We start from the raw sequence: 57,671 nt of genomic DNA on the forward strand, positions 1-57,671 counted from the left end.
GAGCATTACAACCATGTCCGGCCGCATAGCTCACTGAATTACATGCCGCCAGTTGAATACGCTAAACAGGCAGCATAAAGTAGCCAAATCTCATCATGGGACTGGTACTAATTCAGGGGAAAGGTCACTAGCCGTGCAAGTTGGTTTTTAACCCAACGTTTTGGCTTCTCAGGAAATGAACTTTTTACAAGTGCGTCAGTAAGATTTACAGCTTGAGTCCGTTCCCACGCAGGAGCGTAGGAGCGAGCTTTTATGGTAGGTTGGCGCTGAGGCACGAAGCCCAACAATTTCGCTGCCTTTTTCCAATCAAATGATTTACGTATAAGACATCTTATTTATATCCGCTTTCATAAAAATAATGTCCGGCTATAAAGCTCTGTATCGATTTCTATTTATAAGATTAATCTTTAAATAGAACTATTAACTGTTACTTTATCTTATATATATTTAATTATATTTTTTTGATTCTGAAAGAGAATTGAGAAAAAAACATTCTTACGTCAATTATTTTTCAAAAATGTCTTTTTTAAAATTTATAAACAACTTAAACCACGCTATTTAAAAAGTGATAACCTGTGAAAAATTCCTAAACACTTAGTCTGAGTGCCATAATTCTTGCGCTTAAGAATGAAATCAAAAGGCATTTAGAAAAATAAATTTAATCAATTGAAATAATAAGTTACTTATCAACTCGACTCTAAAGCGATTAAGTAAGCTCAATAAAAAAAACGTAGTTTTACTTTCCGCTGCTCAACCAAAAATTTGCAGTATTAATGCTTGCTCACTGGAGTAACAGAGTTGAAGTTAATTATTTCCATCTTATTGGTGTTCTTTACCCAGCCTGCTTTTGCCTTATGTAACGGAGGCGTTACAGTCACATCCACTCTGGAAATTACGGCAAGTTGTGATGGGGGAAATGTAAAAGGGCTGACGCTTGATACTGGAGCCGATGTCACTATTGCTTCAGGCGTCACCGTGTCAAACACAGCGCCTTTTGGCGTTAATGGCCGTTCAGTGGTTATTTTGGAAACATCAACCTCAGCCAGACTGGTCAATTATGGGTCAATTTATACCCATAACCAATGGGGATTGTGGAACAAGCCCGGGGGTAATGTTGATGTAGTCAACTTTGGGCAAATCACCGGTGTGGTCAGATACGGCATCAGTAATCAGTCAACAATCAATTCTTTAACCAATGTCGGCAGCATTACTGGTGGTTTTGGAAGTATAGGGAATGCCGGAAGTGCCTCAATTACGGTCTTCAATAATTTACAAGGTTCACTTACATCCCGCCCTGTAACAATTGTTGGTAACTTACCCAATAGTTACAACATCATTATTAATAGTCCCACTAACTATGGTCAATTATCCGCTCCTGGCACCGGAAATATGGCATTTAATATTTATGGGAATACGGGAACCACACTTGTTTCTGGCGTGGATGCTTCAGTGGTTTCTGAGGGAAGATATTTGAGTGTTTTGCAAAACTTTACAACATTAACGGATGTTTCAGGCACGACTGGTTCTTATGGCAGTTATAACTATAGCCTTGTAGCGAATGACTCGATTTTAAATGCCTGGGATTTATTATTTGAATTTGTAGGCCCGTCAGTTATTGATACCCAAGTCTCAGTCCAATCTTTAGCATCTGACTTACGCGGTGGATTCTCTCAGCAACTCATCGCCACTAATTTTGCCAACATGAATACTTACGACTGTGATTTGTTTGATACCAGAGGTTTTTGTGTCTCGGTTGGTGGCCAGCAGACCTATGTTGACAACCCTAGTACTCACGAAACTTCAGCGGTCATAGTGGCAGGTTATAAAGCCACACCTACCCTGCGCTTTGGGGGCTTTTTAAATCACAATCTCAATACCAACACCGTCGCAAGTGTGGATATTTCAAATGCGAATCCACTGATGGGAATATTTATCGTGTGGAATCAAAATCCTGACCACTTGGGTTATCAATTTAAAATCGCCAATGCCTACCAAGATAAAAATTTAACCACCACCCGCGAAATCTTGAATAGCTCAGAAGCCGGTGTTGGTGACACGTCCATCAATACACAAAGCTATGTAGGTGAATTGAGTTACAGCTTCACGGTGAATCAAGCTAGAACCATAGTTAGGCCTTATGCAGCTTTACGCTATACCAAAATCAAACAAGATGGCTATACAGAAGAAGGAGCTATCTCATCACCTTTGACCTATGCCGCTCTTGAAGATCGTTCAACCGTTGCTTTAGTTGGTATGAAGCTCAATCAAAAACTTACAGATAAAGTGAATCTCACTGGTAGTGTGGGTATTGAGCATGATCTTTCTCACTCCGTAGATGACTTAACCGCGACCGGCGTCAGTGGTTTAACCAGTGAAAACTTTAACGATAATCTCAATCGTACTCGTCCGGTTGCGAGCATAGGTGCTTATTTCAGCCCTGCAAGTAACCAAAGAATTTCAGCGGATTTTTACTACCAGCAACTACCATTTCAAAGCACTGGGTCTGCTACTGCTTATGTGCATTACACCATTGGTTTGTAATTAATGCGGTGTAATTAACTGTTATGGGAGCGAGAAACTATGTTAAGTAGGAAGCATAACAATTTTATTCTGCCTTCTTTCCAACCAAACGATACCAGTCAAAAGACATCTCAAATCCCCTCATTGTTGTATTAAAAAAGATAAGTTTTAGTGCAAAAAGTGATGGATTTTCGCGTAAGGTAGGTATATTTTAAAAATTGCAGAAATAGTTGACCAAATTAGTCATCAATTAGTTAAAGATATGAAACTTTTACTCTGCAAAGCTGCTCTCAAAAAAATGGATGTTTAGGATGATGCATGCGATGGACGCCGTATTCAGGCACACAGCTCTTGATGAAACCAGTTTTCAGGACCGTAAAGATTTAATTCGATTACGAAATGAAGATAAAGAGCTACTTTGTGCCTTGCATATCCCTCTCCAAGCTTATGAAACAGAGTTAATAAACTCATTTTACGACCATTTGATGTCATTCGATTTTGCCCAGGAGTTACTGGCAGATCCTCAAGTAAGAGCCCGACTACAATCCACCCAAAAAACTTATTTTCGTAGACTGACTGCCGGTGTCTATGATCTGGATTATGCAAAAGATCGTATTCGTGTAGGTATTGCCCATGAACGAGTGGGTCTAACGACGCAGTGGTACATTGGTTCATATGCCGTTTATCTTGAGCTGACCAGTCATTACATTGCCAAAATTCTCACTCAATCGCCTGAGTTAATTGAACCCTCCATCAACGCGTTATACAAAGTTGCCTTACTGGATATCACCCTGGCATTTGATGCGTATATGTATGCCAGTCACGAGTCGATTCAGGCTGCCAGGCAAGAGGTTTCAGATAAATATGACGATCAATTAAAACTGCAGCAAACCATCGATCGAATTCAAAAAGCTTTTATTCTAAATCCATCATATGACAGTGCTTTGGAATTGCTGTTAAACGAGCTGATAGAGTTCACCAATAGCGATTTTGGTCTGATTGGTGATGTACTTCTTGACGAGAACCATGCCCGTTATCTCAAACTTCGAGCGCTAACCAATATTGCTTGGAACGAGGAAACCCGGGCGTTGTATGAATCCAATCAGGCTAATGGACTGGAGTTTCATAATCACCATAACCTGCTTGGCAGCGTCATGACCACGGGCAAACCGGTTATTTCCAATTCACCAAACTCAGATAGTCGTTCGGGTGGTGTTCCCGAAGGCCATCCGGTATTGAACTCCTATCTCGGTCTTCCGTTTTATCACAATGGCAATATTGTCGGCATGATTGGTCTAGCCAATGCCAAGGATGGGTATAGCGAGAATACAGTAGAACGTCTTAGTCCCATTCTAGAAACGCTTGAAAGCTTGTATGAGGCTAGAAAAATTCGCGATCAATTAACCGAAACGCTGCATGAAAATGATGAGTTACGCCAGCAAAACGAAATGCAAATTGCGATTTTATTGCAAAAGTCGGCTGATGCTATTGGCATCATCAACAAAGATATGGTCATCACCGAATGCAATGATGCCGCTGTTAAGCTTTATGGTGCGTCATCACGTCAGGATTTGATAGGCCTGTCTCCATTAAAAATTTCTTCTTCGAACCAACCTGGTAGCTCCAGTAAAAAACTTGCTAAACAATACATTTCCAAAGCATTGACCGAAGGCTATCAACGATTTGAATGGCTACAAAATACTGTTCATGGTGAAAATACGCCGACGGAAGTGACGCTGACTCCTGTTATTTATCATGGTGAAGCTTGCATTCAAGTAGTTTGGCGCGACTTGACTGAGATAAGAGCAAAAGAAAATAGAATTAAGCAATTGGCGTATTTTGATGAACTAACGGGGCTTGCAAACAAAAATCTGTTTACGGATCGCGTTAAACATCTGCTGGAACTCTCTAAACGCTTCAACTACACCATTGCGATTGTTTACCTTGACCTCGTCAATCATGAAGACGTCAAAGAAACGCTCGGCTATATCGCTGGCGATGCTTTGCTTTATGCTGTTGGTCGACGTATTGCCAGTACCATCCGAAGTGCCGATACACTTGCACACTGTGTTTTTAATGGTGACCACAAAGCGTTTGATATTGATCATCGGGCAATTGATCGGGAGTTTGACTCGCTCGCCAGAATCAATGGTGAAGTTTTTGCTTTGGCAGCAGTAGTGAAATCAGCCGATGCTGCTGCAATGATGGTGTCGCGATTGCAAGATACTTTAAAGGCACCTTTCACGATTGCAGACGCCAAAGTAATGGTGAATACCAGAACTGGTATCGCCTTGTATCCTCAGGATGCCGAAACGTTTGAAACACTCACCAGGGGTGCTGCTATCGCTTTGGATATTGCAAAAGAAAAACTTCAGTCCAGTTACTTTTTTAACGTTCAACTCGGCGAGGAAATTCAACGTCGTTCCCTCATCGCCAAACGAATTGAGTATTCGCTGAAATTTGATCCCGAAAGTTTTTCTATCCGAATTCAACCACAAGTTAATACTCAAACTCGTCAACTTACCGGCGCCGAAATATTGTTACGCTGGAATGACGGCACTCTAGGTAGTGTTCCTCCAGGCATTTTCATTCCTATTGCCGAAGAGCGTGGCTTGATCAATGAAGTCACTAAATTGGTTATTCAGTTAACTTGCAGCGCACTACTCTCCTGGAAAAAACAAGGTTATGCCTTATTTGAGGATCGGGGGATTCGGATGGCAATCAATATCTCTGCGAAAAGCATTGATAATTTGCTTTTCATTGATGAATTTATTGCCGAGGTAAAACAATTGGGTTTGAGTCCGGCGGATTTTGAGCTGGAGTTGACTGAAACTGGAATCATGCATGATCCAGAAACTGCTATAGAAATTATTAAAAAACTCAAACAGGAAAACTTTGTTCTGGCGATTGATGATTTTGGTATGGGACATTCCTCGCTCAGTTACCTGCGAAACATTGAAGCTGACATTCTAAAAATCGATATGTTTTATATCCGTAATATGCTCAACGATAGTAAAAACATGGCTATCGTTAAAACCATCATTTCGACGGCACAGATTTTTGGTATGAAGACTTTGGCTGAAGGTGTTGAAGATGTAGAAACCGCTAATGCATTAAAAGTATTGGGCTGCGATTATGCTCAGGGCTACTTTTACTCATACCCACTTACTATCACTGAATTTGAAGAGAAATGGATTAAACATAATCACAGTTCCCAAAGTGGCTTGAATAACTAAAAAATACAGTTTTTCCCACGTTTTTTAGCTTTGTACATTGCCTCATCGGCCGCAGCGATAAGCTGAGTGATTTGCTCACCCTGTTCCGGAAAAATCGATATACCAATACTCACTGAAAGTTCTATTTTATGGCTTTGCCATTCATAAGGTTCTGATAACACTAAGCGGATTTTTTCAGCGACATTGAATGCACCTTGGCGATTGTCGATGTTATCAAGCAACACCACAAATTCATCCCCACCAAACCTTACTACGGTGTCCGTTTCACGCACACAACCGGTAATACGCTGTGCAGCTTCTTTTAATAATTGATCGCCAGCCGCATGCCCGTAGGTATCGTTTGCCTCTTTAAATTTATCCAGATCCAAATACATTAGGGCAAAGTGGTTTTGTTCACGCTTGGCTCTTAACAATGATCGCTGCACACGATCCTGGAAAAGTTCGCGATTGGGCAACCCTGTCAGTGCATCGTACAAAGCCAGATGCTGCAGTCGCTCAAATCGCTGGTGACGCTCGATAGCGGTGGCGACTTGTAAAGCTGTAAAGGTTAATAACGCTCGATCATTTTCATTCAGCGAATAGTCCTCATCCATTAACGCCAGTGCGATGATTCCCTCAGACTCATCATCAAATACCAATGGCACCATTAACATCAATTTGCCATCAACTATTTGCAACGCTATTTCATTCTCACCTGCAATGCGAAACAGCAACTCTGTTGTCAGCATATTCAAACAACCGCCAACACTTTCAAAAACCGTTAGCCATCGCTCATCATTCGGTGCTGAGATAGCAATGCCAAATGTAGCGATAGCAAGATGAACATCGAGATGAAATAGAATCTGCGTACAGATCTGTTTGATGCCGTTAGTTCGATGTGCCGTATCTGAAATGGCAATAAGGGAATTTTGCATCGCCTCGGCGGCTTTGATGCGAGTAATATCGCGGGCGACACCAAGACGCATTTTATGTGTGTCTGACCAACTGGTAGACCACAGCAGATGAACGACTTGACCATCTTTACGAATATAGCGGTTCTCAAAATCCAAGACCTGTTTGTCTTGCATCACGGTATAGATACTATGTTGGGTTTTATCCTGATCATCAGGATGTAGAAAATCTAGCATTTTTTTGCCGATTAATTCTTCTACTGGATAACCAAAAACGCGTTGCGCGCCATTACTGACATATATGATGTGACTGTCTTCATCTACCGCACAAATCGCATCGAGCAGTAGGTCTACATATTCACTAAAAGAGTCCAGCAGAGGTTTATCCATGGCACATTCTTACGTGTTGGTGGGCATCTGACAAGCGTCTTGCCACATGTTATCCACAATTCGCCGCACATATTATCCTAAATACTTTAGGAAATTATCCATGAGTAAGTTCAACATTTCACCCCTATGTCAGGAAAAACCTCATGAAACCATACCCAGTTGGAATCGTCCTAATTAAAACAATTTCGTTTTTTCTCTCCAGGAGGTACTTATGAGGCAGTCCTTAGTCACTGTAATTTTTGCTATTTTGCTTGTCGGTTTGGCAGTTGCGCCAACAATCACATTATTGCGACCAATGATGGTCAGATGATTGATAGTGCAACAAAACCAGAATTAAACAATGAAACCGGCATGGTGGAATATAAAGATAGTGAAGGTAAAGAAAACCAGATCCCTATCGAAGATGTGAGTTCCATTAAAGAGCGTTAAATCTTATGGCGGGCTTCGGCCCGCCACCAAATGTTAGTTTTCAAAGCAACCTTTTGAATAATTTTTGTAGTCAAAACGCTTTTCGACATCTTCACTCGACATCGGTTTGGCATACAGATAACCCTGAATTTCATCACAGCCATGTAGTTTGAGAAAATCACATTGCGCCTGCGTTTCCACACCTTCGGCAAGTACATTAAGCCGTAATTGTCGGGCCAGAATAATCGTGGTTTGCACAATGCTCATATCGTCGGCATCTGTCGGAATGCCATCGATGAATGAACGATCAATCTTCAGTCGATCAAACGGAAAACGTTTCAGATAGGCCAGGCTTGAGTAGCCTGTTCCATAATCATCCAGTGCAAGACAGATACCCATTTCATGCAGTGAATTCAATATCACAATCGCCTGTTCGGGGTTTTGCATGGCACTGGACTCGGTCACTTCCAACTCAAGTAAGTTAGCCGGACACTGTGTTTCCTCAAGGATTCGTTTAACATCAATGGCTAAGCCATCATAGTCGAGTTGTCTGCGAGATAGATTCACTGCCATGCGGAAATTTGATTTACCGGCATCAAACCATTTTTTTGCTTGAGTACAGGCTGTTCTCAACACCCAGTTACCGATAGGTAAAATCAATCCGGTTTCTTCTGCTACCGGAATAAAATCTACCGGCGAGATAATGCCAAGTTCAGGATGTGACCATCTCAATAATGCTTCTGTACCGATGCATTCTCCCGAAGCTAAATCCATCAGTGGTTGATAATGTAAATACAGCTGATTGTTATCCATTGCACTGCGTAGATCATTTTCCAGCTGCAATCGTGCATGCACTCGGTCATCCAGATCAGGACTGAAAAAACGATATACGCCACGTCCCTGCTCTTTTGCCAGATACAGCGCGGTATCAGCATATTTCATTAATATTTCGGCGTTATCCGCATCGCGAGGACATAGGCTGATACCAATACTGGCATTAATATGCAGTTGACGGCCCAAAACTCGGAAAGGTGCCGAGAGTACTTCGAGCAGCTTGCTGGCAACATGAGCAGCATCTTCCGCTGTGCCCAGGCTTGGTAGCAGGATTAGAAATTCGTCGCCACCTACACGACCAATCGTATCTTCTTCTCGTAATACCCCAAGCAATCTTGAACCGACTTGTTGTAACAATAAATCACCGGCCTGATGACCAAGTGAGTCGTTGATGGTCTTGAATCGATCCAGATCCAGGAATAACACAGCCAAGATTTCAGGGTGGCGAACAGCATGGGTAATGGCATGTTCCAGACGATTCAATGTTAGCAATCTGTTTGGTAATGCTGTCAGCGAGTCATGATAGGCAAGATATTCAATATGCGCTTCTTGTTCTTTGCGTTCGGTGATGTCTTGTGCCGTTCCGGCGATCCGATAGATTTCACCCATATCATTTCTGATCGGAAACGCTTGCTGGTGAATATGCCGGATACTGCGATCTGGACGCATGATTCGAAACTCGATATCGAACTCACCAGAGACTTTAGCTTTTGATAGCGCATTGACAACGATTTCAAGGTCAACCGGAAAAATCGTTTTCAGCCATTGTGAAGGATTCTCGTAAAGGGGATCGCAGCTGCTTCCCCATATAGTTTGATAGGCCGGACTAATGTAAAGAATCTTATCCATGGCAAGATTAGACAACCACACCACTTCTTCAATGTTATCGGCTAACTGTCTGAAACGTTCATCTTGCTCTCGCATAGCATTTTCGACAGCTTTTCTTTCTGTGATGTTATGCGTTAAAGCCAGGTTGTAGCCGATACCACCATATTCAAAATAATTGGCATTCACTTCAACCGGAATCAGCTTGCCCGTTTTTGTTATATGTCGAGTTTCCAAACGTATAGAACGTTGCTGCATTAGTTCATGCCAATGTTCGTCCCATTCACGCTGCTGCGTATCTGGATCAACCTGAGGAACAGACATAGTGAGCAGTTGTTCATAACTGTATCCCATTGTTTTACAGGTTTCATCGTTTACATAACGAATACGTCCCTTAGCATCCAACAGATAGATACATTCACTTACCTGATTAATGGCAAAGTTTAATAAAGCGATGCTTTGTTCAGACTTTTTCTGCTCGTCAATATTCTCTATTTGTGAGACGAAATACAGAGGTTGGTTATTGGCGTCTCTGACGATACTAGTAGTCAGTCGCGCCCAGAAATATTTGCCATTACGATGAAGGTAACGTTTTTCGAGCTGCATAAACGGAATTTCATCTGCAAGCAATCGCTCAAGCTCTGATTGCCCATTCTGCAAATCCTCAGGATGGGTCATTTCCTGATAACTGAGTTTCAGTAATTCAGCTTCGGAGTAGCCAAACATTTCATAGATCGAAGGGTTGGCCCTCAACCATTGCCCCGTTAGCGAGAGAATGCCCATGCCGATAGCGGCAAATTCAAAAGCTTGTCGGAAGCGTTCATCACTTTCGCGTTGCTCGCGAGAGATCAGCAAACTGGTCAAGCCGTCAGATATTCGATGGCCTATTTCATTGAATAAACGTTTTTCGTCGTTGCTCCACACTCGTGCATAAGAACATTGATGTAAACCAAATACCCATGGTTTGCCGAGTTTAGGGTAGATTGCCGTACCAATTAACGAGCGTACTTGATAATCCTTGATGACATCAGGTGAATCGGGACTCTCAACATCTAATTGGAAGGTCACCGGTTCGCTGGCTGACAAGAAAGTTGTCATGGTCTCAGCCATATGAGCAAACATCGGATATTCTTCCCCAGCCTGCATTCCCCCCGGATATTCTGGCGTTGTCTGCTCCATGGGGACACTCCATGTCGCACTTTGCGGATCGCAAGGGTAAACCAGCCATGCCCGATCACAATCAAAGCAGCTTAGAATAGCCTCAAGCACATCACTCATCATCTGTTCGAGATTATTGGTGCCTTGAATTGCCCGATTAACCTGATCCATACATTCAAGAAAATGTAGATGCGCCTGATTTTCCTGCTCTGCCCGTTTTATCTCGGTGATATTTTGAAAATACCCATGCCAAACGATGCCCTTTTCATCAATGACTTCTGGCATTGCTTTGCAGTCAACCAGAACTTCACCCTTATGAGGGTGTAAAACACGCCACACACGATTTAACGGCTGCATTGCTTGGGCAGATTCAGACATTTCCTGCAGAATTTTTGCCCGGTCTTCGTGGTGAATACGTTCCCAGGCATATGAAGGATTTTCGATTATCGTCTCTGCATTCAAACCAAAAATATCAACAATTATCGCAGTGCTGTCGAGTATGGCTAACTGATTATTTTCTTGCAGACAAAACTTCACAATCGCAACCGGTGAAGTATCGGCTAAACGACTAATCACGGTTAGGGTTCTGATAAGTTTTGGAAGAGCGGTTCATTGGAAATTTATTCGATACCTTAATCAACAATAAAAATAGGTTATTGATTTTTATAATTTGTGGGACTGTTTGATAAGACTATACGATTGAAAACAGAGGCTCATCAGACCGGAAAATATTTACTGAATGAGAACGTTAAGATCTATTTAACTATTATCACCCTAAAATCCCGGGCATGTTAGGCATATTACCGTAATGTTACAAGGGATATTATTCACCTTATAACAGGATGTTTGCCCAACTACGATTCGTATTAAACTAATTGAATAATAAAATGATTTTGTAGCTTGATATGGATTGTATACCTGAGCGATAACAAAACTAAGCAAGTCCATCACAGTATGGGAATTTACCCTCTTCCTTTGCTTAACATCAGCTATCAATCATCGGAAGAGTTCATAGCCACCTTGCTATAGCAGGTTGACGACTACTGGTTTGCCACTAGGCTTTCAAAACGTTGCTGAGGTGGTTTGTAGATAAAAAAATTTGTATCTATTTCATTAAAAAAACCGACGTTGATGACTACATTTTCGTAAAGCCAGTAAATAAAACCACCTTCCTCAACCCGATAGCGCCATTGATACTGACACTGTATCCAGCCCTCATTTATCGTAGTCAGCAATATTGGCGGTTCATCTGCCTGCAATCGAGATTTAAATTCAACTGTCTTGGTTTTTAGATCAATACGCAAACGATCAATTAAAAAAGAATTTTCATCTATCAGCTGATAATTAATGCGATTTCCAGAGATATCATCACCATGTTGATCGAGCATAATCCGCCCATCAGATAAAGCAACAGTGGCTGAACTGAGCGGATATTGATCCGGTAAATCTTCTCTTGGTTGCTTGTGCTGCTCTGAGAGCTGAGATTTATCCCATTGACGGATAATGATTTGTAAAACTAGTTTATGCATTAATAAGTTACCGGATACACAGTAGGTGATTAATTAAGTTCGTTGGTACCAAAGTACAATTAAAAAAAGTTTAAATAAGGATTAGTTTGAATTTGTGTCACTCTTTATATGACACATTTATTTTTAATTTTTGCCAAACTTAATGCAAATTAAGGACGGAAAGTTTCAGGTCTCAAAATTGAGATTGCTGAGCCGCAAAAATTGAGGATGTAACTATGAAAAATTTAGTAAAAATTTTAGCTTTATCTGCCTTATGTTTTGCTCCAGTTTCCTTTGCTGCAACCATTTCCAGTCTATATGATGGTTTTGAAGGTGAAGGTCAGGCTAATTCAGTTTTAAACTATAACAGCTTCGTTAATTGGGACGTCACCGACGGTACTGTCGATTTAATCAAAAACGGTAATCAATGGGGAATCACGTGTTTAACTGGTAGCTTTTGCGTAGACCTCGACGGTTCAACTAGTGACGCAGGGATTTTGACTTCTAAAGATGGTTTTTCTGCTGGTAAATACAAAGTAAGTTTTGCATTGTCTGGCAATCAGCGTAATGGACCTGCTGACCAAGTTTCTGTTTTGTTTGGTGCGGGAGCACTTCTTAACAATCTTCTCTTAGATTGGGATGAAAATTGGCATACCTATACTTTCCTGGTGGATTTAGTGGATGGAGACAAATTATCCTTTAGAAACTTAGGTGGTGATAATGTTGGAGCGATGCTGGATAACATTCATGTCTCAGCCGTTCCACTACCAGCAGCAGTTTGGTTATTTGGTTCTGGTTTGATGGGTTTTTTAGCAATGCGTAGAAAAGCGAAAAACCTACAATTATAATTACCTTCATCTTTTAAAAAAAAGCCGTGGCAGTTTCTGTCACGGCTTTTTAATTCTTAGTACAAGAGTCTGGTTAATTGACCAAGCTTTGGATCGGTGCCGGAATACGACCACCTAAACGAACGAAGCGATTTTCATGACTGCCCATATTGACGGCCATCACCGGACCTTCACCTAACAAGCCACCGAAACGCACAATATCACCAGCTTTTTTGCCAGGCGCTGGAATCAACCTTGCGGCTGTCGTTTTCTTATTGATCACACCAATTGCCATTTCATCCGCAATGATCGCTGAAATCATTTCAGCTGAGGTATCACCAGGAATTGCCACCATATCCAGACCGACTGAACAAACTGCCGTCATGGCTTCAAGTTTTTCCAGACTCAAGGTGCCATTGGCTGCAGATTCCGCAATAGTTAAATCTTCACAAACCGGAATAAACGCCCCACTCAATCCGCCGACATGTGAGCTGGCAAACGCGCCACCTTTTTTCACTGCATCATTAAGCATCGACAAAAATGCCGTACTACCTGGAGCACCGAAGGCCGGTAAACCAATCGCTTCAAAGATTTCACCAACACTGTCGTTACGATTCGGTGTCGGAGCCAAAGACAAGTCGACAATACCAAATGGCAGATTAAGTAATTGCGCTACTTCACGACCAACCAGTTCACCGGCACGAGTTAATCTGGCTGCAGTTTGTTTGATCACGTCCGCTGCACGGCTCAGATCCATATTTTCATCTTCAGCCAGTGCTTTTTCCAAAGCCGCTTTGACTACGCCTGGTCCACTCACGCCTACACTGACAACGGCATCTGCTTCACCGATGCCTAAATAAGCGCCGGCCATAAACGGTACATCTTGCGGAATATTGGCAAACACCACCAGTTTGGCAGCGGCCAGGCCATCATCATCGGCAGTGAGTTCTGCAGCCTGTTTGATGATTTTCCCCATCTTTAGGATCGCATCCATATTGATACCGGCACGGGTGCTGGCTACATTTACAGATGAGCAGATGCGTTGGGTTTCGGTCAAAGCCTGAGGAATGGCTTCAATCAAAGCCTGATCGCCTTTACTCATGCCCTTCTCTACCAACGCAGTGAAACCACCGATAAAATCCACACCCAGTTCATGTGCAGCTTTATCCAGCGTGACGGCCACTTCAACTAATTGCTCAGAACTGAAAGGTGCCCCGACCACCCCGATTGGGCTGATGGAAATGCGTTTGTTGGCGACTTCAATACCATAACGTCTTTCGATACGGTTACAGGATGCGACTAACTGCCCGGCGTAACGAGTGATCTTGTCGTAAATTTTGCGTTTGAACGTTTCCAGATCATGGCTGACACAATCGGTCAGGTTGATACCAACAGTGACGGTGCGAAGATCCAGGTTTTGTTCCCGTACCATCATCAGGGTTGAAATAATGTCTTTTTCGTTGAGCATGAGGGTTTCCTTAATTACTGATGTTGCTCACGGATTCGAAAATCTTGCGATGTTGCGTATCAATTTCGATATCCAGTCTCTGGCCAACTTCATCTAATGCATCACGTAAATCCTGCATCACAGTTGAACGTGGCACATCGACTTCAAACACCATCAGATTGTCCAGCGGATTTTTACCACCTTTAAATATCGCCTGAATATTGGTGATATTCACGCCATGACGTGCCAGCTGGGTTGATACTTCGGCCACCAGACCACGACGATCCGGGCCAATTACAGTCAGGATATAGGGCTGAACTTCAGGTGTATTTTCCTGCCAGGGGGTTAACCGCTCATCCCAGGGATCGACATGAATCGACAGTCGCATTTTCTGACCAACTTGCTGAAGAGCCTGATGTAGTTCTTCGCACTGTTTATCTTCGGGCATCGACACCATCAATAACGCGCCGAATACTGATTGCAGCAAAGTTTGACTGAGGTTTTCAATGTTACCGCCGTGTTCGGTGATGACTGTGGCAACCGCAGCCATAATGCCGGGTTGGTCAGTGCCAAGAACCGAAATGAGTGCCTTATTCACGATGTCTCCTTGTATGAGATCGATGGATTAAAATCTAGTGGGCAATGCCAGTCATTAATGATTGCTACCGGAAGCTTAATAGACAACGACTTTGCGACAATATCGCAAAACATATTTGATTGATGACGTCGTTTTTATAAGGGATTACGGTTTGCTGATATTAATTTAGTCGGATAGCTTACCAAATGAGGTCAATTAGGCGTAATTCAATGACGTAGAGCTAAGGAGTTATGTTTAGATAAAGGAGTTTATATTTTGACCGATGGTCGGTTCTGTTTTAACAGCGGCTTGTTTGTTTGCTGAATCAGCTTGCTGCTGCGCTCGCTGTTCATCTTGTATTTTTTGTTGCTTCAACGCTTCAAGCTGGATGATTTGAGCTTGTGTCAGCTGGATTTGCACTTGAATCAGTTTGGCTTTTTCAGCTGATTCGGGGCTTGCCTCCTGAACAGTCCGTTTCAGATCGTCAAACAAATCCACAAGTTTTTGTTTTAACGCAGTAATTCTGGCATCTAACGACTGCCCGCCGTTTTGCTTCCCTGCCGGTGAACTGGATGCGGAGAAGGATCGCATATCAACAGAAATCGGATTACTCATGCTAAAGTTTCCAGATACAAACTTATTTATAAAGACGGCAGTTAAAACCATATCTTTAATTTTTTTCTACGCTTATAACTAAAACAACCCAACACGAGTTAATTTATGGCCATTCAATTTCTACCAATTATTAAGGCTGTTGCACCTTATGTAGCACAAGTTGCTGCCTATGCCATTCCAGCATTTACTGCCAAGCCTGAAGCCGTTAAAGCCGATCCGGTTTTAATCAAACAAATTGAAGAACTACAGAAAGCTGCGACGCAGAATGCTAAATCAATTCATGTGCTGGCAGAGAATATGCAGCAGGCAATAACCGGCTTTGAAACTGCGGCCGAAGAAGCTAAAAAACAGGTTACAACCTATCGCAATCTGTTATTTCTTTCTCTGGGTCTGTCAGGTGTAGCGTTGCTAATTTGTGTTTATCTGTTGCTTAGCTAACGTTCATCTCCATAAGGAAATGCTGTGCCGCATTGCATTATTGAATATTCCAAAACAGTTGAACTATCACCATCGCGGTTAGTTGAAGCGGTACATCAAGCGGTGCTTGAAACAGCATTATTTGATGCATCACATATCAAAACACGTGCAATGGCTTATGAGCATTATCAATTGGCTGACAACTCAAAGGAGTTTATCCATGTGACGGTTCGTCTGCATAGCGGGCGTACCATACAACAAAAGCAACAGTTAACGGCCATGATTTTGCAGTCGTTGGAAAAGCTCAGCTTAACGAAAATCACCATTACAGTAGAAGCCGTTGATATTGATAGTAATAGCTACGCCAAGTTGGTTATTGTCTAACGCTATGACTCACAGCTTTAAACGGTGATTGTTGCTGATAACGTAATACTGTAACCGACGGGTTTTCACCAAACAGGCTGGTGTAGTCATGAGTAAATTGACCTGCATGAAAAAAGCCCCACTTCTGAGCCACCATCGAAATGGTTTCATCCTCCTTTAACCCCGTTGTCAAAACTCTTCGGACTGCGTTAAGCCTGGATATACGCAAGTATCTAAGTGGACTTATACCCAACACATCTTCAAAACAATATTGCAGGGTACGTCGACTCACATAAGCCAATGCGCACATATCGGTAATAGTGATGGGTTTATCCGAGCGGGCATCAAGATATGCCGTCACCTTTTGCACAACAGCACGGCGTTTTACAAAGCTTGGTTTCTCATGAATCTCTTGGTCATTTTGCTGCAAAATTTCCAGCACCGCCATCATCAAGATATCTTCCTGATGATGCCTTATCAGATTGTCCGGTTGTGGTTTCAATACATCATTTAATAGATAGCGCAGTGACTTCAGTTTCTCTGAATGCCATACCCGTAACGGCGAATGAAACAGGCTGATATCCAGTTCTATTCCATGCAGACGTGCAACTTCTTTTAGGGTGTCTTGATTGATCACAATGCCAAAGATATTGAATTGCTCCGGTGTAACCAATTCAAATTGTGTGCTTCCCGGACGAATCATCAGGTGATCACTACTAACGTGATGACCGTTGATACGACATGATTTATCGTCAGCGGAAAACCCCAGCCAGATAGCGTTTGGCCAGACATTACATTGTTGTCTTACGGTTTGGCTTGTGTGCTCACGAAAAGCATGGATTGATTCAAACATCACCTCTTCAATCTTTCCGTAAAAGCGACCATTACTTATCTGATCATACTGCTGCTGCCAGTCTTTCAGATTATGGGCTTGCTCGTCTGCATCGTTGGCTTCCATAACGCACCATTTAGATACAGCTTCGCCTTGTTTAGGTGCAAATTTTTCCAGTTCTTCTGTCATTTGCTTTACCTGTTTTAGTAATAATGCCAATACCGCCTAAGTAAGTAACTGAATATAAACCCAATATTTTTTTGCCGATTTTCGATATTGGCTAGGTATAGATATCGCATTCATAGTTAGTAAACTTTGTTTATTCAGGTGCAATATTTATTCCATCTAATTGGATTTAAAGCAATTTATGGGTCATAGCTATCGTTATCAGTTGGGCAGCAAAACCTATCAATTTGCAGATTTGGCAGATTTGATGGCGAAGGCAACCCCTGCCCGTTCGGGAGACCGATTGGCAGGCGTTATTGCTGAATCTGCAGAACAACGGGCTGTGGCGCAATTGTTATTAGCTGAAGTCCCATTAAAAATATTTCTTAACGACACGCTGGTGCCATACGAAGATGATGAAATCACCCGTTTGATCATTGATGAACATGATGCTGAAGCGTTCTCGATTATTTCGCATTTAACGGTAGGTGACTTTCGTAACTGGTTGCTGACTGATGAGGCCAGTACCGAAGTACTTCAGCAGGTCAGTACTGGGATCACTCCGGAAATGGCCGCTGCAGTGAGCAAAATCATGCGTAATCAGGATTTGATTCTGGTCGCGCAGAAATGTCGGGTAATCACCTCGTTTCGCAGCACTATTGGTTTACCTAAACGTCTGTCCACCCGATTACAACCCAACCACCCAACCGATGATGTCAATGGTATTGCAGCCAGTATACTGGATGGTCTTTTGTACGGTTCTGGCGATGCGGTTATCGGTATCAATCCGGCCACTGACAATGTCGCTCAGGCCACACGGTTGATGAATTTAATGGATGAAGTGATTTCCTTATATGAAATCCCTACCCAATCCTGTGTTTTGACCCATGTCACTAATACATTGGAATGCATCGAAAATGGCGCTCCGGTAGATCTGGTATTTCAATCAATCGGCGGCACTGAAAAAACCAACAGTAGTTTCGGATTTAATTTAGCGATATTGGCTGAAGCCCAACAAGCTGCTTTGTCACTGAACCGTGGCACGGTGGGACAGAACGTCATGTATTTCGAAACCGGACAAGGAAGTTCTTTATCTGCCAATGCCCATCACGGTTTAGATCAACAAACCTGTGAGGCTCGGGCATATGCCGTAGCTCGAAAATATTCCCCATTACTGGTCAATACCGTAGTGGGATTTATCGGTCCAGAATATCTGTTTGATGGCAAAGAAATCATTCGTGCCGGTCTGGAAGATCATTTCTGCGGCAAGTTACTGGGCCTGCCGATGGGCTGTGATGTCTGCTATACCAATCATGCCGAAGCCGATCAGAATGATATGGACAACCTACTGACCTTACTTGGCACTGCCGGATGTTCGTTTGTGATGGGTATTCCGGGTTCGGATGACATCATGCTCAATTATCAGACCACTTCATTTCATGATGCTTTGTATGCCCGCCGGGTATTGGGTTTAGGCGCGGCACCGGAATTTGAAGTCTGGCTGGAAAAGATGCAGATCATGAGCAATGCCGGGCTGGCTCAGTTAACCAATCATTTGCCACCCGCCTTTGCCGGCACCCTCAGCAGCTCTGCAGTGAAGCATTACCATGGTTGAAGATGCAGAAATGTTGATTGTTGATGACTCCCAGGCGGATGACAGCATGGTGATCCACAACCCATGGCGTCAACTCAGACAATTTACTGCTGCCCGAATTGGTATTGGCCGTGCTGGTGTCAGCACCCCGACTCGCGAAACCCTCGAATTTCAATTAGCCCATGCTCAAGCCCGTGATGCCGTGCATACCGAACTGGATATCGAAGCCTTAAAACAACAGCTGATCCAGCTGCAGCAAGATTTTCCACAAATCAATTCCCAACCACCATTAGTTTTAAGCAGCCGGGCCATCAATCGTGTGACCTATCTGCAACGTCCGGATTTTGGTCGTCAGTTAGATGATTCTGGTTTTGCCAGTTTGAAACCGCATTACACCAACACTCCTTATGACCTGGCTTTAGTGATTGCCGATGGTTTATCTGCCACAGCCATTCATCAAAATGCTGTGAAGTTTATTGCCAGCTTATTGCCATTACTGCTTAAAGAAATTCCGGACTTTTCCTTGGCACCAATCAGCCTGGTCAATCAAGGTCGAGTGGCGATTGGTGATGATATCGGAGAAGCATTAAACGCCCGGGCGGTATTGATTCTGATTGGTGAACGGCCTGGTCTCAGTTCACCGGACAGCCTGGGTTTATATCTAACCTGGTCGCCTAAACGTGGCCTGACCGACGATAAACGTAACTGTATTTCCAATGTGCGACTAGCTGGACTGTCATACGCCGCTGCCGCACACAAATGTTTTTACCTGCTGAGTGAAGCTCGCAGGCTCCAGTGTTCTGGTGTTGCTATCAAGGATCGTTCAACTGAGAAGATCATTGATAGCAGCGCCGTTCAAACAGCTTTTTGCTGGACAGCAAAGTTGACCGAAAAGGGGTGGACGGGAAATGACTTTAACTAAAATGAGGATAGTAAGATGGAAAACTCGCCAACACTAGAATCCTTGCAGGCAGCATTGGATGCCCAGCAAGCTGTATTCGAAATGCATCAGGCTATGAATGTCGAAGTGTTTTACTGGTGGTGTACCGCCATTATGTTAATGATACATGCAGGCTTCTTGGCATATGAGATGGGTGCTTCACGAAGTAAAAACGCTTTAGCAGCCGGTATCAAGAATATTCTTGCTATCGCGCTGATTATTCCAGCATTTTATTTGTTTGGCTGGTGGATCTATAACGCTTTCCCAACCGGTTTTGTGCCGATTGAGGCGGCAGCTGCACTTCCTTGGTCAACCAGTATGGGACCCGATGTTCAAGACATGGGAACCGGTATTTTCTGGGCGGCTTTTGCTTTATTCGGTGCCACAACCGGCTCGATCTTATCCGGTGCGGTTATTGAAAGGATAAGGGTTAGTGCCTTCTTGATTCTGACTATTTTCCTGGGCGGCGTTGTCTGGATTATGGCTGGAGCTTGGGGTTGGCATCCAGATGGCTGGTTACTGACTAAATTCGGTTATCACGATGTTGGCGCTTCTGGTGTCGTGCATGCGGTCGCTGGTTTCTTCACCCTGGGTGTATTAATGAATCTTGGCGCTCGTAAAGGCAAATTCATTAACGGTGTACCACAAATCATTTCACCACACAGCCTGCCAATGACATTGATTGGTTTGATGATGATTATCTTCGGTTTCTTCGGTTTCCTCGGTGGTTGCATCATCTTTAATGGTGGCGAAACGGGTTGGACCACAATCTATGGCACTCCTACCAACCTCTCAGCTTTTGCATTTAATACGCTGATGGGTTTTGCCGGTGGCATCATTGGTTGTTACATCGCAACACGTGATCCTTTCTGGACTATGTCAGGCGGTCTGGTCGGTATCATCTCTGTAGCGGCTGGTCTGGATATTTACTCTCCTTCACTGGCATTTATCATTGCAGTTTGTACTGGTCTTGTTGCAGTTCAATTTGCTAAATTCCTGGAAAAACGCGGTATTGATGATGCAGTAGGTGCTGTCAGTGTTCATGGCTTCACTGGTGTTGTTGCCGTCGTTCTGGTCGGTGTGTTTGCCGGTGGAACACCAAATGCTGAAGGTATGCCTGCGATTAGCTTTGTTGGCCAATTTGTCGGTGCAATCGTCATGGGTCTGATGGGCTTTGTGCCAGGCTACGGCTTGTCATTCTTACTGAAAAAAGCCAATAGCTTACGGGTACCTGAAGCCTGTGAAGATATCGGTATTGATGAAGTGGAACTTCTGGCCAAGCCATATCCTGAAGGTCGCGTACCTGCTATGGCAGATCTTACAACCAGTGACGTGCCTAATAAATTAGCTAACTCAGAAACCTAAGGAGCAATACTATGGGAAGTTCAATCACAACTTGGGAAAATGTCAGTGCCTACTTTACCTTTGCAGATAATCCATTTGCTTTGGTGTTATTTGCAATTGGCACCGCCGCCATTATTGTCGGCTTGATTATTTCAATCATCCGTCATGAAAATGCGGCTTTTGAAAAAATTAAGTGATGTTTAAACCTGTGTTGAACAGGAAGCATCGTTAATTAGTAGTAAAAAAACCCCGACTTTGGTCGGGGTTTTTTATTGATGGTGCAAAAAAATGGATTAATTCCTATCCCAATCTTTCAAGTCACGCATAGCGTATTTGATTGCCCGTTCCCAGGCTTGATCGGTATTGCCTCGAAAGTCATAAGCTTTGCGTTTAATGAGTTTGCCAGTATTGGCATCTTTAAACTCAACATGTAATGTCGAAATCAAATGGCTCATCCGAAACACATTCGGCACCACAACTAACTTCGCTCCAAGCTCTTTGGCCAGGGTAATTTCACAGCCATTACAGTTATGTAAATCCTGCTTGTCGTCAGCGGCTTTGATTTTATCCAGTGACTCAGCATCATTGATGATATTGAAGCGGGTTTTGTCTTGTAATTCGGTTCGCAAATGTTCACTGAACTTGGTAATTTTTGCTTCATTCTCAGCTTTGTCGCCGGTTACCGAACTATCACCGGTGATCAGGATATCCAGCACCAGGGTTTTATAGTCATGTTTAGGATGATCGTCCGCCATCACGGAAGCCGCGCTGAAAGACAATACTAGAATAAGGAAATATCTGGTGACTCGATTCATTAATTGCATGCATTACTCCAAAAAAACATAGGGTTCACCTTAACAGTGACAATATTTGACTGATACAGTTTTTTGACTGCAAACAGCGGGATATTTGCCCGCTATCAAATACATGCTGTTTAATTCTGGAAATAACCGTTTTTCAGAAAATGGATGGTTTGGGATTGTACCAAGGCATTTCCCATAATGAACGGATGGGCTTGCTCGACCACCAGAAAATCTTGCATGCCGTCGAGTTTGGAATTTTCAATAGAAACTTTGCCATCATCAGGTCCGGGAATTAATGTCGATAGAATCAGATTGATTGAACGGTTGCCGGTGATAACGCCTAATTCAAATGTGGCAGGTCCGAGTTGTCTTGGTAAGGCATTTTCAGTTGTACCAAGCTGTTTGCCTGCAGGTCCGTTTATCCATTCAAACAAACCCCAAGTACCGAGATTGTCAACCACTTCACTCCCCTGATTTGGTGGAGAAAGCATGACTACTCTGCCAATGTTAATTTGCTGATTTTCAGCTGCAATTTGCCTGACAATAATGCCGCCCAGTGAGTGAGTTACAAAGTGAATAGATATCAGGGGATCGGCAAAACATTTTTGTATTTCGGGTATTACAAAGTTATGGGTCAACTGTTCAATACGATGTTTGCGTGATGGGTAATCAATATTGCAAACCCTATATCCGGCCTTACTGAGCTGCTTTTCCATCGAATTCATAGAATCCGCCGTTCGCGCCAAGCCATGTAATAACACAACATTACCGGCTGACTCATGGCTGACGACATTGGGAGGCATTGTGCTCATCATTACTAAGCACAATGCCATCAACACTTTACGAATTAAATAGCATTCGCTTTTCAACATATCTCAATTACGCCGGTTTGGCAGAATTCAATCTACTTTTAGGGCGCGTCGCTTTTGCATTAGCAATATCTTGCCAAAGTTTTTCTACATGCGATTCCACCGGCCGACAAAATCCTGCAATTAGCATGATTGTCAGCGTCGTTAAAAAGCCATACACACCGGGCGTCCAACCATAGGTAATAATAAATGCCGGCTCAATAATGGTTAAGCCAAACGATACCGCCATGCCAGCCAAAAACCCGCTTACTGCACCGATTTTATTGGCACGTTTCCAATACAGGCCAAGTAATACTACCGGTGATAAAACAATCATGCCCTGGTAGGTCATCAATGCCAGAAACACTAATTGCCCTTCTCTGATATAAGCGCCAATCAATGCCCCGATGCTCATAAATACCACTGACCAACGGGCAATTTGCAAAGCGGTTTTTTCACTGATATCACGTTTAATTACCTGGGCTAAATCACCTGAAATAGCTGTCGACATGGCATTAAGAATACTGCTTACGGTGCCCAGACTTGCCGCCATCACCAATACGGCAAAAAAGCCCAATGGCCAAGATCCGGCCTGACTGTGAATCCAGAACATGGCTTCCTGAGGATTTTGTTGAGCAAACGGTAATGGATGTAATGCCATAGCCAGCAGAAACAGTAAACCGAATGACAAAATACCTAGCGTTGGTGCAAACAACACCGATTGTTTGATGGTACGAATACTGTCCGCAGCAAATAATTTGTTATACACCCACGGCCACATAAAACCGCCCAGACCACTGGTAATGACAATCGCCATCCAATAATTTGGTGACATATCCCAGCCGGGACCAGGGAAAGTTAATGCTTCGGGGCTTTGTTCAAGGATGCGTTGCATCGCACCATCAATGCCACCAAGTTGTGTGTAAATCACCCACAACAAAATGGCTGAACCGGCAATCAACATATACAGACCCTGAATAATATTGGCGGTAATAACCGATCGCATGCCACCCAGCGCGACATAAAACACCACCACAAATATGCCGATAATCATGCCCAGTAACGGACTGATAAATCCATCCGTCGCATAGTTGAAGACATAGCCGATGGTGTACCACTCCATCAATAACCACGGCACTGATAACGCTACACCGGCAAAACCGGTTAATACACGAATCATATCGCTGCGATAGCGCAGCCCTAATAATTCAGACTGGGTGCGGATATTGTATTTTTTGCCCCAGATAAAAGATTTTTCAGCGACCAGATACATCACCAGCATGGTGATAATGCCGTAGGGAATCACGTACATACCAATCATGCCAAAGCTGACGGCGAACCCTGAAAACACCGTGTAACCTGCCCCAACATACCAGGTAGCCAGAAAGCCCAGGGTGATCCCCAACACACCAATACTGTGGCTGGCAGTGGCATAATCATTGAGCGTCTTCACGCCCATCTGCCGGCGATTAATCCATAGAATCAGGCCGAGAAAACTGGCCAGCATCAGTACTGGAATCATTTCGACTCCTCCGGCTCTACTTCAATATCTAAATCACCACTGCGACTTTCGGCCAAATACCAACCAGCAAGAAATAATGCACCTAATAGCGCTAAGGCTATCTGCCAGAGAAAGGCAAACGGTAAGCCCATAAAACTGGGTTCAATACGATTGGCCCAGGTGAAAAAAACCGGAAAGGTAGCTAATACAATGGTCGATAAAATCAACACTAAAAAAATAGCAGTACGCATAAAACATCCAAATCTGTTCTTGTTAAACGGGAGTGGCCAACATGTCAGAAACCAAAATGCAATTCGATATCTTGGGTTAACACCGGCGGTTTAAAATTCAGGGCCAACCCTAACCGAGATAAATCTCCATTAAGGCTGGCCCTGAAAGAGCCGTAAAAAAACCGCTGTTAGCGGTTTAAATTAGGCTTTCTTTTCGATTGCTGCAGCAAGCTTGGCTGATAACAAACCAAATACTGCACCCAGAATAGTAGAAAGAATGACGATGAGAACAGGATTTGTCATATTCATCGTAAGAGCGCTTCCGGCATTCGCTGTTTGCAAACCAAAAGCTGCCGTTGCTGCATAACCATATACATTGGCTGGTACCACTGATAACAACTCAAATCTGGCCACAATAACCAGGAAGAATACGGTAACAGCAATGTAAATAGCAGGTCCTACAGCACCCGGTATGCTCAGAGGATTAGTGGTAGCTAATAATAAGGCAATACCAGCAATCACAGCGCCGTAGCTCATACCAACAATCGTTTTTTGCAGAGCCGGCATATCAGCACCGGTATGGAAGAAACACGCCCAAGCAATAAAACCAGCCCAGACCAAAACAAAACCGGCTAAAGGACCTAATGCTAGAAACGCCCAAATGCCGCCTAATACAGCAATACTTATAGATAATGCAGTTAACTTTGACATACGTTCTCTCCGTTGATTTTTATTAAATTAACAACCCGTTCCTCGACAAAACAATATTTATAAATTTTTTAACTTTTGGGTTGCCGGAGTGATAGTAGTCCTATAAATCCACTTCTGTAAACCAGTTTGCACCAGAGTTGTGCGCAAAGTGAGCAAAAATGGGGCATCAGCTGATTTAATCGTTTAATCAGATACTTATCCTATGATTCTATTCAGAAGAGTATGATTTTTTATAACCAAATTTTATTAAACGTAAAATTTGATCGTTAAACTTTGATATCAACCTCTGCAGCGCTTTGCTTTTCCAGCGATATTCGTTATCGTTAACTCACTGCTCGTAGCGTGGCGATTCGCAGTTTGCTTTTTTATCAGATAACTATTCTTGGTATCTGAATTTTCATTAGCTTTTTGGAGTTGCGAATGCAGAAAGTCGCTATCTTTCAGCATGCTGATGGCGAGTGGATTGGTTCCATGCGGCATTGGTTTGCGGACAAACCGTTTCAATTGACAACTTACCGGCTGGATCAAGGAGATCCATTACCCTCAGTCGCCGAATTTGACTGGTTATTAATCATGGGTGGGCCGATGAGCACCTATGATGAAACCAACTATCCTTGGCTGATTGGCGAAAAACAACTTATTCGCGAGGCAATTGAAGCGGATAAAACACTACTTGGGATTTGCCTTGGCAGCCAGTTAATAGCCTCCGCGTTAGGAGCCAAGGTATATCCAAATACTCAGCAGGAGATCGGTTGGTATCCAGTGAACAAAACGGATCTCGAAGCGACATGGATGCCAGAGGATTTGCAGCCTTTAAGCTGGCATGGCGACTGTTTCGAGTTACCGGAAAACACCTGCTCTTTTGCTCAGAGTGTGATTACACCAAGTCAGGGTTTTTATTATGGCAAGCGGATTTGGGCGTTACAGTTTCATCTGGAAGTTGAGCCGGGCACGGTCGAAGCATTTCTTGCATTGGAATCTCATCCACTGCCAAAAACCGACTATGTGCAAAATGAATCGACGCTAATGGATAACACCGACCAACTTAAACAAAGCCAACAGGCAATGTTTGCCTTGTTGGATGTGTTATATCGAGAGTCGGCTAGTAATTAATCGCTACCAACAGTGTGATGCAGCTTTAGTTGGCTGGCTGCATCACTGCTGTTTCAATCGACATACCCACACCTATTTGACCATCAGTTAACACATCGGCTCGCAGACCGGCTTTATGCGTAAACGCTTTGACGATGGCTTTTTTGCTTAAACTGTCGTTTGCTAATAACGATCCCAAAGTGTTGCAAGGCTCACAAAGCTCTATCCCTTTGAAGCTAACATCACCAATACGAAAAACCTGACCGACTAATTCGTTGAGGCGCACGCCTTCAGTAATCACATTACGCCTTGTATCTGACAAACTGATTTGTTGAACAAAATGCTGATTAAAAGCATTGATTTCTTCCAGCTCTATAAAAGTGATGTTCTGGCCAGGCCATTTTGCTTTATCAAAGTTTCGGTCGCCTTTGATGCCTTTACCTGCAACCAGATCAATTGCCGTTACCTGTTGTTGAGCTCCCAGGTTTTCGCTTGCTATAAAAATTGCTTTTATCATCGCTGGCTCATCTCAAATCTATGATTAGCTTATCGAAAAAAAAAGGAGTATGCGTTCAAGCACACTCCTTATTTAGTTTATGGAACATTACTTCAACTTGATAGCAAAGTGTTTATAAACCTTTTTTTTAATTAACCAGGTTCCACTAAAACCTTTTTCTAGCATAAACGCATCTCCTGGTCCGAAACTTTGTGGCTCACCATCATCTGGGGTAACGACAACCTCACCTTCAATCAAATGTACAAACTCCCAACCTGCATAGACGGCATGATAGAGACCTGGTGTCGCTTCCCAACAACCAGTAATCATGGCACCGTCTGGACTGGTATATTCAATCCAGGTTTTCATGGTTGGATTGCCTTCGAGCTTGGTCCAGCCATCGAGATCGGTCTCGATCGGTGCGACTGTTTTATCAATTATTTTGGTTAACAAAGTCATGGTATCCACCTAATTTAAAATAAAAATAAGTTCAGTAGCTTTATGCTTCTTTAGCTACAGGCATTTCACTTTTATCAGACAGATAGGCTTCTAACGAGTCATCCAAAGCCTCCAACCAAGGCGTATGGTGGGGTGGTGACATAGTGCCGGTCATCAACGAACGATACGAATGATCACGGAAGGTCATAATGTTTTTCTTCTTGTGATATTTCCATTCAAGGAATGTCTGGTTGACGGCCGGAATATCGAATGACGGGTAGTCCGTGGCATCAATCAATTCCTGAATGTAATCGCCCTGATAGGTGTACATTTCTTCAGCGGTTTCCAACGTCAACTCTTTCTCGCGCCACATCATGCTGTGCGCCCGCATCTCATCTAGAGAAGGTAGCGTAATGCGACCCATGATGATGTCCCGCACATACCATGCCTGAGCATCAAACATATTGAATGAGTACCACTGATCCTGCATGCCGAGATAGAAAAACTTCGGATTATCTTCCCAGACCACACCCTTATAGAGATTAAGCGGCCACAAGCGATTGTTGGTCTTTAAGCGTAAATCATCAGAGAGAAATGGGAAGTAATGCAAATAGCCAGTACATAGAATAATGGCATCGATTTTTTTCGAGCTGCCATCCATAAAATAGGCGGTATCAGTATCAACTCTGACCAGGTTAGGTTTTTCATCCCAGTTTTCTGGCCATTTGTAGCCCATGGGTGCACTTCGATAACAACTAATTAGGCTGCGAGCACCGTATTTGTAACATTGCGAACCGATATCTTCTGCCGAATAGCTGCTGCCCACCAGCAGAATATCTTTATCTTTGAATTCCAGCGCATCACGGAAATCATGGGCATGCAGAATACGGCCGCCAAACTTATCAAAGCCTTCAAAGGTAGGTACTTTTGGTGTTGAGAAATGGCCGGTGGCGCAGACAACGTAATCGAATTCTTCAGCGTAAACCGTATCGGTAGTGTGATCCTGAACTGTCACGGTGAATTTTTGACTGGCATCATCGTAGGTCACATTCCGAACGGCAGTGTTAAAGCGAATATATTTGCGTACCCCGGCCTTTTCCACCCGGCCTTTGATGTAATCAAACAACACTTCGCGTGGCGGATAAGAGGCAATCGGTTTGCCGAAATGTTCTTCAAAAGTATAGTCCGCAAACTCCAGGCACTCTTTGGGACCATTTGACCAAAGATAACGATACATACTGCCATGCACCGGTTCGCCATTTTCATCCAGACCGGTGCGCCAGGTGTAATTCCACAGACCGCCCCAATCGCTTTGCTTTTCAAAGCAGACTATCTCTGGAATTTCAGCACCTTTGGCCTGTGCAGATTGAAACGCTCTAAGTTGTGCAAGGCCACTGGGTCCGGCTCCAAGTACCGCTACTCGAGTTGACATAGGTTTTAACTCCATCAATGTTGTTTATCAGCTTTATGCTGCGTTTATGGCAGCTGTCAGCGTCAAAATAACCCGCAGAGCAATGATGAAAAATCCTCTTCAAGGGGTATCCCAAAAAGGGTAAGTGGTTAATAAACCGGAAAAAATGCCGTTTTTTTTTAATGGTAGTCTGAAAAATTATGCCTTCTACTCCCAGCACCATGCCACTCTCTGAATAAAGCCCCCTGCCCTTATCCTGCACCACAATTTCCTTACCATCTGCTTGGGTCAGGCGATATTCAATGCTGAAGGTAGTACGATTCTCCAAGGCGATTTGCACTTGCTCCCAGACATAACCGGCATCTTCTGCGTGAATCATTGCCCCCAAGGATACTTGTGGTTGATTCAACATATTCTCGGCGCTGTAACCGGTAATCAATTCGCAGCCATCACTGACATATTCCATCGACCAGCTGATATTGTTTCGAGCCCGATACAACATCGCTGGTAAACGATCCACCAGGCTTTGCAGACTGCGATAGCTGGCATGACGCACTTGTTCATTGCGTACCTGCGGCGTAATATCACAAAGGGTGGCTGACAGCGGATAGAGTTTGTTTTTCTCTATCGACTGTAAACGCATTTCGCACCAGCGCAGTTCGCCACTGGCACTTATCAAACGAAACCAAATCACTTCTTTTGAATCTGGGCGAATGTTCTGCATCAGCTGCGTCCAACTAGCGATATCCTCCGGGTGCAGAAAATCGGTAAAGGTTCTGCCCTGCGTCTGTTCTATGCTGATACCAGTTATATCCTGCCAGCACTGATTGATCATTTTTATCTGATGTTGTTCATCAAGCATCACCACCACATCACTGAGACTATTAAGCAGTTGGGTCAATTGTGACGCAGAAGGATCTGCGGCCGGGTTTTTAGCGGGCCATTTGAGTAGGGTCATTTCAATGTTCTCTGTCCGGCATCTCATCCGACTGATGATTGTGGGCCCATGCAGCCAGTTCCAACCTGGAATGCAGATTCAATTTGCGTAGCAGGTTTTTAACGTAAACCTTGACTGTGCCATCGCTAATGCCGAGCTCTCTTGCGATCAATTTATTGTTTAGGCCTTTGGAAATATAAAACAAGGTTTCGCGTTCACGTTCTGTCATTTGCGTAAAAGCGGGATTTGACTGGATGGTGGCTGCCGTTTGATGTTCACGAAGATGTGTGGCCAGAGAAGTAACGGCTCCGGCATTGATCACCACATTGCCTTTCACTGCAGAAACAAGCTGCGCCAGGATTTCATCCGGCGGAGTATCTTTTGCAAAATCCATTGGCACCAAATCGCAGTGCTTCGAGCAACATCTGCTGATCACTGCAGGCCGTGATAATAATGATTTTGAGCTGCTCATCATGGCTACGCAGCTGCTTAAGTACATCCAGCCCGGATTGATCCGGCATCTGTAAATCCAGTAGCAAAATATCGGGGTAAGTATCGCCAAGATTATTCAGCAAAGAGGTTGCAGAATCATATTCGGCAATCACCGTCATTTCGTCACTGTCATTGAGTAACTCGACCACGCCACGTCGAAACAATGGATGATCATCGACAACCACGACGGATATCGGTGATGAATTCATGACAAGTCTCCGATATCCATCTCCAGCTGCACCAATGTACCGCCATCTGGGCGTGGTGAAATATGTAATGTTGCCCCTACCCGCTCAGCACGTTCATGCATAATTTGTAAACCAAAACTATCACTACGCGCCGCAGCGAAATCAATGCCAGAGCCATTGTCTTCAATCTGTATATGTAACTGATTAGACGATTTTAATCGTAAGGCCACACGGGCATGTGTGGCATGGGAATGCCGTACGATATTGCTGAGACTTTCGCGAATAATATAAAGGATCTGAATGGATTGTTTAGGTGGCAGCAAATTAACCGGCAAGCGATTATCCAGTTCAAACACGATGGCTGACTGCTGTTCAAATTCCCTTACCGAGTTAGTCACTCCCTGCGACAAACTCTCGCTTTGCATGGTCAGTCGCGAAGCAGTAATCAATTCACGAGTTTGGTGATAGGCACATTGGGTATAGGCTGCTAAATCTTCGGTAATCGGTTTCAGCTCTACATATTCAGCTTTCAAACATAATTTATCGAGTTTGGCACTTTTAAGTTTCAGATAACCCAACACCTGAGCAAGTGAGTCATGCAGCTCGGCAGCATAAATTGCTCGTTCGGCAGCCAGTGCCTGTTTGACCTTACTCTCACGTTGAAACCAGGCCTGTAAGCCTTTGGCAAGTGTCTGTTCGATTAAAGCCATTTCCCATTTGAGCTTTTTTTCATTAGGCAATGCTTGACGAAAACACATCATTAACCAGATTGTCTGATTGTCGTGATCGAATAATCGGATGGGAGCGCAGTTAAGTAATGCCCCGTTTATCTCCAGTTTGATAAGACTGTTTTCGGTGGGTTTTCGAATGGTGAAATGCTGGTGCAGGCTCTGAATTAATTTCTTTGACGGAGCCTCCTGCAGACAATGATGCACATAGGATTCTGATGTTAATGGATTGCTAAATAAGACCAGCAGATCACCTTGTTCTGAAGGTGTGAATTGTTCGTCTAGCAGTGTCTGTAATGCGTTAAGCACCTTAGGTAAGGTTTCATTAATGTCATTTGCGGTTGCAAGTTTGAACGCCAGATCATTTAAATCAAGCGCAGGCTTGGGTTTGCTGTTATGCGTGACAAACTGTAATCGCTGCCCCAACCACTCCTGTATTGTTGGCCAGTGTTTCCGTTTGATATTGAGCATGACTCCGTTGTCCTTTGGCTGAGTGCCATTTAGCAGTGTAAAGCGTCATCATTCAATGAAATTTCAGTTAATAAACAGCAGCTTTTATGCCAGCTGACGGGATTTAAGCCTGGGGTAATACCAATGAGGTATGCCATCAGGAGAATTGCTGCAATCTTGGGGAAAATAAATAGTGTATGGCAACAAGTAGCCGTTTTTGATTGTAAATAGCTGCACTTTAATGACGCGAAACGCTGTAAAAATGCACCAGATAAGTTCGTTATGACCACTGGCTTTTCGCTTACAGGAATAACCGATGTTAGAAATGAAAAATCAGTCATGGGGAGAAGATTATTTTTTCGAATCCTCTCCCAGCGAGCCAGTTCGACGATTTCGGTTGGCAGGCCAGCAAGCAATAAAGCTCAGGCTCAAAGCTGGAGATAAGCTGTGCATCGTCAGTCAGGATAAGGTCCAAGGCTGTGAACTAATTGTTTTAGATTCACAGGGTAAGTCTGCCCCGGAATTATTGGATTCGCGTAAGCCCGTCGCAGCGTTAGCCATTCAACAGCAGCTCCAACAGAATGGATCAGTCGCAGATAAATTGCGTAGCCAACTGGCAAGCTGGCAACTGGCTGCAACTCATCTTGAACAGGTTTTAGCAGTATCTGGTTCTGAAGTGGCGAATTTTAAAGCTATCAGCGATCTGACTTTGGTGGTCGCTGCGGCCGGTGCCAAAATGACTGTTGATGAACAAAATCCGGTGACCGAGGTTGATATTACCATTACCTATGCAGATCAGACAGAATGTCCATTGCCTGAACAGTTGGGCCCGATAAAAACCGAATTGCGAATTCCACGCGCCTCGGCCCGAACCTATGAAGTTAATAAAGGTGAATGGATTCAGATCATCGATGTTTCCGGCAAGCAGTGTTCTGACTTTGTCGCTTTCGATAAACAGGCATTAGATCAGGGTATTGAAATTCCTTTGGATGCGACTTCGACCAGAACAGTAATTGGTCTTAGTAATCCGGTTCCCGGTCTGCACTCGCGTTTTCTGGGAACCGATCTGTTATCAATGTTGGAAGTAGTACAGGATACCGTCGGTCGACATGACAGCTTCCTGTTGGCCTGCACTCCGAAATACTATGACGATAGCGGTTATTTTGGCCATATCAGTTGTACCGAGAATTTTAACCGGGTACTGGCACCATTTGGCATTGCTCCACGCGCCGGCTGGCCAGCAATAAACTTATTTTTTAACACGGCGATTGATGAATCAGGTGCCGTATTTATGGATGAACCATGGTCACGTGCCGGAGATTATGTGTTATTCCGTGCTGATCGGGATCTCGTCTGTGCCTCCTCAGCCTGCCCGGATGATATTGATCCAGCCAATGGCTGGCATCCAACCGATATTCATGTACGGATTTATGGTGCCGAACAACATTTTCCTCGCGCCATTGCCCACCGAACCACTTCTGAGGAGTTACCTCGCATGACCAAAGCTTCCGGCTTTCACAGCCGAACCTCTGAACTCACCAAGAAATTTATCGACTATGCCGGCTATTGGGTCGCCACTAAATACAATGGCTGGGGTTCCAATGCAGAATATCTGGCTTGTCGTGAGCGGGTCGCCGTGCTGGATTTATCAGCATTACGCAAATTCGAAGTCGTCGGTCCTGATGCAGTGGCTTTTTTACAGTATGTATTAACGCAGAATGTCAGCCGCATGGCGATTGGCGAAATTGCCCACTCGGCAATATGTCTGGAAACCGGCGGCATGATTGATGACGGCACTATTTTCCGCATGGGTGAACAAGCTTATCGCTGGATCTGTGGAGCAGAATATACCGGTGTCTGGATGCGGGAAAAAGCTCAGCAAAAAGGCTTTAAAGTCAGTATTCGCAATGCGACAGAACAACTGGATAATCTGGCAGTACAAGGGCCAAAAAGCCGCGAATTACTAAGCGAAATAGTCTGGACTTCGGACAGTCAGCCCAATGTTGAAAAACTCAAATGGTTTCACTTTACCATTGGTCGTCTTGGCGGCCCGACCGGGATTCCGGTGATGATTTCACGAACAGGTTATACCGGCGAATTAGGTTATGAAGTCTGGTGCCATCCCGATCATTCACCAACTGTGTGGGATGCCGTCTGGCAAGCTGGTCAGACTTATGATATCGCGCCTATGGGTTTTGATGCGTTGGATATATTGCGAATTGAAGCCGGTTTGAGTATGGCCGACCATGAATTTACCCATGATATAACGCCATTTGAAGCAGGCACCGGATTCAGTGTGCCACTCAATAGCAAACAGGAAGATTTTATTGGTCGTGAAGCATTGGCTCGTCAGGCACCGGAAAGCCGCCACAAGCTGGTGGGCATGATTTTGGAAGGCGGAGATGCGGCAGCTCATGGTGATCACGTTTATAACGGTAGATTCCCGGTAGGCATTGTAACCAGTGCAACTTACTCACCGTTAATGGGCAAACAGATTGCGATGGTCAGAGTCGCTCCTGACTTTGCCCATATCGGCACCCGACTTGAAGTTGGAAAACTGGATGGCCAGCAGAAACGGCTTGCTGGTGAGGTAGTGAAATTACCGTTTTATGATCCCAAACGCGAAAAGCTGCTTTCCTGAATCAGGATACATAGCGGAGACAGTAAATTATTTTGTTGTCTCCAGTTGTATCAACCAGCGTTTAAGCAATTCAGCCAGGTTTTCACGATCTTGTTGACTCACCCCCGTCAGCAAATCATGTTGTGTAATGATATGTGCAGGTAATACCGCATCAACTTTGTTCTTTCCCTCTGCGGTTAAAATGACCTGAACAGAACGCCGATCAGATTTACTATGTTCGCGTCGAATAAAACCTTTGGTTTCCAGCCGATCCAGACGACTGGTCATCGCTCCTGATGTCAGCATCATACTTTGATATAACTCAGAGGGCGTCAGGCTATAGGGCTTACCGGAACGTCTCAAGGTAGCCAATACATCAAACTCCCCCTGGCGCAAATCTTGTTGATCGTGGCAATGCAGAATATCGGTATCGATATATTTGCCGAGTTTGGCCAGTCGACCCAAAATGGCCATAGGTAACAAATCAACTTCAACGTTTTCTTCACGCCACTGTGTAATGATGGCATCGACGCTATCGGATTGAATCGTTTCTGTTTGCTCAACCATAAAAAATCTCGACATAAAGATTCTTTACATCATACAAAATCAGCTTTAATATGCAACTATCTTTACATCAAGATAAATAATCATCTTCATGCACTAACGCAAAGGGGCTGTCCTGCATGTCTGCCAGAGAATACGAATACTCCACTATGGAGAGAATCATTTTTGCCGTAGTGATTGTGCTGGTTGCACTCAATCTACGTCCCATTCTGGCGTCTGTTGGGCCATTACTACCAGCTATCCAGCACGACATCACCCTCAGTTTTAAACTTGCATCATTGCTTACCACCTTGCCGGTGTTTGCGATGGGATTGTTTTGCCTTGCTGGTTATAAACTGGCACAGCGCTTTGGCACCAATCAAATCATTACTTTTTCGATTGTGTTATTGGCCATAGCGGCAGGACTACGAATCTGGTCCTTTAACGCCTATGCATTGATTTTCACTTCGCTGTTAGCCGGTTTAGGCATTGCCTTAATTCAAGCATTGATGCCCATGGTGATCAAAAATATTTACGGCCCACAACACCCAAAAATGATGGGGCTGTATATCACTGGCATTATGGCCGGTGCGGCATTATCAGCTTCTATATCACCTTTTATTGAAGCCGAGTACGGCTGGAAAATGGGCCTCGGCAGTTGGAGTCTGCTTGCCATATTGGCATTGATAGCCTGGTTGGTTTATAAGCCAGATTCGAGGCGTTTCCATGACGAAGATGACTCACAAAACATCGCTACACCTGGACTCTGGCGTAACCGTCGCAGCTGGTACCTGGCGATCTTTTTTTCACTGGGTTCCAGTGGTTATGTCTGTGTTTTGGCCTGGTTATCACCTTATGCGATCGAACAAGGTTTCACAGCAAAACAAGCTGGACTGATGCTGGGCTTGTTAACCGCTATGGAAGTTGTGGCCGGATTGCTGTTCCCAGCTCTGTCGGCTAAAAACATCGATAGACGACTTATTTTGTACATTTTATGCATTTTACAAATCATCGGCTTTGGTGGCATGGCATTAAGACCCGATATCAGTCTATGGCTGTGGTCAGCCATTGCCGGTCTGGGAATTGGTGGCATCTTCCCGATGGCATTGATTGTGACGATGGATCACCATGCCGACTCAATGATTGCCGGTAAACTCACTGGCTTTGTACAAGGTGTTGGCGCGATGATCGCCGCTATTGCGCCTTGGATTGCCGGCTGGATTCGTGATTCATCAGAAAGCTTTAGCGTTGCCTGGATTTTACTGGCCGGATTAGGCATTGTGGGTCTGCTGATGGCGATTGCTTTTAATCCCAAACATTACGCAAAAATATACGAAACCGCCTGAAAACCTAGTGGTTAGATGGCGTTTTAAACTGCGCAGATAAACCTGCTATTACGTTTATTAGCAATTAAAAGTCAGTTTATTTAATGCTTAGGTAATGACCGCATGCATGACGCTGGCCTTGTTATTCCCGCCTAAAAAAACACCCCATGATTATCTTTCTAACCTTATTTTCATTAAGGTATTGTTTTATTTATTAAAAATCAAAGGTGATAATTTATGGCAGAACCCGCAACCGGCAAATTCAATCCAGATAAAGGTTATATCGCATTATTAGGATGGAGTCTGAATGCTGTTGAGGCTGCTGAATCTTTTGACCGGCGATACGTTGTGGTGGCACCCGACTGGGCTGAACCATACTGCACAGAGCACAATATTCCCTATATCCCGTGGAATTTTGAACGCCTCAATGACCGTTCACTGGAAATTGCTCAAACCCTGCAGGATGCAGGCGTCAACGTGGCTATTCCATTGTTCGAAGAAACAGTTGAGTGGGCTGGTGCAATTAACTCTGTGCTGTTGAATAACCCCCGCCTCTTCGGCCAGTCACTGTTATTACGTGATAAAGCACTGATGAAACGGCGCGCACAGTTAGGCGGTATACGCGTTGGTATCTTTGAAGAAGCGCATGACAAAAGTGATGTGGTGCGTTTTCTGAAACGGGTAAACCAGACTTTGTTAAAACTGGATGGTGATCCTAATGATCCGATTCATCTAAAAGCGTTTGATAAAGCTGGCTGTCTCGGACACCGTGTGATTCGCACCCCAGATGAAGTGGATATGATCCCCGATGATGAATTTCCATTTTTGATGGAATCGCATCTCGATGGTTGGGAGTTTGCTGTAGAAGCCTGGATCCATAATGGGAAAATTCGCTTTCTCAACATTTCTGAGTATGTGACGCTGGGCTATTCGGTTTTTGTACCAGCAACGCCGGAGCTGGAACAGTACCGTCCTCAAATCACTCAACAGATTGAAAAGCTGATTAAGACCTTTGATATCGATTTCGGTTTTATTCATCCAGAATATTTTGTCACCAGTGATAGTGAAATGTACTTCGGTGAAGTCGCATATCGTCCACCCGGTTTTAAAGTGTTTGAGCTGTTAGAAAAAGCTTATGGATTTAATGCTTATCACGGATTGATTTTGTCGTTTGATCCGAAAACCACTGAAGACGAAATCACTAAGTTCTTCCCTAGAGAAGTGGTTGATGCCAAGGGTGTTGCTGGTTGCTTTGGCGTTTATCCGCGTCGTCGTGTCGTCAGCCGTTTGGAGATTCCACAAGAAACCGAAGATCACCCGTATTTTGATTTTCATGAACTGACTGCTCCACTGGAAGAAACCGTCACTAAACGCACCGCCTTTGGCACGCATTGGGGTTTGTTATACTTCTTTGGCCAGGATCCAGTGGTGATGCGAGATTTACTGAAGCATCAGGAATCGTTGGATTTTTATATCTAAATCTATTGCTCCATCGCGGTAACAGCAGGAAATATAAGTGACTGAACCCACTGTCATCAAACATCCAGAAGCCGATCAGTCATTGTTGATCGAACGGTTGGAAGATGCCATTCAGCAGCTTCAACAAGCACCCAGTTTTAGTAAAGCAGCTAAAGCTGGGCGCTTGTATGATGCCGCAAAACGTATTTTGCATCTGCCCAATGGCTTTGACTTAATGATGGCTTATATTCAACAAATCGAGCAGGCCGGTGCATTTGATAATTCGGATTATGCTACACCGCAGATTTTAATCCCTGCACTTACACCCCAAGCTTTAAGCAGCAGTTATGCCCATAGTGTGGTGATTGAAGCGCTTAGCGAGATTCGTTTTCTGGCAGTGGCCAAACAACAATATCCACACCCTGAGATTAGTGCGGAACAGGCCCATCATTTTTTAACGCAGGTTCTGGCCGTAAATCTTAAGCGTTTATTTTCGGTTGCTGATGAAGCCGAACGTGAACTGCAGGGACGGTTAGCCGATATCAGCCGAGGCTTGTTAACACATCTGGCTAAAACGATTGGTTATGAGCATGTTATTGATCAGTTAACCGATGAAATTTGGCGAATTTTGCAGCAGCGCCCTATTCAAGTAGATCATGTCAAACAAATGGTGACCCAGATTGCGATTTGTCGGCAAAACCCCGATATAGACATGGGTGCCAGCGGTCAGGGTGCGGATCGTCTGATCAGCAGTTTGTACGGACCGACTCAGGCATGCCGGGAAGATCCGGGTGTAGACATTTATTTACAACGTCTGATGACCATGGACAATGCCGCATTACAATATGAAGCCAGTGGTTTTGCTCGCGCGATGCATGATACTGGCCTGGTTTCACCCTACCATGCTGTATTGCTCAGACATTTATCGGAGGAAACCGATTATTTGCTGAGCGAAGCGTTGGGTTTGTCTACAACAGGACGGGATTGTCTGTTGAGTTACAGCGACTTGGTCAGAGCAATAATTGCCAAAGCCATTCTGCCCGAAACAGCCCAAGGTATTTATGGTCTGGCACTAATGCTGGAACGCGGTATCTTGTATCAATCACCGATGGCGCCCTCTTTATGGCGTCAATTATCACTGCCGTTATCCCCAGCAGCAGAACAACGCTTAAATAGTTTGTTCGGAGACACTCCTGATGCATCAAGCCGCCTGTTAGAGGGTGTGCTGTGTATGTTGGGTCAGCCACTGGGCATTGGTCAGGGCAATAATCCCACCTGCCAGTCTGCCAGAGCGATTTCGATGTGGGCCTACAATGACCCAGATTATCTGCTGCAAATGGTGGTCTGGGCAGCACGTGATGATGAAATCATTATGCATTTCGAAGGTCAGGCGATTTCTTCACAAGATAGTCTGTCTGGTGTTGCCAACCATTTACCGATGGATCTGGATCCCGTTTCGTTAATTCTGGTGCCACATCTGGATCGTATTTATGCCGAAATGGGCCGTTGCTGTATTGATCGTGAAGGCGACCCACATCGCTGGGTGAATCCTGAATTTCATGGCTGGTGGTGTGGACGGGGATTCAGTATTAATGTGGATGTTGCTTCCGGTAAGTTAATGCAGCTGGAAGTCTTTCTCAGGCATTTTTATGCCAGCTATCACCCCTATTACAATGACAATCAACCGTTGATACATCCACAGCCAGCCGGGATTGCAGTGACTGACAGTGCTTTACGGTTTGTGGGCTGGCACGCCATCACCATTTTGCGTGTGACATTGGATCCAGAAAACGTGATGCGTGTGTATTTTTACAACCCGAATAACGATAGTGGTCAGAATTGGGGTGATGATATTCAGGTCAGTACCTCGGGCCACTCTGAGCGGTTTGGCGAAGCATCTTTACCATTTGAAGAGTTCGCATCCCGGTTATATATATTTCATTATGATCCGCTTGAACCGGGCCAGTTTGCTTTGGTCAGCTCAGAAGAATTGCAACGGGTGATTGATCGTATTCATCGCAGCTGGGGAGCCAATCGTCTTCCCGAATTGGACAGTTGAATCAAGGTAGTTCGAAATGATCTTCATGATTGGAACCCCGCGATGACCTGTTTTCACTTTCAATATTAGTGATATTAAATACTCGGTTCCGCCCTCTGTTTTTGGCCTGATAGAGGGCTTTATCTGCTTGATAAAACAATTCATCCAGATGACTGTTTCCGTCCCACTGAGCGACACCGAGACTTGCTGTGATGTTGATCTGATGCTCACGATAGTTCACGGTTAGCGATTCTATGGCTAAGCGGATACGTTCGGCGACAGCATTACTCATATCGTAATCGGCTCCAGAAAGAAATATCAGAAATTCTTCCCCGCCCATACGGCCAAACAAATCTCTTGGTCTGATGGCTTGGCTGATCGGTTCAACAATATCACGCAGTACCTTATCTCCAGCATCGTGACCCAAATTATCGTTGACCAGTTTGAAATGATCTATATCGATCATAATGGCACTGGCAGTCTGACCATCTAATCGCAAACGTTGTAACTCACGCTCAACTTCACTAAGAAAATGTCGACGGTTTGCAATACCGGTGAGTTCGTCAGTTGCTGCACTCTTAGCCAATCGATCATTGGCATGTTGCAGGGCTTGATTGACTTCTTTCAAAGCTAAAGTGCGTTCATTAACACGTTCTTCCAGAAATTGATTTTGTGCTTTTAATGCATTCTCATGACGCTTTAGCTCATCGCGCTGTTCGGCTATTTCCTGAATTAACAACGCCAGACCAATTGAAACGATCGCAATAATGGCAAGATATTCTTGAGTAAGTAAAAGTGCATTTTGCGGCATATTCACGATTAGTGGATGTGTGCCACGTAACAAATGTTCCACCGCAAATGCGGTAATCAAAGCAACAGTGGTTGAGGCTCCTGCTACACCAAGCCTGATAGCCGCAACAATGCCCAGGAACACAAGCCAGACTGGGGTAAAAAATAAATAGGCATTATCAGAACTTTCAATGTTAAAGCTTTGATAACCGATAATAATAACGACCAGCCAGAGTAAAAAAGCTTCGAGCAAAAAATGCAATTTAAAGTGTGGGAAACCTGCTTGCATCCAACGTGCTAACACCACAATTAAAGGAGTTAACACCAGCATAGCCAGCGCATCACCAAACCACCAAATTTGCCACAAGCTCAGATAACTCGTGTCAGTTCTACCTAAAAAGACATAAACCCCACCACCTAACATGCCTGCGATAGAAGCCGATAAAAATGGGCCAAATACTAAAAAATACGCACCATTTTTTAGCCTATCAAAATTAAAATTCTGCCCGCTTTTGCGTCGAATCAGAAAAGCTGCCAACGACACTGAGGAGAGATTGATTAGCGCAAAACAGATTGCTGACCAGAGGGGAAAGAATGGAGCCGAGGCTACTAATTCAGCAGTAATACCTGCCGCAGCAATAAATGGTAGGTAACGAAAGGGATAAATTAAAAAAGCAGCAAGCACTATTGCGTTTGGTGGCCATAAAATGGCGATACCTTCAGGCGTTATGGTTTGGTGTATTGCGATTAAGGCTGCCACATAATAAGCAATACCAACCAACAGCATCGACTTAATAATATGCATATCAACATATCGACGAAGCGGTAACTCTGGTTTTGAACCGGTCATCATTCAAATAATAATGATTGTGTATTGGAGAACATCAGCGATATACCGTTATCGCGGGATAATTTGCTATAAATGCCCTATCAATCATGCTCCCCCCAGTTAAAAACCTGGGACAACATCCAGAATATAGAAATGTCCCGTTAACCGTTTATAACAAAAGATAAACAATATTCCCACTAAACACTGTTAAATCTGCATAGATTAAAAAGTTTTTAAAGATTCCACCATAAAGACAGCAGCATGATTAAAGCGACTAGTGAGATCAAAATTGCTGCAAATTTATTGAATTGTGATGCTCTATTAATAATAAAACTCTTAGCCGATTTGGCTGAAAGATATGCATAACTCATTTTTACGCCCCCCACAGCCAAAAACGTCAGCAGAAAAATAACCACTGTATCGTTCAGGGTTAAAAGACTTAAATCCATCAAGGCTGGGAAAAACCCCATATAAAACAAAATGGCTTTGTGGTCGGCCAACGTCACAACGACACCTAATAAAAAACTGGAGCTTAGCGATGCTGAATATTCGATATCGGAGAAAGGCTTTTTGGGGTCAGAAAAACACCATAATCGCCAAGCTAACCAAAATAAATATACCGCGGCCAATAGACGAATAAGTACAGCCCATTTACCTAGCCATGGTAGTACCAATGTCATGCCATACAAGGCAATACTGATAAATAGAATATCGACCAATACAATGCCAAATGTAGTCGCTACACCATGAGTGAAACCATATGCAGCAGCTCTGGATGACACTACCAACACGCTGATGCCCGGGATGGCGGCGAGAAGCGCCAAACTGATAAATAGAGTCAAAAGGGTTGGCAAGGTTAATGTTAATTCCATTTATAAAAACTTTGATAATCGATAAATGTTCAAAAATAATCTCAGTTATCACCTAGCCAATCAATCTCAACTGAAAGTGCTCTGTTAATCTGCAAGTAAAATTTTTTCATTTTAGGAACACTGCTTCATCAATTGCATCATGGCCAATTATCCTGAAACCATTTCTGCTTATCTATTTCGATATAGCAGCAAGAAAAAGCGATATGTCACTTTGATGGCAATGGTGTTTTTTATAAGCAGTTGTTCGCCGTTAGCACTGCCCCCTCCGCTAAAGCAAAATAATATCTGCCATATTTTTCAGCAACAGCCGCGCTGGTATGGCTATGCCAAAACCGCAGAGCAAAAATGGGGAACGTCTATTGCCACTCAAATGGCTTTTATACAATCTGAATCCAGTTTTAATAGTCATATTCGTCCCCCAGCCAAAAAATTATTGGGCTTTATTCACTGGAACCGACCATCATCCGCCTATGGATTTGCGCAGGCACAAAATCCGGTATGGCAGGAATATTTAGCTGATAATGCCAGCCCGCTGGCAAGACGTACGCATATGAAATATGCGACAGACTTTATTGGTTGGTATAACCAGAGAACTCAACGCATGGTGGACATTAATCTGGATAACCCGACTCATTTATATCTGGCTTATCATGAAGGTCAAACTGGTTATCGCCGTGGCAGTTATCAGAAGAAACCTCACGTTATCCATACCGCTCGCGAAGTGGGTGAACGCGCCAAGCTGTATTCCAGCCAACTCGCTCAATGTGAGCAGGACTTTCAATGCCAGCATTTTTATCAAATTGGTCCCTTCTGTAAGCTTTAACGTATCTGAAAGCTTATTATCGGCCATAAAAAAACCGACTCGCGTCGTTTTTTATTACTAATTTAACGATTAAAGTTTACTGGTTGACCCACTCGCCCCGTGAGTTACGGCAGGCTGTGCCCTTCACCACATCACGTTTACCATCAATATAGACATCCATATCGTATTCGCGACATGGACCACTTTGAGATTCATAGGTACGAGTTGGGGTTACTGAATACTGTGCACCAGTATCCGGGTTATTCCAGGAATTTGAACGTCCAGTCGGTGTGTTTTCAAAGGTTTCGTAGGTACGACGTCTATCCAGTTCGTCCATTTCGCTACCGATATGTCCACCCACCATTGCACCTAAAATGGTACCGCCAATTATGGCTGCAGTTCTGCCTGTACCCCCACCAACATTTGACCCCAATACACCGCCGGCGACACCACCTACCCCGGCACCGACATTTTGCTTACTCATCTGACAACCAGCGAGTCCGACTGTTAAAACCGCTGCGACGGTAATTGTTAAAAGGCGTTTCATACGTGCTCCTTGTAATTATTTTTTTATAAACCAATATGCATTAGGACTGTATTTTAACGGATAAGATTCAGTATTTATGGGTTGAATGCCCACCTTTACATAAAATTTCACTTTTGAAAGGCTAATTGATCAAGGTTCAGAGCGAGCAGCAACCTCAACACGGTTACGTCCAGCCTGTTTCGCTCGATACAGTGCTTTATCAGCATATTGAACTAACAGATCGGGTATTTTATCCTTTCCATCCCAGCTACTGATCCCAATTGATATGGTTAAGCGGCCTAAATCATTTTGCTGATAAACAATAGGATTAGAGGCAATTTTTTCCAGCAATGATTTCGCCCGCTCCAGTGCATCCTCAACATTAGCAGATGGCATTAATACAACGAATTCTTCTCCACCGTAGCGACAAGGAATATCCGTCTCACGAAAATGCTCCAGCATCAGGGAAGCTACCGCTCTTAAAGCCATATCGCCAGCCTCGTGACCATGCAGATCATTAAATTGCTTGAAATGGTCGATATCACAAATCAGCAAAGAAATAGCTTGTTGGTGCCGTTCCGCCAGATGCAGTTCACGTTGTAGAGCTTCATCAAAGAACCGACGGTTTTTTAATCCGGTTAAAGCATCTTCAAACGACATAACATGCAGTTGTTCTCTAAGTTTAACGCCACTTAATGTCACACTTAACCGGTCAATAGCTCGCGATATAAACTGTTCGATAGACTGTCGAGTCTCCAGCGTTTCAGCTGAAATATCCAATAAATCAAATGTTATAAAAGTCTGTTTACCAAACTGTAAATCTTCGATATCTATTAGATATTTATTATTCATGCCCGCGCTAGGCGATAAATCTGCGAACTCATTGAACAAAGTAACCTGAAGCTGAATCGGAGCGAACACTTTATGTAAATCCTGACAAATGATATTGCCCGCCTCTTGCAGACTCTGACTTGGTTGCAATCGACTGATTAAGGTTTCAAGCCTTAGACTAAACTCATTAACCAGTGCCAATTGATTCGCACGCTGCTGTTCCAGCTCTACATAATTTTGTAAAGATGCCGTGCGTTCGGTTACCCGTTGCTCCAGTAATAGATTTAACTCACCTAATGCTTGCTGGGTTTGCCGATATTGCCTGAGTGAAATAATGACCAGCACCAAAGCAAAGATTAAACCGCCATAGGCAAGTGGGAAATTGAACCATGGCACCAGACCGTGAGCTACCACCATATCGATCAGGAAAAAAACAGCATAAATACCAAAGGCCCCCATGACCATTCGTTGTTCCGTATTCATCGCAGTGAAATAGTGGATACAAAACCAAGCCATGATCATCAGAGTGATGATAAATAACACATCAAAAAGTGGGTAAAAGAAGGCTAGATGCCAGACACCTGATAATGACAACACCAGACAAAGCAGTACATAGGCAATATGCATTTGTGCAATACGCAACATCAACTTGCCGGTTTTTTCAGCAAGCCAGTAGTTCAGAATCAATGCGATAAAAATCGGGATCGAGAAATAAGATATGGCGGCCAGATAGGTTTTGGCCAGCGGTGCATAAATAAGTAACTGTAATGCCTGACTTTCACCTAATAAATTTCCGGCACTTGCCAGTGAGAATAATCCAAGGTAAATAAATTCACGGTTATCACCACGCATCACTGAAAAGGCAAATGCCAGCAAAGCTATAAAGAAAAAGAACGCCGCAATAATTAAATCGCTATGCGAATTATTCAATATATTCAAAAACGCACTTGAGCGTTCCAGCAGTTTCTTTTCACCCCATAAACCAATATCGGTGTAATCCGAATACACCCGGAAATATAACGTCCGCCCAGCGAAGTCATCAGGTAAACCGAGAATATGCCAAGGCCAACCGGCATAGTCGCCTTTCCCCTCAGCATCAAATTCGCCAAATCGATAAACAAGCTGTTGATCGAGATAAACCTCGGCGATCAAATTTATACTGGAAACAAACACTACCGGATCAATCATTCGAATATCAGGTAGTGAAGTGCGATACCAGATATTGTGCCGATCCTGTCGATCCGGTGGATAAAGTGGTTGGGCTATGGTCTGCCAATCAGCATGATTTAGCTGATCTGGCATAGTCCACTCAGGCTGCCCCTCAATAAAGGGTGAATCGCCCAGCGATATTGCCAGTCTTGCAGATCGTATTGTAAAGAGGCTGCTGCAAACACCAATCCCTGAGACATTGCCAACAATGCCAGCAACAATAGACGTGCGAAACGTCCTGACAGTAAATTTTTTTGAATTGGCGTATCACTCATGGTTAGCTAAGCAAAACACTTTAGGATCTGTTGATAAAAAAATACCCCTTAGATAAATCAAAGGGGTATCCATTTTTTAACCTACCCAACGTCGGGCATTATGAAAGACCCGTAACCAGGGAGCGTCTTTACCCCAATCATCCGGATGCCATGAATGCTGCACACTGCGAATCACCCGTTCAGGATGTGGCATCAGGATAGTCACCCGACCATCCGAAGTGGTGAATCCAGTGTGACCATTTTCAGAACCATTAGGATTAAACGGATAGCGTTCAGTAGGTTGACCATAATGGTCAACAAAACGCATTGCTACGAGAGCATCCGTCATGCTGCCGCCTTCTGAAAAATCAATACGTCCTTCACCATGAGCAACAGCGATCGGCATAATCGAACCGGCCATATCCTGTAACAGAATTGATGGTGATTCGGTGATCTCAACTAGAGAGAAACGCGCTTCAAACTGTTCAGACAGATTACGACTGAATCGTGGCCAGTGATCACTGCCAGGAATCAGTGATTTCAATTGTGACAACATCTGACAACCATTACACACACCTAGCGAGAAAGTATCTTCACGAGCAAAAAATGCCGCAAATTCATCACGGGCACGCGCATTGTGAAGCACCGTACTGGCCCAGCCACGGCCTGCTCCCAATACGTCACCGTAAGAGAAACCACCACAGGCAACCAATCCTTTGAAATCTGCCAGCGAAACCCGGCCTTCAACGATGTCACTCATATGTACATCAACGGAAGTAAATCCGGCATGGTCAAACGCGGCGGCCATTTCCAGCTGACCATTAACGCCCTGCTCACGCAGAATCGCCATTTTTGGACGATGGCCACTGATAATAAACGGTGCAGCAACCTGTTCTTTTAAATCAAAACTCAAGTTGGCATGTAAACCGGGATCCTGAATATCATCCAATGCAGCAAATTCCTGCTCAGCACAATCAGGGTTATCCCGCAAAGCCTGCATGCGGTAACTGGTTTCTGCCCAGAATTTTTGCAGAATATGGCGACGCTGATTCAATACCGTTTCACCGTTCACGCTGATGTGAATCGTTTGGTCCGTCGTTACTTCACCAATCAGATGACTGTGTTTGTTTAACTCAAACTGCTGCAAGACTTCCAGCACCGCATCCTGATGCTCAGCTTTGATTTGAATGACCGCACCCAGTTCTTCATTGAACAATACTGGTAGAGCTTCACCCAGATTAGTGAGGTTGATATACAAACCACAATGCCCGGCAAAGGCCATCTCACATAAGGTGGTGATAAGACCACCATCACTACGATCGTGATAGGCCAGCAACAAGTTATCCTGTTTCAGATGCTGCATTGCGGCAAAGAAGTTTTTCAGAGTACGTGCATCGTCTACATCCGGACCACGATGTCCGACCTGATTATAAACCTGGGCCAGAGCCGAGGCTGCCAGACGGTTATGACCATGACCGAGATCCAGATAAATTAAACGGGTTTCCCCCAGATCAGTACGCAGTTGTGGCGTTAAGGTTTTGCTGGCGTCGGTGACCGGTGCAAACGCACTGATAATTAACGACAAGGGTGAGGTAACTGCTTTGGTTTCCCCGTTGTCATCCCAGACGGTTTTCATCGACAGTGAATCTTTGCCCACCGGAATAGCAATGCCCAGTTGCGGACATAATTCCATGCCAACGGCTTTCACGGTGTCATATAACAACGCATCTTCGCCGCTATGACCACAAGCCGCCATCCAGTTCGCTGACAGTTTGATATCACTGATTTTTTCGATATCGGCGGCAGCAATATTGGTTAAAGCTTCACCGATTGCCATACGACCTGATGCCGGAGCATCGATTACTGCTAAAGGTGTACGTTCGCCCATCGACATGGCTTCACCTAGCAAACCATGATGATCTGCCAATGTGACTGCACAATCAGCCACCGGTACCTGCCAGGGGCCAACCATTTGATCGCGAGCTACCAATCCGGTAATACTGCGGTCACCGATGGTGATCAGGAAGTTTTTGCTGGCGACTGTTGGTAGTTTTAATACCCGTTCCAACGCTTCGCTGACAGTAATGCCTTTCAGTTCCAGTTCTGGTTTGGGTTTGCTGTGATGTTTAACATCCCGCAGCATTTTGGGTGGTTTGCCCAACAACAGCGATAACGGCATATCGATTGGATTATTCTCGAATTGTGCATCACCAAGCAATAAATGCTGATCTTCGGTGGTTTCACCGACTATGGCCCAAGGGCAACGCTCACGTTCACAAATCGCCTGAAATAACTCGACATCTTCCGGATTTACACCGAGAACATAACGTTCCTGTGATTCGTTACACCAGATTTCCATCGGTGACATGCCCGGTTCATCGTTTGGAATGACCCGAAGCTCAAAACGGCCACCACGACCGCTGTCGTCAACCAATTCAGGAAAGGCATTGGATAAACCGCCCGCGCCAACATCATGAATCGAGACAATCGGATTTTTGTCATTTAACGCCACACAGCGATCAATAACTTCCTGGCAACGACGTTCCATTTCGGGATTACCGCGTTGTACCGAAGCAAAATCCAGTCCTTCTTCACTGGTTCCAGAAGCTACTGAAGAAGCCGCGCCGCCGCCCAGACCAATCAACATCGCCGGACCACCCAAAACGATCAGCTGAGTGCCCGGTTGCATAATATGTTTTTCAACATGCTGCGGACGAATACTGCCAAGGCCTCCTGCCACCATGATCGGTTTATGGTAGCCACGTACTTCAAAACCATTATCTGACGGCACTTTAGCTTCATAGGTACGGAAATAACCACAAAGATTAGGACGGCCAAATTCGTTATTAAACGCCGCGCCGCCCAATGGACCATCAATCATGATTTGCAGTGCAGAAGCGATACGGGCCGGTTTACCGTAATCCGCTTCCCAGGGTTGTTCAAAACCTGGAATTTGTAAATTGGAAACCGAAAAACCGGTTAAACCCGCTTTAGGCTTGGAACCACGACCCGTTGCGCCTTCATCACGAATCTCGCCACCGGCACCGGTTGCTGCACCTGGGAATGGTGAAATCGCGGTTGGATGATTATGTGTTTCCACTTTCATCAGGATATGCTGCTGCTCACCTTCGTAGCAGTAGTGATTGTCCGTCATATCCACTTGAAAACGATGGCTGCGCGGGCCTTCGATAACTGAAGAGTTATCGTTATAGGCTTTTACGACGCCTTCAGGGTGTTGCTCGTGGGTATAACGAATCATATCGAACAGGCTACGATCCTGCGTTTTGCCATCAATGATCCAGTCAGCCTTGAATATTTTATGACGGCAATGCTCAGAATTGGCCTGAGCAAACATCATCAGCTCTATGTCATTCGGGTTGCGGTTAAGTGTTGTGAAATTTTCAAACAGATAATCGATCTCATCATCAGCCAGGGCCAGGCCCAGGTCTTGATTCGCGGCAACCAATGCCTGACGTCCGCCGTTAAGGATATCAACAGATAATAAGGGTCTTGGGGCTGTGTGCATGAACAATTGTTCAGCATCTTCTTCATTATCAAACACGCTTTCGATCATACGATCATGCAGTTTCGCGGCAATAATCGAGCGCTGCTCACTGGTTAACGTCGCTTTACTGCAGACATAAAAGGCAATACCGCGTTCAACCCGAACGATATCGGTCAAACCGCTGTTATGCACAATGTCAGTCGCTTTACTGGACCACGGCGAGATAGTGCCTGGACGTGGTGTAATCAAAAACAGATTTTCCTGATCCTGCAATTTGCTGCTGCCCGGAGCGGCTTCAAGCATTTCCCCTAAAGTAGCGAGATCCGTTTGGTCAAGTTGACCGTCACCTTCCAATTCAGCGAAATAGTGGTATTCACTTCTTAACGCGTTCACCGAGGCTACTTCAGCGCGTATGGCGCGCAGCAATTTTTCAATTCGGAAAGCAGAGAAAGCCGGACGGCCAACCAATTGCAGCATTTGAAACCCAATTCAGAGAAAATGAAAGCGAATATGATACGTTATACGCCCGAATTCGCCCAATAAAATTGAGCCTTTGTTATGACCAAAAACTTATCTGTAAACCGTAAACCCGGCCCATTCAGACTGCTGGGAGTAATGCTTTACGACATTATGCTGCTGGTTTCAGTGCTTATGGTTGCCGCAGCGTTAGCAGTCGCCTTTAATGGCGGCGAAGCTATCGGTGCAAACAATCCATTCTTTTTTATCTATCTTATCGGTGTGGCTTTTGTTTTTTACGGCTGGTTTTGGACGCATGGCGGACAAACACTGGGAATGCGTGCCTGGCGGATCTATCTTATCAGCGGCAACAATACCGGCATTAGCTGGCAACAAGCTTTCCTACGTTTCGTGGTCGGCATATTTTCATGGTTACCACTGGGGTTGGGATATTGGTGGCTGTGGTTAAGCCCCGATAAACTCAGCTGGCATGATTTTGCATCCGGCAGCTATCTTATTTACAGTCCTAAACAAAACACATCGAAATGACCTTATTTCTGTTTTCTTTTTAGCAAGCACACGTTAGTATCAGCCATGCTTGGATAAAGGATAGGTCGAAGCTATGACACAGATTCGTATGATAAAAATTTCGCTGGTCATAGTGCTACTGGTGTTTGCACCATTTATCAAAGCCGAAACCGTTATTGTCCATCCCACGCTTAACGATCTCCACTTAACCAAAACCACTCTCCGCGCTATCTTTGCGATGCGTATCCCCCAATGGCCTGACGGCACTCCAGTCAATGTTTTTGTCCTTGATGATGAACATCCCTTACATATGCAGTTCTGCAAATCACTGTTAGGCATGTTTCCTTATCAGCTCCGTCGTATATGGGATCAGCAAGCTTTTTCCGGAACAGGTGTTCGCCCTAATCGTGTCAGTAGTGAAGCGGAAATGCGACAGCGAATAGCCAATACGCCTGGAGCAATCGGCTATATCAGCGATGCTGAAATAGATGCTACGGTCACCGCATTGGGAGCGCCATCATGAAGGCATTGCTATGGTTAATTGCCTCCGGCTTCGTATGGCCTGCTTTTGCCGAGACGGAAAATACCTCAAATTCTAGGTTTCATTGGAATGGCTTTGCCTCACAAGCCTTTGTTCATACTTCTGACAATCGCTTCTTTGGTGATAGTGATAATGGCAGTTTTGATTTTACCGAAATTGGTTTGAATGGTAGTTATTTGCTCTCTCCCAGACTACGTTTGGCAGGTCAAGTCCTATCACGTCGCGCAGGCGATTTGTATTCCGGTTCACCACAGGTAGATTATGCTTTGCTGGATGCAACGCTCTTCTCTTCGGCGCAAAGCACCTTTGGCATGTACTTGGGCCGGATTAAAAATCCTATTGGTTTGTATAACGAAACTCGTGATGTCGCCCATACCCGTGAAGGTATTTTTCTGCCACAAGCCATTTATTTCGATAAAGTTCGAAACCTGACGGTATCGTCAGATGGGTTACACCTCTACGGACGACTGTATCGTGATAGCGGAACATGGTCATTACAAGGCGGTATTGGCTATCCGATTGTCGATAAAAACTTTGAATATGCTTACATGGGGCAGGATTGGGACGGCAAAATACGCAGCAATGATTTAGCGGCTTTTGGAAGATTACTTTACGAGCACAATGGTGGCCGTTGGATTTATGCCTTTACCGGCGCCAGTGTTCGTACTGATTTCCGTGCTGGTGGTGCTGACACAATTGCTTTCCCTGCCGGTCCGGGATTAAATTCAGGCAATATAGATATTGATTACAGTGTGTTTTCTGCACAATTTAATGGCGAAAAATGGCAGTTCACCACCGAAGTGGCCTTTCAGGCCGCGCGATATCGCAATATCAGTGCTGCATTTGAGGCGCAGGATTTCAATTCGATTGGTTACTACTTGCAGTTAAGTTATAACTTTACCTCTAGATGGCAAGGATTTGTGCGTTATGAAGAGTTTCAGTTGAATCACGATGATTGGAACGCCAGTAATAGAGCCCGACAAAACCGTGAAGAAAGTGCTTTTCTGGCCAATTTCGGAATTGATCGTTCGCCGATACCCGCTCATGCCTATTACAGCAAAATCTGGGCTTTTGGTGGTCATTGGGATGTCACACCACAATGGCGAGTCCGAGCGGAATATCAGATCGTTGAAGGGACAGCCACCCTGTCACCGCGAGAAAATGATATGAGCCAAACTGACAAGCATTGGAGTTTGTTTGCGCTCTCCCTTTCCTACCACTTCTAAATCTCCATGAATCAAGCTGACAACCCATCACGTTTTTTCAGCCTGAAATGGAAATTCGCATTACTGTTTGGTGGTTTGCTGATTATTCTCAACATTAGTTTCCCGCTGATGATTTATTGGGATATGCAGCATAAATTCGGTTTTGTACGCGAGCAAATCCAACAGCAATATCACCAGTATCTGGATGGTCAGCTGGAATCATCTAAAAGTGAATTGCAGCGTCTGGCTGAATTTGTGTTGATTCCTGCCAACGATAACCCCACCGCCTCTGAGTTACTTGATCTGATTAATCGTGAGCAAAGTGAACTGGAATTGGGCTGGAATGTCAGTGTGGCTCATGTCTATCGGCGTGATGGAAAATTCCTGGGCGGTTGGGGGTTGGATGTTCCAGAGTTCGTTAGCCAATATGCGATTCAAACTGCTGAAAATGAGACCAGTTACAGTCAGGTCGACTGCCGATATCAATGTCGTCAATATTTGCTGCTTCCTATACTAAGTCAGGATCAAACTGAATATGTGATGTTATTAGGCTATGATATCAGTCAAATATTGCTGGCATTTTCTAGTAAAACTGGTGCCGATCTGGCCATTCTTTCCTCTTATGCCAGTGATGATCAAACAGAAGATCGTTACCTGCCAAGCTGGGAAAAGTACGTTCATGCATTAAGTCATTTTGAACAAAATATTAATTATTTACGGCAGTTTGGTGAGATTCATCAACATGATTTTCATCACATGCAAAATCATATAATGCGACCAGCGGGACTGCCTATCGAATTTAATATGATTCGTCCGCCAGGCAGTGACGACGTGCTGTTTGTCATTATGGAAAATATTAGCGAACAGCTAGAAGAACTTCATCAATCTTTAATACGCAACATCCTGTTTGCTGTACTGAGTTTTCTATTATTGGGCAGTTCTTTGGTGGTATTTATTTCCTCCCCTTTGCGCCGCCTCTCCAAAGTTTCAAAAGCGTTGCCATTACTGGCAAAACAGCAGTATCAGCTTGTTCGCCAATCCGTTTCCTCACCACAACATCATCAGTCAACCGATGAACTGGACCTGCTTGAAACGGCAACAGTCTCACTCACTACTCAGCTGGAACAGCTTCACATTTCTGTAGAAAAACAGACATTCGCCCTGCAACAGGAACGGGATTTTGTTAAAAATCTGATTAATACAGCACAATTAATCATCATCACGCTTGACCAGCAATGTCGTATTACCTCTTTCAATCAATACGCTGAACGAATTACCGGCATATCGGCCAATGAAATTATTAATAAGCCGATTCAAGGTTTTTTCTCAGCAGAAGAATGGCCGCATATCTATCAGGCATTCACCGAGATTAAAGAAAAGCGTTCCAGTGTCCAGCAAATGGAAGCTGACTTCATTCACCGTAAAGATAATGTTCGCGTTATTTCCTGGATGCATTCCAGTCTGAATGTTCAGAACAATGATTCCGTGATTTTATCTGTCGGCGTTGATATTACCGAGAAAAAGCACAATGAAGATCAAATTCTGTGGATGGCCGAGCATGATGCCTTAACGGGTTTATACAATCGCTTTAAATTTAATGTCGAGTTCGAACGCATATTGCTTCATGCAGAAAAAGTAGGCAGCAAAGGCGTATTACTGGTTCTGGATCTGGATCAGTTCAAGGACTTAAATGACAGCTGTGGCCATAATATCGGTGATCAATTGCTTAAACGGGTCGCTCAGGTACTGAGTAAAGTGACCCGTTCTACCGATCTGGTAGCAAGACTTGGAGGAGACGAATTCGCCATTCTCCTGCCACAGACTGATTTGAAGGGTGCCGAGCAGTTTTGCAAAAAAATTGCCGTACAGCTGGCTGAATTAAACTTTATCTATCAGCACATTAGCTACCATATTTCATCAAGTATGGGGCTGGTTGAATTTCCACTGGCTGGACAAGGAATTGATGCACTTTTAAGCAATGCTGATCTAGCGATGTATCAAGCCAAGGCAAAAGGTAAAAATACCTGGCATACGTTTAATATTGACGATAAAACACGTAGCCATCTGCAAAATCGAATTCTTTGGAAACAAAAAATCATTGATGCACTGGCTGAAAAAAACCAACGATTTATTTTTCACTATCAACCTATTCTTGATTTGACTACCAATAAGGTCAGCCATTATGAGGCACTGCTGCGACTTGAGGATGCTGATGGTACTTTGCATATGCCCGGCAGCTTTATTGAAGTTGCCGAACAAACAGGTTTGATTCATCAAATAGATCATCATGTTTTGAAAATGGGTGTACACAAGCAAGCTGAGTTTGATCAGCTGCCTACCCCAATTTCACTGTCATTAAATTTATCGGCGCATGCCACTTCGGATCCTGAGTTATTGCCACGCTTAAAGCGCTTACTTCGAGAAACTGGTGCCAAACCGGGCAACCTGATTTTTGAACTTACAGAAACTGCGGCGGTGGCGGATTATGGTCAAGCCAAAACAATGATGTTGAAAATTAATAAACTCGGCTGCCAGTTTTCATTGGATGATTTCGGTACCGGTTTTGCCTCGTTCCGTTATATGCGAGAGTTGCCAGTGGCCATTGTCAAAATTGATGGCGCATTCATCCGCCATATTTGTGATAACCCGGATGATCGTTTGTTTGTAAAAGCTTTGGTGGATGTTGCCAAGGGCATGGGCAAAAAGACTATTGCCGAATTTGTTGAAGATGAAGCTATTGTGACAATGTTGAAAAACATCGGCGTCGATTACGCACAGGGTTATCATATCGGTCGTCCAAAACCGGCTTTATTGGACGATGCAAATCTTTCGGATTAATCGCCTAAACGCTCCAGATTAAGCAATTTATGTTTATCATCAAAACGAATCCGGAATCGTCCATGAATACCGTTTTGGGTAATAAAACGCCTAACATGTAAAGCCGGAAACTGTAATGACTGTCCGGTATCCGTTCTGGCAACAACGGCAGAGGCTTCGCCGCGATAATAGCGCATTGCCTCTTCCCTATCGACATTAAGTCTAAACGTTAAGACTTTGTCCACTAATGAGAAATCCTCTAAAAATCTCACTTAAGTTACGCAGCATAAGCTGTTTATCCGACTCACTGTAGGGCTCGGCAGTGCCCTGCCCCCAAATTGGTTTTGCCAAACTGCATCGGTTTTAAAGCGCGCTACATGATGCACATGTAATTGAGGAACAACATTACCCAGTGCCGCCAGATTCATTTTGTCTGCCTTGGTCAGCTGCATCAATTTTTCGGCAACCAGAGCAGATTCCTGCCACAGCATTTGTTGCTCCTGCATAGGTAAGTCGTAGACTTCGCTGACATCCAATCGACGCGGTACCAGAATCACCCATGGAAACCGCGCGTCATTCATCAATAACAGCTGACACAGCGGCAAGTCTCCGACTACAAACGTATCTGCCTCAAGTTGAGCATGCAGTTGAAATTTCATCAGTCCGCCAGATATTTATTAACGATCTCATAAACATCAGACGAGAGATCCTGCTGTTGCGCAATGCTTTGTAAGGCTTCCCGCATCATTTGCTGACGTTTTTCATCATATCGACGCCATGAATTAAACGCCCCCAACTGTCTTGATGCGACTTGTGGATTAAGTTTATCCAACACCAGTATCTGCTCAGCCAGAAAACGATAACCACTGCCATCATTCGCGTGGAATAACGCCGGGTTATTACGACAGAATTGCCCAATCAATGCCCTGACATTATTCGGGTTTTTAATACTGAATGCCGGATGCTTCATCAAACCTTTAATTCGTATCAATGTATCAGGCAAGCTCGATAGCGCCTGCACCGTCAACCACTTATCAACTACCTGACGGTCATGTTGCCATTGTTCATAAAATGCCCGTAAGGCGTGCTCACGTTCGATTCCAGCTTGGTCAACCATCAACCTTAAGCCCGCAAGGGTATCGGTCATGTTATCGGCTTGTTTCATCTGCTTCAGACAACGCTGCGTCTGCATCGGATCGTTAGTTGCCATCAGATAACCCAGACAAACATTTTTCAGGCTACGTCGTCCCATATGCTCAGAGTTAAACTGATACGCCACGTTTGGCAGATTATGTTGTTGGTACAACGCATCAAATTGCGCTTTCAAATGCATTGCCAAGCTATCTTTTACAAACTTACGCACATGATGGATGGCATCGACATCGGCAACCTTCATCTGCGCTGCCAGATAATTCTCAGAAGGTAATGTCAGCATGCGCGCAACCAATGCCGGATCGGCAGCTTTATCTTGCAACACGGCAGCACACTGCTTTACCAGGATCTCGGGCAGTTGTAAGGCAGTGTTCTGTTGATAATCTGCAATTAACGACAGCATGATTTGAATAAACAAACTTTGACCTGCATCCCAGCGATTAAAGCTGTCTTTCTCGTGCGCCATTAAGAACGCAAGTTCTTTATTATCACGTTCAATCAGTAATTTAACCGGCGCAGAAAAGCCACGTAGTAAAGAAACAATGGGCCTCTGCTCTACGCCGATGAAGCGGAATGTCTGTTCTGATTCGTTTAACTCTAATACGCGAGTGTCTTTATCATAGGGTTGGGCTTCATCAATCAATTGCAATGGCAAACTATTACCTGCAGAGTCCAATAGCCCCATGGCAACCGGAATTAAGAACGGTTGCTTTTCAGTCTGGCCAGGCGTTGCTGGGCATGATTGCTGCAGGGTTAAGGTAAATATTTTCTTTGTTGCATCATAATTATAAAAAGCCGTAATGACGGGTGTTCCCGCCTGGGTATACCAACGTTTGAACTGCGTCAGATCATAGTGATTGGCTTCTTCCATGGCTTTAACAAAATCATCTGTGGTCACCGCCTGACCATCATGCCGGTCGAAGTATAAATCGGTGCCTTTACGAAAACCTTCATCGCCCAACAGGGTTTTGATCATGCGAACAACTTCGGCGCCTTTCTCGTAAATAGTGACGGTATAAAAGTTACTAATCTCAATATAGCTATCAGGACGCACAGGATGCGCCATGGGACCGGCATCTTCAGCAAACTGCAAGCTGCGTAATTGATCCACATCATCAATTCGTTGCACAGCCGCAGAGTTCAAATCGGCACTGAACGACTGGTCACGCATTACCGTGAAACCTTCTTTCAGGCTAAGCTGAAACCAGTCACGACAAGTCACTCGATTGCCGGACCAGTTATGGAAATATTCGTGTCCGACGATACTTTGGATCGTATAAAAATCGTTATCTGTCGCTGTCTGCGGGCTGGCCAAAACACAAGCGGCATTGAAGATATTCAGCCCCTTGTTTTCCATTGCGCCCATATTGAAATCATTGACCGCTACAATCATGAAGACATCCAGATCGTATTCACGACCATAGGCTTCTTCATCCCAACGCATGGATTGTTTTAATGACATCAAAGCGTGATCACACTTATCGTGATTTTCTTTATCCACATAAATCTGCAGAGTCACGTCACGGCCACTAATGGTAGTGAAGCTATCCTGCTGCATATATAAATCGCCAGCAACCAAAGCAAACAGATAACAAGGCTTCGGATGGGGATCATGCCAGCGAACCCAATGACGTCCATCTTCCAGTTCACCCTGCTCTTGCAAGTTACCGTTGGATAATAGAATCGGCCATTTCTGTTTATCTGCCGTAATGGTCACTGTAAACACCGCCATCACATCCGGGCGATCCGGATAATAGGTAATACGCCGAAAACCTTCAGCTTCACATTGGGTGCAAACTAAAGTACCTGAGTGGTAAAGCCCTTCCAGTGCGGTGTTTTGATCCGGATGTATTTCGGTGACAATCTCCAGCTGAAATTTTTCCGGCAATTGCGGCAAAATCAGTTGTGTATTGGAACGTTGAAATTCTGCAGCAGTTAGTAAATGGCCATCCAACTTGATACTGATAAGTTGAAGATGCTCGCCATTTAATACACAGTCTTCACCTGGTCCTTTAGGATTGCGTCGCATATTGAGAATGCTGGTAACTTGGGTGGTTGACGCATCCAAATCAAAATGTAAATCAACATTGTCGACCAGATAGGATGGAACCGTATAATCCGCGAGACGAATCGTTTGTGGAGACGCAGGTGCGTTC

49 protein-coding genes, 1 pseudogene and 1 riboswitch (1 of these 51 running past the window's edge) are annotated in these 57,671 nt (G+C 44.2%); of the genes and pseudogenes, 21 read left to right on the plus strand and 29 right to left on the minus strand.

Going from position 1 to position 57,671, the window contains the following annotated elements:
* The 3 genes from E8Q33_RS16680 to E8Q33_RS05420 all read left to right on the plus strand — a co-directional run.
* A partial coding sequence (locus E8Q33_RS16680; RefSeq protein ID WP_136553694.1) for an integrase core domain-containing protein occupies positions 1–78 on the plus strand: 78 nt, incomplete at its 5' end.
* Between the two features lie 720 nt (positions 79–798).
* Positions 799–2,541, plus strand: a complete 1,743-nt coding sequence (locus tag E8Q33_RS05415) for an autotransporter outer membrane beta-barrel domain-containing protein (RefSeq protein ID WP_136553392.1) — start codon at positions 799–801, stop codon at positions 2,539–2,541.
* Positions 2,542–2,831: 290 nt separating this feature from the next.
* Complete coding sequence (locus E8Q33_RS05420) at positions 2,832–5,756, plus strand: EAL domain-containing protein (RefSeq protein ID WP_168800160.1); 2,925 nt, start codon at positions 2,832–2,834, stop codon at positions 5,754–5,756.
* Here the strand turns inward: E8Q33_RS05420 and E8Q33_RS05425 are convergent.
* Positions 5,753–7,036 (minus strand): GGDEF domain-containing protein, encoded by a 1,284-nt coding sequence (locus E8Q33_RS05425; RefSeq protein WP_069297038.1) that lies wholly within the window; start codon positions 7,034–7,036, stop codon positions 5,753–5,755. The genes E8Q33_RS05420 and E8Q33_RS05425 overlap by 4 nt on opposite strands.
* Before the next feature lie 252 nt (positions 7,037–7,288).
* Here E8Q33_RS05425 and E8Q33_RS05430 point away from each other — a divergent pair.
* Positions 7,289–7,465: pseudogene (locus E8Q33_RS05430) on the plus strand (YgdI/YgdR family lipoprotein); the annotation flags it as partial.
* A 33-nt stretch (positions 7,466–7,498) separates the two neighbouring features.
* On the opposite strand, the gene E8Q33_RS05435 reads toward E8Q33_RS05430, so the two are convergent.
* Both E8Q33_RS05435 and E8Q33_RS05440 read right to left on the minus strand, forming a co-directional pair.
* Positions 7,499–10,837: an EAL domain-containing protein gene (locus E8Q33_RS05435; RefSeq protein WP_136553397.1), complete on the minus strand. Its 3,339-nt coding sequence runs from the start codon at positions 10,835–10,837 to the stop codon at positions 7,499–7,501.
* A 464-nt stretch (positions 10,838–11,301) separates the two neighbouring features.
* Positions 11,302–11,790 carry a hypothetical protein gene (locus E8Q33_RS05440; RefSeq protein WP_136553399.1) on the minus strand — a complete coding sequence of 163 codons (489 nt, stop codon included), beginning with the start codon at positions 11,788–11,790 and terminating at the stop codon, positions 11,302–11,304.
* 122 nt (positions 11,791–11,912) lie between these two features.
* Positions 11,913–11,990: riboswitch (cyclic di-GMP riboswitch) on the plus strand.
* 15 nt (positions 11,991–12,005) lie between these two features.
* Between E8Q33_RS05440 and E8Q33_RS15945 the strand changes: the two genes are divergently transcribed.
* On the plus strand, positions 12,006–12,617 hold the full coding sequence (locus E8Q33_RS15945) for a VPLPA-CTERM sorting domain-containing protein (RefSeq protein WP_247869946.1): 612 nt from the start codon (positions 12,006–12,008) through the stop codon (positions 12,615–12,617).
* Between the two features lie 73 nt (positions 12,618–12,690).
* Here E8Q33_RS15945 and E8Q33_RS05450 read toward each other — a convergent pair whose 3' ends face one another.
* The 3 genes from E8Q33_RS05450 to E8Q33_RS05460 form a co-directional block, all read right to left on the minus strand.
* Positions 12,691–14,064: a PFL family protein gene (locus E8Q33_RS05450; RefSeq protein ID WP_069296794.1), complete on the minus strand. Its 1,374-nt coding sequence runs from the start codon at positions 14,062–14,064 to the stop codon at positions 12,691–12,693.
* A gap of 10 nt (positions 14,065–14,074) precedes the next feature.
* Positions 14,075–14,641, minus strand: coding sequence for a glycine cleavage system protein R (locus tag E8Q33_RS05455; RefSeq protein WP_136553401.1), 567 nt, complete (start codon positions 14,639–14,641; stop codon positions 14,075–14,077).
* A gap of 234 nt (positions 14,642–14,875) precedes the next feature.
* Entirely contained in the window at positions 14,876–15,235 is a 360-nt protein-coding gene (locus E8Q33_RS05460; protein ID WP_069296796.1) for a FlxA-like family protein, read from the minus strand.
* 105 nt (positions 15,236–15,340) lie between these two features.
* On the opposite strand from E8Q33_RS05460, the gene E8Q33_RS05465 reads away from it, so the two are divergent.
* Both E8Q33_RS05465 and E8Q33_RS05470 read left to right on the plus strand, forming a co-directional pair.
* The gene (locus E8Q33_RS05465; RefSeq protein WP_136553405.1) at positions 15,341–15,673 is read left to right on the plus strand and encodes a hypothetical protein; all 333 of its coding nucleotides are present in this window, start codon (positions 15,341–15,343) and stop codon (positions 15,671–15,673) included.
* 24 nt (positions 15,674–15,697) lie between these two features.
* Positions 15,698–16,036 carry a 5-carboxymethyl-2-hydroxymuconate Delta-isomerase gene (locus E8Q33_RS05470; protein WP_136553407.1) on the plus strand — a complete coding sequence of 113 codons (339 nt, stop codon included), beginning with the start codon at positions 15,698–15,700 and terminating at the stop codon, positions 16,034–16,036.
* On the opposite strand, the gene E8Q33_RS05475 is transcribed toward E8Q33_RS05470, so the two are convergent.
* Positions 16,026–17,036 (minus strand): helix-turn-helix domain-containing protein, encoded by a 1,011-nt coding sequence (locus E8Q33_RS05475; protein WP_136553409.1) that lies wholly within the window; start codon positions 17,034–17,036, stop codon positions 16,026–16,028. The genes E8Q33_RS05470 and E8Q33_RS05475 overlap by 11 nt on opposite strands.
* 178 nt (positions 17,037–17,214) lie before the next feature.
* Between E8Q33_RS05475 and E8Q33_RS05480 the strand changes: the two genes are divergently transcribed.
* The 4 genes from E8Q33_RS05480 to E8Q33_RS15450 are packed head-to-tail and all read left to right on the plus strand — an operon-like array spanning position 17,215 to position 21,087.
* Entirely contained in the window at positions 17,215–18,627 is a 1,413-nt protein-coding gene (locus E8Q33_RS05480) for an ethanolamine ammonia-lyase subunit EutB (protein WP_136553411.1), read from the plus strand.
* The gene (gene eutC, locus E8Q33_RS05485) at positions 18,620–19,528 is read left to right on the plus strand and encodes an ethanolamine ammonia-lyase subunit EutC (protein WP_247869947.1); all 909 of its coding nucleotides are present in this window, start codon (positions 18,620–18,622) and stop codon (positions 19,526–19,528) included. Before E8Q33_RS05480 ends, eutC begins: the two co-directional genes overlap by 8 nt.
* A 15-nt stretch (positions 19,529–19,543) precedes the next feature.
* The gene (locus E8Q33_RS05490) at positions 19,544–20,911 is read left to right on the plus strand and encodes an ammonium transporter (RefSeq protein ID WP_069296801.1); all 1,368 of its coding nucleotides are present in this window, start codon (positions 19,544–19,546) and stop codon (positions 20,909–20,911) included.
* Between the two features lie 11 nt (positions 20,912–20,922).
* Positions 20,923–21,087 carry a hypothetical protein gene (locus E8Q33_RS15450; protein WP_168800161.1) on the plus strand — a complete coding sequence of 55 codons (165 nt, stop codon included), beginning with the start codon at positions 20,923–20,925 and terminating at the stop codon, positions 21,085–21,087.
* 96 nt (positions 21,088–21,183) lie between these two features.
* Here E8Q33_RS15450 and E8Q33_RS05495 read toward each other — a convergent pair whose 3' ends face one another.
* From E8Q33_RS05495 to E8Q33_RS05515, 5 genes are all read right to left on the minus strand, one after another.
* Positions 21,184–21,714, minus strand: coding sequence for a DUF3280 domain-containing protein (locus E8Q33_RS05495; protein ID WP_136553413.1), 531 nt, complete (start codon positions 21,712–21,714; stop codon positions 21,184–21,186).
* 110 nt (positions 21,715–21,824) lie between these two features.
* Positions 21,825–22,565 carry a triacylglycerol lipase gene (locus E8Q33_RS05500; protein ID WP_247869948.1) on the minus strand — a complete coding sequence of 247 codons (741 nt, stop codon included), beginning with the start codon at positions 22,563–22,565 and terminating at the stop codon, positions 21,825–21,827.
* Between the two features lie 7 nt (positions 22,566–22,572).
* Positions 22,573–24,063 (minus strand): sodium:solute symporter, encoded by a 1,491-nt coding sequence (locus E8Q33_RS05505; RefSeq protein ID WP_136553415.1) that lies wholly within the window; start codon positions 24,061–24,063, stop codon positions 22,573–22,575.
* A complete protein-coding gene (locus E8Q33_RS05510; RefSeq protein WP_136553417.1) occupies positions 24,060–24,293 on the minus strand; it encodes a hypothetical protein in 234 nt (77 codons plus the stop codon). The genes E8Q33_RS05505 and E8Q33_RS05510 overlap by 4 nt, the downstream gene beginning before the upstream one ends.
* Positions 24,294–24,473: 180 nt before the next feature.
* Complete coding sequence (locus E8Q33_RS05515) at positions 24,474–24,983, minus strand: DUF1097 domain-containing protein (RefSeq protein WP_069296805.1); 510 nt, start codon at positions 24,981–24,983, stop codon at positions 24,474–24,476.
* A gap of 420 nt (positions 24,984–25,403) precedes the next feature.
* Between E8Q33_RS05515 and E8Q33_RS05520 the strand changes: the two genes are divergently transcribed.
* The gene (locus tag E8Q33_RS05520) at positions 25,404–26,096 is read left to right on the plus strand and encodes a type 1 glutamine amidotransferase (RefSeq protein WP_136553419.1); all 693 of its coding nucleotides are present in this window, start codon (positions 25,404–25,406) and stop codon (positions 26,094–26,096) included.
* Between the two features lie 25 nt (positions 26,097–26,121).
* Here E8Q33_RS05520 and E8Q33_RS05525 read toward each other — a convergent pair whose 3' ends face one another.
* The 7 genes from E8Q33_RS05525 to E8Q33_RS05550 form a co-directional block, all read right to left on the minus strand.
* Positions 26,122–26,592, minus strand: coding sequence for an MOSC domain-containing protein (locus E8Q33_RS05525; RefSeq protein WP_136553421.1), 471 nt, complete (start codon positions 26,590–26,592; stop codon positions 26,122–26,124).
* Positions 26,593–26,679: 87 nt separating this feature from the next.
* Complete coding sequence (locus E8Q33_RS05530) at positions 26,680–27,030, minus strand: cupin domain-containing protein (RefSeq protein ID WP_069295190.1); 351 nt, start codon at positions 27,028–27,030, stop codon at positions 26,680–26,682.
* A gap of 40 nt (positions 27,031–27,070) precedes the next feature.
* Positions 27,071–28,441 (minus strand): NAD(P)-binding domain-containing protein, encoded by a 1,371-nt coding sequence (locus E8Q33_RS05535; RefSeq protein WP_136553423.1) that lies wholly within the window; start codon positions 28,439–28,441, stop codon positions 27,071–27,073.
* Positions 28,386–29,378: a PAS domain-containing protein gene (locus E8Q33_RS05540; protein WP_168800162.1), complete on the minus strand. Its 993-nt coding sequence runs from the start codon at positions 29,376–29,378 to the stop codon at positions 28,386–28,388. Before E8Q33_RS05540 ends, E8Q33_RS05535 begins: the two co-directional genes overlap by 56 nt.
* A 1-nt stretch (position 29,379) precedes the next feature.
* On the minus strand, positions 29,380–29,751 hold the full coding sequence (locus E8Q33_RS15585) for a LuxR C-terminal-related transcriptional regulator (RefSeq protein ID WP_211116103.1): 372 nt from the start codon (positions 29,749–29,751) through the stop codon (positions 29,380–29,382).
* Positions 29,720–30,058: a response regulator transcription factor gene (locus E8Q33_RS15590; RefSeq protein WP_211116104.1), complete on the minus strand. Its 339-nt coding sequence runs from the start codon at positions 30,056–30,058 to the stop codon at positions 29,720–29,722. The genes E8Q33_RS15585 and E8Q33_RS15590 overlap by 32 nt, the downstream gene beginning before the upstream one ends.
* Positions 30,055–31,236, minus strand: a complete 1,182-nt coding sequence (locus E8Q33_RS05550) for a sensor histidine kinase (RefSeq protein WP_136553427.1) — start codon at positions 31,234–31,236, stop codon at positions 30,055–30,057. The genes E8Q33_RS15590 and E8Q33_RS05550 overlap by 4 nt, the downstream gene beginning before the upstream one ends.
* Positions 31,237–31,531: 295 nt before the next feature.
* On the opposite strand from E8Q33_RS05550, the gene E8Q33_RS05555 reads away from it, so the two are divergent.
* Complete coding sequence (locus E8Q33_RS05555; RefSeq protein WP_136553429.1) at positions 31,532–33,856, plus strand: DUF1989 domain-containing protein; 2,325 nt, start codon at positions 31,532–31,534, stop codon at positions 33,854–33,856.
* A gap of 27 nt (positions 33,857–33,883) precedes the next feature.
* On the opposite strand, the gene E8Q33_RS05560 is transcribed toward E8Q33_RS05555, so the two are convergent.
* A complete protein-coding gene (locus E8Q33_RS05560; protein ID WP_136553431.1) occupies positions 33,884–34,417 on the minus strand; it encodes a MarR family winged helix-turn-helix transcriptional regulator in 534 nt (177 codons plus the stop codon).
* Positions 34,418–34,518: 101 nt separating this feature from the next.
* On the opposite strand from E8Q33_RS05560, the gene E8Q33_RS05565 reads away from it, so the two are divergent.
* From E8Q33_RS05565 to E8Q33_RS05575, 3 genes are all read left to right on the plus strand, one after another.
* Positions 34,519–35,724, plus strand: a complete 1,206-nt coding sequence (locus tag E8Q33_RS05565; protein ID WP_211116105.1) for a cyanate transporter — start codon at positions 34,519–34,521, stop codon at positions 35,722–35,724.
* A 216-nt stretch (positions 35,725–35,940) separates the two neighbouring features.
* A complete protein-coding gene (locus E8Q33_RS05570; protein WP_136553433.1) occupies positions 35,941–37,182 on the plus strand; it encodes an acetyl-CoA carboxylase biotin carboxylase subunit family protein in 1,242 nt (413 codons plus the stop codon).
* A 37-nt stretch (positions 37,183–37,219) separates the two neighbouring features.
* Positions 37,220–39,220, plus strand: coding sequence for a hypothetical protein (locus tag E8Q33_RS05575; protein WP_136553435.1), 2,001 nt, complete (start codon positions 37,220–37,222; stop codon positions 39,218–39,220).
* 1 nt (position 39,221) lies between these two features.
* Here the strand turns inward: E8Q33_RS05575 and E8Q33_RS05580 are convergent, their stop codons facing one another.
* Positions 39,222–40,793, minus strand: a complete 1,572-nt coding sequence (locus E8Q33_RS05580) for a diguanylate cyclase (protein ID WP_168800163.1) — start codon at positions 40,791–40,793, stop codon at positions 39,222–39,224.
* Between the two features lie 257 nt (positions 40,794–41,050).
* Positions 41,051–41,689 (minus strand): LysE family translocator, encoded by a 639-nt coding sequence (locus tag E8Q33_RS05585; protein ID WP_136553437.1) that lies wholly within the window; start codon positions 41,687–41,689, stop codon positions 41,051–41,053.
* 139 nt (positions 41,690–41,828) lie between these two features.
* On the opposite strand from E8Q33_RS05585, the gene E8Q33_RS05590 reads away from it, so the two are divergent.
* The gene (locus E8Q33_RS05590) at positions 41,829–42,512 is read left to right on the plus strand and encodes a lysozyme-like domain containing protein (protein ID WP_211116106.1); all 684 of its coding nucleotides are present in this window, start codon (positions 41,829–41,831) and stop codon (positions 42,510–42,512) included.
* A 76-nt stretch (positions 42,513–42,588) separates the two neighbouring features.
* On the opposite strand, the gene E8Q33_RS05595 is transcribed toward E8Q33_RS05590, so the two are convergent.
* From E8Q33_RS05595 to purL, 4 genes are all read right to left on the minus strand, one after another.
* Positions 42,589–43,038 (minus strand): RT0821/Lpp0805 family surface protein, encoded by a 450-nt coding sequence (locus tag E8Q33_RS05595; RefSeq protein ID WP_069295178.1) that lies wholly within the window; start codon positions 43,036–43,038, stop codon positions 42,589–42,591.
* Between the two features lie 129 nt (positions 43,039–43,167).
* Positions 43,168–45,150 carry a GGDEF domain-containing protein gene (locus tag E8Q33_RS05600; RefSeq protein WP_136553439.1) on the minus strand — a complete coding sequence of 661 codons (1,983 nt, stop codon included), beginning with the start codon at positions 45,148–45,150 and terminating at the stop codon, positions 43,168–43,170.
* Positions 45,135–45,332, minus strand: a complete 198-nt coding sequence (locus E8Q33_RS05605; protein WP_136553441.1) for a hypothetical protein — start codon at positions 45,330–45,332, stop codon at positions 45,135–45,137. Before E8Q33_RS05605 ends, E8Q33_RS05600 begins: the two co-directional genes overlap by 16 nt.
* 76 nt (positions 45,333–45,408) lie before the next feature.
* Positions 45,409–49,293 (minus strand): phosphoribosylformylglycinamidine synthase, encoded by a 3,885-nt coding sequence (gene purL, locus E8Q33_RS05610; RefSeq protein ID WP_136553447.1) that lies wholly within the window; start codon positions 49,291–49,293, stop codon positions 45,409–45,411.
* Between the two features lie 81 nt (positions 49,294–49,374).
* Here purL and E8Q33_RS05615 point away from each other — a divergent pair, with 81 nt between their 5' ends.
* From E8Q33_RS05615 to E8Q33_RS05630, 4 genes are all read left to right on the plus strand, one after another.
* Positions 49,375–49,821 carry an RDD family protein gene (locus tag E8Q33_RS05615; RefSeq protein ID WP_136553448.1) on the plus strand — a complete coding sequence of 149 codons (447 nt, stop codon included), beginning with the start codon at positions 49,375–49,377 and terminating at the stop codon, positions 49,819–49,821.
* 73 nt (positions 49,822–49,894) lie between these two features.
* The gene (locus E8Q33_RS05620; protein WP_136553450.1) at positions 49,895–50,323 is read left to right on the plus strand and encodes a substrate-binding domain-containing protein; all 429 of its coding nucleotides are present in this window, start codon (positions 49,895–49,897) and stop codon (positions 50,321–50,323) included.
* A complete protein-coding gene (locus E8Q33_RS05625; protein ID WP_136553452.1) occupies positions 50,320–51,567 on the plus strand; it encodes a hypothetical protein in 1,248 nt (415 codons plus the stop codon). Before E8Q33_RS05620 ends, E8Q33_RS05625 begins: the two co-directional genes overlap by 4 nt.
* Positions 51,568–51,573: 6 nt before the next feature.
* Positions 51,574–54,384: an EAL domain-containing protein gene (locus tag E8Q33_RS05630; RefSeq protein ID WP_136553454.1), complete on the plus strand. Its 2,811-nt coding sequence runs from the start codon at positions 51,574–51,576 to the stop codon at positions 54,382–54,384.
* Here E8Q33_RS05630 and E8Q33_RS05635 read toward each other — a convergent pair.
* The 3 genes in view from E8Q33_RS05635 to pepN are tightly spaced (at most 27 nt apart) and all read right to left on the minus strand, a layout consistent with a single transcriptional unit that may run on beyond the window.
* Positions 54,381–54,608 (minus strand): DUF2835 domain-containing protein, encoded by a 228-nt coding sequence (locus E8Q33_RS05635; protein ID WP_247869949.1) that lies wholly within the window; start codon positions 54,606–54,608, stop codon positions 54,381–54,383. The two genes, E8Q33_RS05630 and E8Q33_RS05635, sit on opposite strands and share 4 nt — an antisense overlap.
* Before the next feature lie 27 nt (positions 54,609–54,635).
* The gene (locus E8Q33_RS05640; protein WP_371413268.1) at positions 54,636–55,022 is read right to left on the minus strand and encodes an HIT family protein; all 387 of its coding nucleotides are present in this window, start codon (positions 55,020–55,022) and stop codon (positions 54,636–54,638) included.
* Positions 55,022–57,671 carry the 3' portion of an aminopeptidase N gene (pepN, locus tag E8Q33_RS05645; RefSeq protein WP_136553456.1) on the minus strand. It continues 2 nt past the right edge of the window, so the window shows 2,650 of its 2,652 coding nt (coding positions 3–2,652); only part of the start codon is in view: it crosses the right edge, with 1 base visible at position 57,671; it ends in the stop codon at positions 55,022–55,024. The genes E8Q33_RS05640 and pepN overlap by 1 nt, the downstream gene beginning before the upstream one ends.

This window comes from Methylophaga sp. SB9B, assembly GCF_004832235.1.
Taxonomy (GTDB): domain Bacteria; phylum Pseudomonadota; class Gammaproteobacteria; order Nitrosococcales; family Methylophagaceae; genus Methylophaga; species Methylophaga muralis.

Excerpts from the sequence above, each read along its gene's own strand:
- E8Q33_RS05420 (WP_168800160.1), top strand. The coding sequence starts at position 2,832 with ATGATGCATGCGATGGACGCCGTATTCAGGCACACAGCTCTTGATGAA.
- E8Q33_RS05425 (WP_069297038.1), bottom strand. The coding sequence starts at position 7,036 with ATGGATAAACCTCTGCTGGACTCTTTTAGTGAATATGTAGACCTACTG.
- E8Q33_RS05440 (WP_136553399.1), bottom strand. The coding sequence starts at position 11,790 with ATGCATAAACTAGTTTTACAAATCATTATCCGTCAATGGGATAAATCT.
- E8Q33_RS15945 (WP_247869946.1), top strand. The coding sequence starts at position 12,006 with ATGAAAAATTTAGTAAAAATTTTAGCTTTATCTGCCTTATGTTTTGCT.
- E8Q33_RS05450 (WP_069296794.1), bottom strand. The coding sequence starts at position 14,064 with ATGCTCAACGAAAAAGACATTATTTCAACCCTGATGATGGTACGGGAA.
- E8Q33_RS05460 (WP_069296796.1), bottom strand. The coding sequence starts at position 15,235 with ATGAGTAATCCGATTTCTGTTGATATGCGATCCTTCTCCGCATCCAGT.
- E8Q33_RS05465 (WP_136553405.1), top strand. The coding sequence starts at position 15,341 with ATGGCCATTCAATTTCTACCAATTATTAAGGCTGTTGCACCTTATGTA.
- E8Q33_RS05475 (WP_136553409.1), bottom strand. The coding sequence starts at position 17,036 with ATGACAGAAGAACTGGAAAAATTTGCACCTAAACAAGGCGAAGCTGTA.
- E8Q33_RS05480 (WP_136553411.1), top strand. The coding sequence starts at position 17,215 with ATGGGTCATAGCTATCGTTATCAGTTGGGCAGCAAAACCTATCAATTT.
- eutC (WP_247869947.1), top strand. The coding sequence starts at position 18,620 with ATGGTTGAAGATGCAGAAATGTTGATTGTTGATGACTCCCAGGCGGAT.
- E8Q33_RS05490 (WP_069296801.1), top strand. The coding sequence starts at position 19,544 with ATGGAAAACTCGCCAACACTAGAATCCTTGCAGGCAGCATTGGATGCC.
- E8Q33_RS15450 (WP_168800161.1), top strand. The coding sequence starts at position 20,923 with ATGGGAAGTTCAATCACAACTTGGGAAAATGTCAGTGCCTACTTTACC.
- E8Q33_RS05495 (WP_136553413.1), bottom strand. The coding sequence starts at position 21,714 with ATGCAATTAATGAATCGAGTCACCAGATATTTCCTTATTCTAGTATTG.
- E8Q33_RS05500 (WP_247869948.1), bottom strand. The coding sequence starts at position 22,565 with ATGTTGAAAAGCGAATGCTATTTAATTCGTAAAGTGTTGATGGCATTG.
- E8Q33_RS05505 (WP_136553415.1), bottom strand. The coding sequence starts at position 24,063 with ATGATTCCAGTACTGATGCTGGCCAGTTTTCTCGGCCTGATTCTATGG.
- E8Q33_RS05510 (WP_136553417.1), bottom strand. The coding sequence starts at position 24,293 with ATGCGTACTGCTATTTTTTTAGTGTTGATTTTATCGACCATTGTATTA.
- E8Q33_RS05515 (WP_069296805.1), bottom strand. The coding sequence starts at position 24,983 with ATGTCAAAGTTAACTGCATTATCTATAAGTATTGCTGTATTAGGCGGC.
- E8Q33_RS05520 (WP_136553419.1), top strand. The coding sequence starts at position 25,404 with ATGCAGAAAGTCGCTATCTTTCAGCATGCTGATGGCGAGTGGATTGGT.
- E8Q33_RS05525 (WP_136553421.1), bottom strand. The coding sequence starts at position 26,592 with ATGATAAAAGCAATTTTTATAGCAAGCGAAAACCTGGGAGCTCAACAA.
- E8Q33_RS05530 (WP_069295190.1), bottom strand. The coding sequence starts at position 27,030 with ATGACTTTGTTAACCAAAATAATTGATAAAACAGTCGCACCGATCGAG.
- E8Q33_RS05535 (WP_136553423.1), bottom strand. The coding sequence starts at position 28,441 with ATGTCAACTCGAGTAGCGGTACTTGGAGCCGGACCCAGTGGCCTTGCA.
- E8Q33_RS05540 (WP_168800162.1), bottom strand. The coding sequence starts at position 29,378 with ATGACCCTACTCAAATGGCCCGCTAAAAACCCGGCCGCAGATCCTTCT.
- E8Q33_RS15585 (WP_211116103.1), bottom strand. The coding sequence starts at position 29,751 with ATGGATTTTGCAAAAGATACTCCGCCGGATGAAATCCTGGCGCAGCTT.
- E8Q33_RS15590 (WP_211116104.1), bottom strand. The coding sequence starts at position 30,058 with ATGAATTCATCACCGATATCCGTCGTGGTTGTCGATGATCATCCATTG.
- E8Q33_RS05550 (WP_136553427.1), bottom strand. The coding sequence starts at position 31,236 with ATGCTCAATATCAAACGGAAACACTGGCCAACAATACAGGAGTGGTTG.
- E8Q33_RS05555 (WP_136553429.1), top strand. The coding sequence starts at position 31,532 with ATGTTAGAAATGAAAAATCAGTCATGGGGAGAAGATTATTTTTTCGAA.
- E8Q33_RS05560 (WP_136553431.1), bottom strand. The coding sequence starts at position 34,417 with ATGTCGAGATTTTTTATGGTTGAGCAAACAGAAACGATTCAATCCGAT.
- E8Q33_RS05565 (WP_211116105.1), top strand. The coding sequence starts at position 34,519 with ATGTCTGCCAGAGAATACGAATACTCCACTATGGAGAGAATCATTTTT.
- E8Q33_RS05570 (WP_136553433.1), top strand. The coding sequence starts at position 35,941 with ATGGCAGAACCCGCAACCGGCAAATTCAATCCAGATAAAGGTTATATC.
- E8Q33_RS05580 (WP_168800163.1), bottom strand. The coding sequence starts at position 40,793 with ATGCATATTATTAAGTCGATGCTGTTGGTTGGTATTGCTTATTATGTG.
- E8Q33_RS05585 (WP_136553437.1), bottom strand. The coding sequence starts at position 41,689 with ATGGAATTAACATTAACCTTGCCAACCCTTTTGACTCTATTTATCAGT.
- E8Q33_RS05590 (WP_211116106.1), top strand. The coding sequence starts at position 41,829 with ATGGCCAATTATCCTGAAACCATTTCTGCTTATCTATTTCGATATAGC.
- E8Q33_RS05595 (WP_069295178.1), bottom strand. The coding sequence starts at position 43,038 with ATGAAACGCCTTTTAACAATTACCGTCGCAGCGGTTTTAACAGTCGGA.
- E8Q33_RS05600 (WP_136553439.1), bottom strand. The coding sequence starts at position 45,150 with ATGCCAGATCAGCTAAATCATGCTGATTGGCAGACCATAGCCCAACCA.
- E8Q33_RS05605 (WP_136553441.1), bottom strand. The coding sequence starts at position 45,332 with ATGAGTGATACGCCAATTCAAAAAAATTTACTGTCAGGACGTTTCGCA.
- purL (WP_136553447.1), bottom strand. The coding sequence starts at position 49,293 with ATGCTGCAATTGGTTGGCCGTCCGGCTTTCTCTGCTTTCCGAATTGAA.
- E8Q33_RS05615 (WP_136553448.1), top strand. The coding sequence starts at position 49,375 with ATGACCAAAAACTTATCTGTAAACCGTAAACCCGGCCCATTCAGACTG.
- E8Q33_RS05620 (WP_136553450.1), top strand. The coding sequence starts at position 49,895 with ATGACACAGATTCGTATGATAAAAATTTCGCTGGTCATAGTGCTACTG.
- E8Q33_RS05625 (WP_136553452.1), top strand. The coding sequence starts at position 50,320 with ATGAAGGCATTGCTATGGTTAATTGCCTCCGGCTTCGTATGGCCTGCT.
- E8Q33_RS05630 (WP_136553454.1), top strand. The coding sequence starts at position 51,574 with ATGAATCAAGCTGACAACCCATCACGTTTTTTCAGCCTGAAATGGAAA.
- E8Q33_RS05640 (WP_371413268.1), bottom strand. The coding sequence starts at position 55,022 with ATGAAATTTCAACTGCATGCTCAACTTGAGGCAGATACGTTTGTAGTC.